Raw genomic sequence first — 56,174 nt, 5'->3', positions numbered from 1 at the left:
TGCATTCTGCGATGCAAAACGTGGTGGTGGGGGTTAAGGGAGCTGGTGGTGATGTGAGCGATATCGCTAGGCTCACCATCTACGTGGTTGGCTGGAAGCCGGAGATGGGGGCTCAGCTGCTGGAGGGAGCCTCCCGCGCCCAGGAATCCGACGGATATAGCACTCCGCTGCCACCCATCACTGTGATCGGCGTCCAGGCGTTATGGACGCCCGACTTGCTCGTCGAAATCGAAGCCACAGCAGTTCTGGCCTAATCACGAAACTGTCGAACCGTGTCAGCTTCCCGCATTCTTAAGGCGTGACGAACAGCGCTTCGGGGACGCCGGAGAGCAAGTACCGGCGTGCAGGCCCCGCCGCTCATGGATCGAGCAGCGGTCGACCGCTAAGCGAGATGCTGTACGTAGGCGACTGGCTACCTGCCGACGAAGAGCACAGTAGGGTTCGACTGAGTCGTCAGCGACTGGCCTGAGCCGCGGCGCCGCCTCCAGGAAGATGCAAACAGACAGCAGGTCATGGGCTCTCTTTGGAGGATGATGACGCGGTCGCTACGCGCCGACCGGATCGCTGTCAAAGAATGGAGCGACCTTATCAGGTGATGGTCCTCGTTCTCGACGGGGCGCTTCCGCTGGACGTGGGGATCCCGGCGGAGGTGTTCCATCCGGAGTCGGGGTTCCCCTACGAGGTGTCGGCCTGCGGTGACCGCCGGAACGGTGCGGTCCCACGGAGGATTCGGCTACGCCGTTCCGCGGTGACTGGACGCGCTGGCCGACGCGGGCACGATCGTCGTCCAGGGGTACGCTCCGGTGGACACGCTAAGCATGAAGGTCTCGCGGGCGATTTGACGCGGTTCCCAGAACACTGTCTTGACTTAGGATGACGCCATAAATCATGGCTCGGGGTGTGGCCTGGGTCGGGCCGAGCGGTGAAAGGTCTACTTTGCCGGCCGAGCGGCGCCGTCGAGTACCGGCGTCAACACCGCACAGAACACTGCTTGGTACATCGCTGTTCATAGGAGTCATAGATGAAGGAACGATTGATGGATCTCACTGGCAAGACGGCGATCGTTACGGGAGGTTCACGGGGCATCGGGCGCGCAACTGCACTCGCTCTGGCTGCTCGCGGAGCCAACGTCGTGCTTGGATGCCGCATTCGTCTCGACGCGGCGCAGGAGGTGGTGCGTCTTATAGAGGACGACGGCGGCCGAGCATTCGCCCGGGCCGGAGACGTTGGCGATGAGACCCACGTTGTCGATCTGTTCGATGAAGCCATTGATCACTTCGGAGGCGTGGACATCGTTGTGGCAAATGCCGGCCGACAGTATGTGGCGCCATTCGCTGGTCTAACGCTGCAGAACTTCGACGAGCACCTTGTAGGTGAGCTTCGTGGCTACTTCCTCACTCTCCGGGAGGCAGCACGTCGAGTACAGGACCACGGGCGCATTATTGCCGTCTCCACCGTCAACACCCGAATGCTGTTGCCGGAGATGGGTATGTACCTAGGTTCTAAGGGAGCGGTTGAGCAGTTCGTACGCGTGCTGTCCCGTGAGCTGGGTCCCCGCCAAATCACCGTCAACGCCGTTTCGCCGGGGGCAACGGACACCGACGCATTCCAGCCCGAAATGTTGGATCTGGCCGTATCACTCTCGGCCCTCGGTCGCTTGGGCCAGCCGGAAGATGTCGCCGAACTGATCGCCTTCCTCGCCGGCCCCGGTGGCCGGTGGGTCACAAACCAGAACATCTTGGCTGGTGGTGGCCTCGCCTAGAAGGTAACCGGCAGCGGTACTGCAGCACTGGGTTTGTCGGGACTGTCCGATAAATGGTGGGTGAAGTCCTGCGGTTTTCATCAGTGAGTGGTTCTTTTGAATCGCCCGGCGAAGGGGAAAAGTGAACGCGCTCAGGGCGGGCTTCCCCAGTCGTGGCGGAGGAGTTGGAGCCCTGGGAAAACTTAGGTCTGCAGACTCGGCTCAATAAGAAGAATCTATTTCTAATCATTTTAGGAGGGTTTATGAACCATTTTCAGTGGACTGACAGGGAGCCGCTTCGATGAGGATCCGACGTTTAGGGTGGGCGGGAATAGAAGTTGAATACGACGACCGCGTCATAGTGGTCGACTTGCTCGAGAATGATGCGCCCTTATCTCCGGATCTTGCCTTCGAGTTTCCGCTGACACCACCGACTCGGCTTGGTCGGACGGACGGCGCTTTGGTCTCGCACCTGCATGCAGACCATACTGATGCTGCAGCATTGCAGCGGGCTCTAAGACCCAATGCTCCGGTTTATCGGCCGGAGTCAGAAAAGGGACCGTTCGGAGACGAGGCGCACCCCGCGGCTGTTGAAGCCGAGCTGAGAAAGCACGGTCTTCATGCTGAGACAGTGGCGGAGTGGGACAGCCGGACGGTGGGACCATTCCAAGTCACCGCTGTCCCGGCTATTGACGGGTTGGGCGACCCGCAGGTCTCATGGGTCATTGACACCGGCGACCTGCGGATCTTCCATGGCGGTGACACCATGTTCCATGGCTTCTGGTGGTCAATTGCTCGTAGGCTCGGGCCGATTGATGTGGCTTTTCTGCCAATCAACGGCCCCACGCTAGAAGAGGTCCCCAACATTGAGCCGCCAAGCCCTTTGCCGGCGGTCCTAACGCCTGAGCAGGCGGCCATTGCAGCACATCTTCTCGGAGCTAAACGCGCAGTGCCCATTCATTACGGGCTAGACAAGCCGCCGCTCTATGCGCAAGCACCAGACGCGGTCAATCGGTTCAGGCGCCAAGCGGCTGAACTCGGACTAGAGGCCATCGTTCTCGAGCCAGGGGAGGACCTGTATTTATAGAGGATGCCGCAATGAGACAACGCCGCGCGGGCTTGATGGTGTGATCCTTGGACGGGCGGGTAAGTTGAAGTCTTGGCCGGCAAGCGCACGCCTGGCAGGGCAGGGTCAGACCAGGCTGACGCAAGGAAACACTACTGGGAAGCGTAGGGTCCGCCATTAGGGCGGTCGCTACGGCTGTCCCGAGTCAGATTTCCGTCGCCTGAACCTCTATCGGTAGCGGCGCTATCGTGCCAGTCGCGGGGGTGAACTGGTACGGAAAGTTCTCCTCACCCGCCTGGACGGAATATTTATCAAAGGCTGTCCACATCGTAGGAGTTTCCCGGCACACGCCAGCTTTGATCGCCGACGCGTTGAGCCGACAGAGTGGTGATAGGGGACAGTCGTCGATCATTCGCTCCTGGCGAGAGCGGCCGGTTCAACCCGTGTGGATGGCGGGTCGTAACTGTCCGGGATGGAATAGGCGCCATGCTACCTTTGTCCCTCCGATCTACATCTCATGGCGTTCCAGTCATCGACTATGACCTCAATACTGCCGGCGACCAAGCCGTCTACAGTGGCTTCTGCCACCAGTCGGGGTGGATCTTCAGCCCGTCATATCCGGCAGTGAAGTCCGTATCTGTCGCGCCCAGCATCACGGCCTGCACGAGGATGTTCTGATCGGTCAATTGGAGCCGCGCAGCGTTGGTTATGTTCCACGCAGCGGCTCTCGCCGCCCAGTAGGCGTCGTTGCTTGCAGCTAGAAACCAGACGGATGCGAAGAGCACAATGCTGATCGCTCCGATTCCATTGGCGGCAAGGACCGGGGCGAATTCGCGGATTACATTTAGAGTGACCCAAATATCGGTGTGAATATCCCGTCGGATTTCGCTTAGCTCCCAGTGACAATTGGCGCGCCTGCGACGATCCCAGCATCTGATGTCACCACGGTGACATCAGATGCGGTCCGCGTAGCGGAGACGATTGACTCCGGGTCCGTCGGATCGGGCCCCAGAAGCTCAACGCCCACCAGGTCAAACACTTCGGCGCGAATGGAGGTGGCATAAATCTTCTTCGCTCCGCGGGCGCAAAAGTCCGTGCCGAAACGGCGCCCAACGACCCGGTTCGATCCGGGATAAGGACACCTGGCATTCAATGTTCATGATGGCTCCCTCTTCCTGCGCGGTCGGCTCCGAGGGCACGACATGACTCAGCTAGACCAAGACCGGACATTAACGTGAAAGGCAAGTCTGTGGCCAAATCAGGTGATTGAGATCGCCTTCGAATCGGAGATGTAACAGCGAGGATGGGAGGGAATACGCGCACTGCGCTACAACAAATTCTCGGGATTTGACCCTGTTGTGGGCACAGCCTTTTCAATGGTCTCAGTAGACAACGCCGGGCCTAGAGAAGCACATCGGGGCCGCGGTGATACGGGCGAAACGGCGGAGCACGCTGCACCCGTTGCAAAGATGACAAAGGAGAACAGACAAAATGGATAATCCTTACGAAGGCATCCAGGAGTGGGTGCAACAGCTACCCGAGATCGTCCAGCCGTTGGGTGTCGCCGTCGCCGGCACGGTCCCCTATTTCGAGGGTGAAGGTGCTGTCGCGATGGGCATCCTCCTTGGAATCAATCCGATCGTCGCGGCGATAGCGGCGATGGTCGGCAATTTTTTGAGCATGCTCGCCGCCGTTCTGATCAGTTCCCGCGTCCGCGAGAAGGTCGTAGCCAGTCGTGGGGGAAAGGATCAGTTTGCTGACGCGGACCCCGTCGCCACATCGTCGAGGCGTGCGAAGGGCCAAAGGCGCCTCCAGGGCTGGCTCTCGCGGTTCGGCCTGCCTGGCGCGAGCATCCTTGCCCCACTTGCTCTTCCCACGCAGCTGACTGGCGCATTCTTTGCGGCGTCCGGGGTTAAAAAGGAGAGGGTTGTGTTTTGGCAGGCCATCGCAATTCTGCTGTGGACTGGTGGTGTTGCAGTACTTTCAACTGGCCTCGTCGGGCTCCTCGGCTGGTAGTGGGCCGACTTTGCCGCACTCGAGCGATAAATCTGTAGAAAGTAGCACCGTGCAGGTGTTCGTCATTGGAGTAAACGGCGCAATCGGCGGTTCGCTGGCAGAGCCTCTGACAGCGCAGGCAGACGCAGTGTCCGTTCTTGGTCGAAGACATGGGCAGTAGCGCCGCATGACAGGGCGTGGTGTTGAAGCAAGTGCGGCGACGTAGCTGGCGGGCCGGCAGACGATTGGTCGATCCCTTCACCCAGGACCGATGTCGTCGTTTTTCCCGCCGATCAAAGGGCGGCGCGCGCCGCGACCGATGCACCCGACAGGTCCGCGCTCAAGGGCTGCATGAGCGCCGCCGGAATTGCCTATTTTCGCCGCGAACACTGTGACCGAAGCAAAAGCATCGGGCAATTCACGCTGCTGGCACGCCGGACGCCTTGGCAGCAGCGTGATAGCGGGTGATACCTAGTTCGTTACGGGTTGCAAAACCAGCAGACGTCCTGCCGCTTCGCCGACGGCCACCACGACGCAGCTACAGGCACAGACTGTCCAATGCTGTTGGTACATCGATCCGGTTCCCAGTTCAACCTGGTCCGCGATGCGGTCGACCGACAGCCTCGTACTCTCCGGGAGTTCGCGCGCGGTGTCGACCCGCGCCCGGAGGATCCACTGCACCGGGGTGGTGCTGGTCTCTTCGGCAAAACGGCACAGGAATGTGCGGGGCGACATCCGCGCGTGTGCGGCGAGTCCGGCGATCGTGAGCTGTTCCGTTAAAGCCGTGCTGGGGTCCAACGCGATCAAATTGCAGGACGGATGCGAAATTTAGAGAGGGCTCACGCCCGGCTCGACCGAATCAGTGGGACGCTATAGCGGCTACTGACCCCGCAAATCACTCAACGGAAAGTCCGCTACTCTCGTTGAAAGTCACAGCCCATGATGACCGCGGGGAGCAGGAAAATGGGAAGTATCGGCTACGCCATGGTCAGTACCTTGAACCGGAGCGCGGACCTGCAGCACGCAGCGTTGAAGGCGGCCGGTTGCGACCGGATCTTCACCGACCATGGGGTGAGTGCAACGATGGGCAGCCGGCCCGAGCTGGACAAACTTCTCGACCACCTCCGGAGCGGCGATGAGGTCGTGGTGTGAAGGCTGGACTGGCTGGGACGCAACACCCGCAACCTGCTGTCCCTGATCGATGACCTAGAGAATAGGGGAGCACTACCGCGGCGTCACCGGAGGCATCAGCGCCACCGGCCCGATGGGCAAAGCCACGCTCACCGAAATGTCGGCGTTCGCCCAGCTCGAGCGGGGCCAGCTCGCCGAGCCGATCAGGGCGGGCATGGCCTCGCCGCCAAGCACGGACGGAAGGCCGGCATGCGGGAAATCTCTACCGACCACGCCCAGGCCAAGCGCGCCCGGAACCTCACAGCTTAAGGACTCGCTCCTGCAAACCTTGGAATGATCATCGGGGCCAGCCGTGCGACGGTTTACCGCTACCCCGGCTTGGGAGTTGCTGGACCGGCGCGATCTGACAAAAGAGACGGGGAGTGGCAGCCAAAGGATTGCTATAGAGCTTTGGAGGGGGCGCTGGAGACCGTTGGTTCCATTCAGACGCTGCGAGGCCGAGTGGAAGATGATCTTGGCTGTTTGTGGCCACTGCTTCCTGGGTTGTGTGGGTATCGTTGTGCGGCTTCCGCCCGGCTGGGTGATCGTTCACTTCCGTTCTCGCTTCCAGCAACGTGAAGTTCAAGATGGTGCGCGAGGTTGGAGTGTTCCTTCGTTTCCTATCAAAGGCTCTTCATCATGCTCAATCCCGCCTTGCGCGTTCCAACAGGAGTTGTGACGCTTGCCTTGGCTGTGCCGCTGGCTTTTGGTGTCGGTTCCGCTGCTGTCGCCCAACCGGCGCCAGCAGAACCTCAGCTCCAGCCCGCCAATACCCGTTCGACCGATGAGGTGCTGTATCGGGAAGGTTTTGACAGCCTCGCTCCGTCCCTGCAGCCCCGCTCCAACGATCCGGGAATCGCTGACGGCCAGGTCGGCTTCACCCATACGGCCCCGAAGGGGTGGGGCGTCGACGTCGATCCCTCCATGGCTGGGCAGGGGGTCGATGAGTGGCGCGGGTGGTCGTTCACGACTCGTGAGTTCTGGGTGGATGCCGAGGACCAGATGCGCGACCGCTTCGCTCGAGCCCAGAACGTCATCGCGGTCGCCGACTCGGACGAGTTCGCCGACGTCAACAGTGCGTCTCACGACTTCAAGACCACTCTCGTGTCGGATCAGATTTCCGTGCACAAGCAGTCCAGCGTTGAGCTGAGCTTCGACTCCCACTACCGCGGATGGGAAGGACAATCTGCGACGGTGACCGTCGAGTTCGACGGCTCCGGGGAGTTCCTTCCGGTCATGCAGTACGACAGCCAATCCGTCACCAATAACTACGACGGAAGAGTCATTAACACCAACGAACGCCTCACCGTCGAGGTACCCGAAGGCGCCAAACGGGCTGTGTTCCGGTGGAACTTCCAGGCGAAGGCCAACAGTTGGTACTGGGCGATCGACTCCGTCACCGTGCAGAAGCCCTTGGCTCCGACCAAGGACCCTGCGACGAGCGCCTGGATTGTCAGCGACATCCAGGGCCACCCGCAGGACCTGGCACATGCTTTGGGTGATCTGTCCGCCGTGCGCCCCGATGCGGCCGGCCTGTTGATGGTTGGCGATATCGTCAACTCTGGCAGCGTGCGCGAATGGGACGAGGTGCGCGACGTCATGACCAATGCGCGCCCGATCCTGCCCGAGACGATCGCCGCGGCGATCGGAAACCACGAAAGCTATACAGGGGAGCCGTGGACGACTCATCGTGACAGGTTCCTCGAGTTCGCTGACCGCGACCGCATTTGGGACGAGTACGTCCTCGAAGGAGCTGGAGGGTCCGTGCCGGTCCTCGTTCTAGGCCAGGAAGATGCGCGGCCGCCGGAGGTACCGATGTCTGAAGAGCAGGTCCTTTGGATGCAGGAGCGCCTGGCCTATTGGACGAAGCAGAACAAGCAGGTCATGATCGTCTCCCATTTCCCGCTGGGAGATACTGTCTCGGCGTCCTGGATTCCGGGCTACGACACGGCGTATGAGCACAATGACCGCCTGATTCAGATTCTCAGCAACTACCCCAACGCCGTACTTTTCACCGGTCACACGCATTACCCGTTCGAGCTCGGCGACTGGGCTGTGCAACGCCGCACCGAGACAGGCCACCCCGACGGATTCTGGGCCGTAAACACCGGTGCAATCCAGACTGAGTGGGACGCCCGCGGGGAAGACACGGCAACAGTGCGTGAGATCACCACCCGCAACATCAATCGGGGCCTGACCGTCGACGTGTTCGATGACCGCCTCGTCATCGACGCCCGAGACTTCGGACCCGTCACCGGGGGAGGCGACAACACCATCAACGAGGTCGTCCGCACCGTCACCATCCCCAACCCGCTCGTCAAGAAGTAAAGCCACGTACGACCAGTAGGAATGGAACGAGAAGGGGTGTCGGCGACGCCGACACCCCTCCTCGTATGTATACAGAGTCAGGTCAAGCCGATCAGCTTGCTCCTGCCGCTCTCCCCCTCCACCAACCTCTAATGTGTCTCGCAACCAACACTTCCATCGTGAAATGCCATCATTGCTTGAAGGCGGGGTAGCAAGCTACAGAAGGAGCAGTAACGATTGAGGGGCAGCGCTGGCTCGCCGTGGTGTGCTTCATCCCATGGGTTTGCAAAACTTCTCAGGTGCTGAGTTCATCAAATTTCAGTTTAGTTGCGCATGCTGTGAGGGCGCCGTCCGCCTCCGATATCGGTCGCCGAGTCGGGAAGAGTGGTCAGATGCTGCGGGAGGGAGAGGTCGACCACGAGGCCGCCGCCCTCGCGTGGCGAGAGCGCGAGTGTTCGGTGATGCGCCTCGACCACGCTCGACACGATGGCGAGCCCGAGTCCGTGTCCGCGCACAGATTCCGTGGCGGATATCGTGCGGCCGGCTCCGCGCCGGAACGGTGCGGTGAACTTGGTGACCTGGTCGGCGTCGAGTTCGGGGCCGGTGTTCTGTATGCGCAGTCGCATTGCGTCCGAATCCTCGGACAGCGCGACGCGGACTTCTCCGCCGTCGACGTTGTGACGGACGGCGTTGCGTACGAGGTTGGAGACGGCCTGGCGCAGCAGGACCTCGTCACCGAGAACGATCAGTGGATGGGGTACAGATACGTGCACATGCAGGTCACGAGCCGCGAGTTCTGGAGCTGCGTCTGCCAGTGCCCGGTCGATGGGCCGTGCGACGTCAACCGGTTCAGCCACAAGCGGCCGCCGATCGATGTCGGCGAGGTCGAGCAGGGCGTCGACGGTTTCGATGTTACGCCGGTTCGTCTCGAGCACGCGGCGTGAGACTGCGCGCAGCTCGTCAGCGGGTAGGCCGGGATCATCGAGCGCCACCTCGAGCAGGACCTGTGTCGTGGGGAGCGGGGCGCGGAGTTCGTGGGAAGCGTTGGCAGCGAAGCGGCGGTGCGACAGGAAAGATCGGTCGAGTCTGCTGAGCATGTCGTTGGATGTGTCCGAAAGATTGCGCACCTTGTTTCTCGGCCCCTCAATGCCAACAGGCTGGTCGAACGACGCGGTTCCCGCCACCTGCGCGGCGGGATTGATTGCCTGCAACGGTCGCAGCATCCGTCCGGCGAGTACCCACGCGAGCAGCGCGCCGGCCACAAGCACCAGGACCAGCACGACGGCCGAGACGATGAACGTGGTGCCGACGATGTCGGACGGGGAGCCCCGCGTGAGCGGCGCAGCCTTCAAAGCGGTGCTGTCAGTTCCGTTGTCCGCGCCGGGGACCAGGGCCGGTGCCCCCTCCGTCGGTGTGGATTGGGTCAGGGGCGCCCTCTGCATACAGGAGCTCCGCAGGCAGAAACCGATTGCCACCTGTCAGCCTTGACAGATGGCAATCGGTTGCGGACGCCGATTCCCTCGGTGCTACTCGAAATAGCGGCGCGGATTCTCGATCAGCATGGACGCGATCTGAGCCTCGGTGACCCCTCGATCTCTAAGGGCCGGCAATACGTCTTCGCTGATGTGTCGGAAGTTCCACTTTGGTAGCAACTCCCGCTTTGCATCCTGATCAAAAAGGTCCATGAAGCACGAGGCATCGTGGGAAAGCACCAGCCTATCGGTGTAGCCTCGTTCAACCATGGCTACGACCGTGTCGATACGGTTCTCGAAAGGGAGAAACGTGTCCAAACCAAAGCGGTCCATTCCAAGGAGCGATCCGGCGTCAGCTAGCTCGCTCAGATAATCCAAATCCTCGGTGTCGCCTGAGTGGCCAATTATTACGCGGCCGAGGTCGGCACCTTCATCTCGAAGAATCTGCTGGGCAACCAATCCCGATCGGCTTGCTGCGTGGGTGTGGACGGTTATCGGGGCGCCGGTCTCGGCGCTTGCTCGCCCGGTCGCACGAAGAACTCGTTCCACGCCGGGTGTCAGGCCGTGATCGTCGATGGCACATTTGAGGAAAGCGGCCCTGACTCCGGTGTCCGCGATGCCCTCCGTGAGGTCTTTGATGAACAGCTTCGTTAGTGGCTCCGGAACATCAAAGAGAAGGCCAGGTCCGGAATAGTGGAACTGCAAAGGCACGTCGCTGAAGGTGTACAGGCCTGTCGCGACGATGATGTTGAGGTTGGTGTGTGCGGCGATTCTCTGAAGCCGGGGGATGTAGCGACCGAGTCCGAGCACCGTGGGGTCCATGATCGTATCGATGCCAAGAGCTTTAAGCTCGTTTAGATCAGCGATGGCGTTGCCGACCATTTCCGTCTCGTTCCAGTCCGTCTGGTAGTTCTGCCGGTATTCCTCCCCGAGAACAAAGACGTGCTCGTGAACGAGTGTGCGGCCTAAGTCGGCAACGGCCTTTTCGCCAGTGAGCGTGGGAATTATCGTCGTCATGCTGCTGCCGCCCCCCGAGCCTCGAGAACCTCGGGCGTGCGAACGGTTAGTGCTTCGAAGAACGAAATGCGTCCGCAGCCGGTGGGGTACGGCAGTTCGGATTTACCCATGTGAACCATAGTCGACTCCCTTGTCAGAGTTCAGGGCGCGAGGCGCCGATCTGGGAAGACTATGGCGAGGAATGTCACCATGTCAATATATGGCGCTTGTTGCACTATATGAAACCACCCGAAGGTTTCGCTGAAGAGGTTCCGTAGCCCCCCGGCGCGCGATGGCCGGCCCCTTCACGACGGGTGGTGCCTTGAGGAAGCTCGACTCCCTGACGTGCTGCAGCCGCGCCCGCTCGTGCCGGAACGTCCGAGGCTGCGCCTGCACTGCAACACCCGGGAGACCGTCGACCGGCTCCCTGAACCGTGTCTTTCAGCAGCGCCAGGTCACCGAAGCACGCGAGTCAGTAGGTAGCGCGTCCGCCACTGATGTCGTACACCGCACCAGTCGAGAAGCTGACCCTGTCTGAGCTCAGCCACGCCACCAGTTCGGCAACTTCCTCGGCGCGGCCGACGCGTTGCATCGGGATAAGGCGCGTGATGTGTTCAAGAACGGACGGGTCGGTGGCCTGGTTCATGGGCGTAGCAATGACAGCCGGCGCCACCACATTGACGAGCACTCCACTCGTCGCAAGTTCCTTCCCCATGGATTTCGTCATGGCGATGACAGCGGCCTTTGATGCCGAATAGGCAGACAGATTCGCATTCCCGTCCTTGCCGGCCATGCTGGCGAGATTCACGATGCGGCCCCACCCTCGCGTTCGCATTCCAGGGATGAAGGCTCGACACATATTGAATGTTCCCGTGACGTTGACTGCAAAGGTCTGCGCCCAGGCGTCGTCCGTGACTTCCCAGAGCGGCTTGTTGGGCCCTGCGATCCCTGCGCAGTTGATCAAGATGTCGATGTCTCCGACCTCGGCAGCTGCAGCGGCGACTTCGGTCGGATCTGCCACATCGACCTTGAAATCCGCCCCGGTCACACGATCAAAGGTGAGGACTGTCAGACGATCCTGCCGCAATCTGTCCACGGTCGCGGCGCCAAGCCCGCTGAGCCCACCAGAAACAACCGCCATCTTGGGCATTTTTCGCACCTTTCAGCCACTCCGCTTCCCGTATGTCATTATGTGGCATCGTATGCATATAATGAAATATCTGCAAGGGCACAACGAGGAGTTCTCCATGCGCAGCACCGTCGCTGACACGATCGCCGCAGCTAAGTCAACACGGCATCACCTCGATTTTCGGACAAAGCAACCCAACGGACCTAGTGATCGCTGCCGACACAATCGGAACTCGGCAGATGCTCTACCGAACGGAGAGCGCCGCCGGAGTAATGGCCGGTGGATTCTTGAGGATCTCGAGGAGAATCTCGGTGGTCGCGGCTCAAAACGGAACTGCGGCCACGCTGCTGGTGCCCCACGATGGCCGAAGCAATGAGGGCGTCGGTTCCCACGCTCGTGCTCGTTCAGGAGGTGACCGCCTCGGTTCGCGACCGAAACGCATTTCAACACCTCGATCATTTGGCGGTCTTTGCGGGCGTTTCCAAATGGACCAGACGACTTGGGATGCTCGGCCGAACCAGATCAACGCTGATTAGGAGGAACACATGAATGCTCTATTAAGTCCCGAATGGTGGGATGAACTCGGCACAGTGCTGAACAACGACGAGGTGTGGCGCAGGCACTCGAAATTCTTCGACGGGCGGGTGGCCTTTGATTTTGAGTCAGGCGTCGCTTCATTAGAGATCCGTGAGGGCCGCGTCGCCGCTGTAGGACGGGGGAATCCGGTTCGGCCAGCACTCTTCACGATCACCGGCCCCCGCGAGGAATGGCTGCGGGTGATCACCGGCGGTACGGACTGGTTCGAAGTAACTGGGGCTGGTCAACTCGCCATCAGCGGTGACGCGGTTGCTGCGATGCGCAACGCCAACACGATGTGGCTGGCGTTCGAGGCGATGAAGCGCGTGGGCGGGCAAACCGCGGTAGCACCCGTGCCGTCTCCCTCACCTCCTGAAGGTGATGTCGCCAGGATAGTAGGACATTACATCCTGGTGAATGGTGTTCGTACTTACTACGAGGAAGCGGGCGTTGGGCCAGCGATCCTCTGTCTTCATGCGGCCGCTCAAGACTCGCTACAGTACCGGTACGTCCTCGACGCGCTTTCTGACCGCTACCGGGTTATCGCCTTCGATGCCCCAGGGCACTGCAAGTCTCTCGAACCAACGGACGGCCTTTATACCGACACCACTCAGCACGCGGAGTTCACGGAAGCGCTAATCGACGCGCTGGGCCTGGAAGCTCCGGTGCTTATTGGATGCTCGTTCGCCGGCAATGAGGTGCTCGAGCTCGCCGTTCGGCGTCCTGGACACTACTCAGGTGTTGTATCTGCCCAAGGGGCGGACTTCACGCCGCGGTTCCCCGAATTCGCGCTCGACATGTTTCAGACGGACGGTCACCAACTCTTGAACGGATGGGCGCGATCACTCTGCGGGTCACGCACTCCCGAGGACAGACTTCGCGAAGTCGTATGGCAGATCAAGAGAAGCCCCACCGAAGTCATGGTTGCGGACCTCACCAGCTATGGCACCTTCGATCAGAGGGAGCGCATGAATCAGATCGACTGCCCGGTTTTATTGATCCGCGGCGATGAGGACTGGCTTGTGACACAAGATCAGGTGGAGGAGACCCAGAAGCGCATTGTGGGTAGCAAGATTGCGCTACTCTCCGGAACCGGGCACTATCCGATGATCGAAAACCCTGTCGAATTCAGCTCAGCAGTGCGCACCTTCTTAGAGGGCCTTGATTACTGACCAGCGAGGTCGCCTAATGGTCTGCACATGAGTAGTGGTAGTCGGGATACTCGACTACCACTACTCAACCTCCAGTATATTTACAACATGAACCGTGCCGGGTTTTAGGCCGTCTTCTTGCTGGTGTCCTCGTCGTGTGATGAGGCGTCTATTTGAGCGTAGTAGTTTTGCTCGAATTCGTTGGGTGGGACTATGGCCAAGGTGCTGTGCAGCCGGGTGGTGTTGTACCAGTCGACCCAGTCCATGGTGGCATGACGCTGACGCGAAGAGTGTCATTCCTTTTCGGGCCCGCCCCTACCGATCGACGAGGGTCCGAACCATGCAAGCAGCACTCTCCCGAAACCACCGATGACCAGGAGCAGACGATGATCAGGATTGTCCGTTGGTCGCTGACAGCGAGTACCCTCTCCATTCATCGGTTTGTCCGCTCGCTCATTACCGCTATGCGGACTATCGATCGCTTCTTCGAACCTATCGTGCTCGTCAGGTCGTATTCAACCTGATGCGGACAGCATGTTCGACCGCGCCTAGGGGCTGGTGCCATCATCATCGGCGATGCTTACTCGCCTCAAGACCGGAGAGCACTCCCACATCTTGGGGACGACAGTGGGGGCCGGCCGGCCTGTTACTCGACGGTGACGGTTCTTGAGCGGATGCCCCAGAGGACAATCTGGAGGCGGTCGCGGGATCCGGTTTTCTCGAGCAGATGGGTGAGATGGTATTTGACGGTGGATTGTTCCACGAAGAGTTGTTTAGCGATTTCGGCGTTTGAGAGGCCCTGTGCAAGGAGTTGCAGGACGTCGATTTCACGGTCGGTGAGCGGCGAAGGAAGCGGCTTGTGAACCCCGGCTGGTGGTGTCGGTGGGCGGTGCTGCACGAACTCCTGCAGGATCCGCCGTGTCAGCCGCTGGTCGAGGGTTCCGTCGCCCTGGGCGACCGAGCGGATGGCGTTGAGCAGCGTGTCCTCGTCGGCGCCTTTGAGGAGGAAGCCCGCGGCCCCTGCTTCGAGAGCGGCGAAGATGTCATCGTCGATGTCGAAGGTGGTCAGGATCAGGATCTCGCTGTCCAGGGTGGCGTCGGCGGAGATGGTGCGTGTTGCGGCGACGCCGTCCATGACGGGCATCCGGATGTCCATACACACGACGTCGGGGCGAAGCTCCTTGGTCAGCCGGATAGCTTCCCGACCGTTTTCGGCTTCCCCGACGACGGTGATGTCGGCGGCTGAGTCGAGCAGGATCGATAGTCCGGCCCGAACGATGACCTGGTCGTCGGCGATCAGGACACGGATCATTGTGGTGCTCCTTGGACGAGGTTCGGGATCCGTAACCGGTTGCTCCAGCCGCCGGTTTCCGTACGCCCGGTGGTGAGTTCGGCTCCGATGAGCTTCGCCCGCTCGTGCATGCCGACGAGCCCGTATCCATGGTTTGCCCGGTCGTGAACCGGTGTCGGCTGGGCGTAGGTGATATCCCGGTAATGGAGGCTCGACGTGTTTTCCACGGTCAGGACAGTGGCCTCGGGTAGGTACTCGATCGTCACCATGCATTTAGCGCCTGGAGCGTGGCGTGCGGCGTTGGCCAGCGATTCCTGCACCACACGGTAGATGGTCGCCTGGGCGACCGGCCCGAGATGGGATGCTTCCCCTGTCGATTCGAAAGTGACGCTTTGACCGCGGCGCACGGCGGCATCGATCAGCTCCGGCAGATCATCCAGGCCCGGGGTGCCGATGGACACCCGGATATCTCCGGTGGCGCCTTCGGTTTCCGGGTCCGGGCGGAGTAGGCCGACAGTCCGGCGCAGATCGATCATCATCGCCCGGGCTTCTCCTTCGAGTTCACGGAGCATGGCCCGTGTGCGCAGCGGATCCTTCTCGATCAGTGTTCCTGCCGCCTGCGCGGTCACGATAATGCCGGAGAGGTGGTGTCCGGAGATGTCGTGCAGCTCCCTGGCGAGGGCGGTCTGCTCGGCCTGCCGGCGCTGAGCCTGATCCCGTACCTGTTCACGGCGGATCATCTCGTCCCGCTCACGCGCTGCAGTGGCGAGGTAAGCGCGGTTACGGACGAGCTCAGCGACCAGGGCCGGTGCCGCAAACTCGAAGACCAGACGCCCGGCGACCACGGCGAAGACGAGCAGCGGGGGTTGGGTTCCGCCCAGTTCCGCCCCAAGGACGACGACGCTGCTCGTGAGCGCGAGTGCCGCCAGGAGGTACCACGCCCGGGGCCGTGGTGCCCACCGAATGAGGTAGAAGGCGGAAACCACGACCGCCAGGGTCCCGAGCCCCAGGTCCGCCCCGCCGGTTACGAGGAGAACCGTCTGCAGCACCACGACGATCGCGAACACCGGCGCCGGCGCACGGTAGCGAAAAAGGAGCGCAGCGGCCTGCCCGGTTACGAAAGCCGCCTGCAGCGCCGTCAGAAGCAGTGGCTGAGGCGGCACCGAGGGATCGAAGCTTTCGATGATGATGGAGGCGACCGCGACCGCGAGGACGACGGCGGGGAGGACAACCACGCGTTGGAGTGAGCGTGGATGGCCGGGCCCCGGCGTTGTGTCGGCCGCGCCGGGTTGGGCCGTTCGCCGGGTTCGCATGGACTTCACGGGATAAGTCAACCACGAACGCACCGGCATACCCGGACGCCCCGTCAGGGCCGGGGAAGGACCCGACAACCGGATGGCGGCAGCCTGTCCTTTTGGCTAGTGAGGGACTGGTCTTTTGGCTAGTGAGGGACTGGTCTTTTGGCTAGTGAGGGACTGGTCTTTTGGCTAGTGAGGGACTGGTCCTGGGGCTGGGGTGCGGAGGGTGCGCAGCTGGCACCTTGGAGGTATGACCAAGCAAGAGAGTGAACACCTCCTCGTAGAGCACCTGTCGAAGTCCTTCCGCGGTGCCCGCCGGGTCGAGGATGTCAGCTCCACCGTCGGCGCCGGCCGCGTCACGGGCCTGCTGGGGCCCAGCGGCGCCGGGAAGACCACCACGATCCGTATGCTGCTAGGCCTGATCGCCCCCGATGCGGGGAACGCGCTGGTGTTCGGGAAACTAAGTCACCAACGAACCCTCTAACCCGAAATGGTTTGCACATGACCCACCACCCCCATGTCCAAGGACAGAAACCCGGCCGCATCATCGTGCTCTGGGCTGTCCTCATCGCAGCACTGGCCGCCAACGTTCTGACCACCACGGTGGTCTCCATCCCGGGGCTCTCGATCCCCTCCGGAGCCATCGCCATTGTCTGCGCGGTATTCCTTGTCCGGGCGCACCGGCACCGGAGGCGCGCATCCTCACGAACAACTCCCTACACCACATCGGAGCACTGACATGAAACACACCCCCAAATTCGCGGTCATCACCACCGCACTGGCCGCCTCGCTCGCGTTCACCGCCTGCACGAGCCAGGCCGCAACCAAGGACGCCCCCAAGGAAGCACCGAAGGTCCTGACCGGCATCGCCGAACGACTCGTCGAGGAAGGCTACCCGGGCGCGATCATCACCCGCACCCTGCCGGACGGCACCGCTGAAACCGCCACCGCCGGCACCGCCGACCTCGCCACCGCCGCACCAATCCCCGCAGATGCCGAAGTGCGCATTGGAAGCGCCAGCAAAACATTCACCGCGGTGGTGGCCCTTCAACTGGTCGAAGAAGGACTCCTCGAACTGGACCGAAGCGTCGACACCTACCTCCCCGGCCTCATCAAGGGGAAGGGCATCGACCCTCAGGCCATCACCGTCCGGCAGCTGCTCCAACACACCAGCGGCCTGCCCGAGTACACCACCGAAGTCATCGTCAAAGACACGTTCGGCCAGCGCGACGCCTACCGTTCACCCCGGGACGTGCTCGACCTGGCTCTCGAACGGCCCGCGGACTTCCCCGCAGGGGAACGCCATCAATACACCAACACCAACTACATCGCCCTGGGCCTGATCATCGAACGCGTCACCCAACGGCCCCTGGCCGAGCTGATCCACGATCGGATCGTCACACCCCTGGACCTGAAACACACCTACCTGCCCGAACCAGGCGAGACCGGGCTGCGCGGTGAGCATCCCCTGGGCTACCACATCGACGCTGAGGGAGAACTGCGCGACATCACTGACGCCGATCCTTCCTGGACCTGGGCAGCCGGGGCGATGGTATCCACGCCGGCTGAGCTCAACACGTTCATGAAAGCCGTCCTCGACGGCGAACTCCTGGAACCGGCCGAACTCGACCAGATGCTCACCGGCATCCTCACCGGCGACGAACTCTTCCCCGGATCCACCTACGGGCTGGGGATCGAAAGCAGCGAACTAAGCGCCGGCACCGCCTGGGGCCACAACGGCGACATCCCCGGCTACCAGACCCGCAACGCAGTCGCAGAGGACGGCACCGCCGTCACCATCACCCTCACAGCATTGCCATTCGCCATCTACGACGGCCCCCAGGACGAAATCTTTGAAGGCCCCCAGGAGGAACTCCTCGATCTCTACCGCGTGTCCATCGAAGCCCTCGACGAAGCCCTCAGCACACCATAACCCGACACCCACCACAGCACCCGTAGCACCCGTAGCACCCGTAGCCCGTATCCTGCCAGGGGACTGTAAGAAGAACGGTGTGTGAGGGCCCGGCCTGATCCGAAAGGAGATGGCCGTGAACAACTTCACGACTGAAGCAACAGAGGAGATGATCGATCCTGTGACGGGAGAGATCATCGATCAAAAGGAAATCGCCGAACGGCTTCTCGCTCAAGCCAGGCCAGGAGAGTATGAGCCCTGTCGGGCCCGGGGGGCTATTGAACGAAATTCACGAAGAACCTGCTTAACAGTGCTGGAGACTGGGCCGACCTGGCACCTCGGTCACGACCACAGGCAGACGCCGTCCGCGGCGAACATGCGCAACGGTATGGGGTCGCGAAGGGCGGATCTGAGTGCGAGTCCAGCCGCTCCTCACCGCAGTAACAAGCGTTTGAGAAGCCGTGATCACACCGCGTAGGCTCACTGACGCTTACCGATCCACGAGTTTCGCTCTGAGCCCTGGAAAGGTTGAAAAACTGCACCATGTCCAGCCGGCGGGAGGCTGCGCAGCGGCAAGTACCCGCCCCGCCAGCTACGTTCTGGCCGCAAGCCGATTCTCTACGCTCATCAACCGTCTCAGGCAATCGAGTGGGACTGTCCGAAAAACGGTGTGTGGAGTCCGGCGGTGTTCATCAGTAAGTAGTTCTTTCGAACCGTCCGGCGAAGTTGATCGCGAACGCGTTGAGGGCGGGTTTCCACCTGATCACCCAGCGTGCTCTGCCACCGCCGGTGGGTCAAGAGACCGGGTGACGAGGTAGAGGCACTTTAGGGCCGCGGGCTCGTTGGGGAAGTGCCTCCTGGCTCTAACGTCCCGGCGGTAGCGGGCGTTGATCGACTCGATCGCGTTCGTCGTGCAAATCACCCGCCGGATCTCCACGTCGTATTCGAGGAAGGGTGAGGGCACCACAGCGGTATCGTCAAAGTCTTCACACCGGTCCACACGGCTCTATGTGACCGGTTCACCGAATTCGATGCCCAGTGGGGCCCACGGTATCGGCGATCAACGGACTGTGTTGAGAGGGGCGCTGGAGATTAGTCGGACGAGGTTCCGGCAGGCGGAGTGGACGAGAAAGGTCAGCCCTTGACGAACGCGGCGAGTACCGCGTTTACCTCGTCAGAGTGCGTCCATAGGAGACCATAAGGGGCGCCTTCAATCTCCGCGTACTGGGCCTCCGGGAAGGCTTGGTGAAAGCGACGCCCCAGCAGACAGCGACGGGCCCAGAGGTTGGGTGACCGGACTGAAAGAAAATAGGTGTGTGAGGCTCCAACCTGATCCGGAAGCAGGCCCGTGACCCAGGTGCCCCAGGACCGCGGCGGGTCGTTTGAGCCGGTCATCGTGCTCACACTGAAACGGCGCCTGGACGGGATCGACTAGTTCGTGCTCTCGCTGTCCGCCCGCGGACCGGACACCGGGGAAATCGCCGCGCACGTCGAGGAGGTCTGCGGGGCCAAGGTCTTCAAAGACAGTCTCGGCCAGCTCACCGGGAAGGTTACCGGTGAGCTGGCCGAGGGGTCATCCCGGTCGTTGGACCCGAACGACCCGGTGCGCAACACCGCGTTCTACGTCATCATGAAAGTCACCGTGAACAGGGAACGCGACATCCTCGGGTACTGGGTCGGAGACGGGTTCTCGGGCGGGTAATCATAGGGAGCAACGCGTCTGCACGCCCAACACCACGGACCCTCACCCTCGGGGAGCCGGGAGAGGAGCCCAGGGTGCCCACGGGCCAAACGTTGACACAGCGCGGGCAAGGAAGGTGCCTGGGAGATGACAGCGGGGGTTGCTTTCGTGTCACAATCGGGTATTCGTTACCGACGCGGCGACAGCGGGGTGTGCCCCTCATCGGGAGCAGAACTCGCAGCTCCAGCATGGCGCGGAAACGGGCGTTTCCATCGGCAAGGTCGGCTGTGCTCAAGTCGACGGCTCCCCTGAGCCGATAGCGGAATGTCTTCGGGTGCACCGACAATGAAACCGCTGCGGTTGCCAATAATCAGTGGCTGGCAGCCCGGCGCACTGCGCGGCCGAGGTGCAGGTACTGCGCGCGGCCGGTGCCGTCATCGCCCAGGAAGGCGTGGGGCAGGTGCATTCCCTGCTGGCCCTTGAGCGGGATGAGGGTGTCCTCCCTCAGCCAGACCAGCTCGGTGGTCTCGTTGTCCACCCCTATCTCCTCTCCGGCGTCCGTCGCGGTCATGGTCATCCACACCCGGCCCTCTTCATCCTGGGTGACATCGAGGTCAAGCATCCGGGAGCTGTACGTGCCGAGGAAACGCTCTGGGTCGATGGTCTTCGGCTCGGACGGGGGAACCGGCATGGGTGGGAGTTCCACATCGGCGAGCTCCGAGAGAACGTGGGAAATCATCTCGTGGTAGAGACCGAACGGTTCGCCTCCGTTCGTCAGGAGGGCGACGGCGACACCCTTTTCCGGGGCGATCCGGAGGAAAGCGTTCTGCCCGAGCGTGCTGCCGTCGTGACCGATGATCTCACCGGCCGGCGTGTCGTAGATCTCCCAGCCCAGGCCCCATGCGTCGCCGAGAAGGCCAAAGTAGGGCAGCTCCACCTGACGTTCCTGCATGGCGGAGACCGCTCCGGGTGAGAGCACAACGGTCCCGTCATCGGCGGCACCACCGTTCATTTGCATCCTGGCGAAAGTGATCAGGTCCCTTGCCCGCATCGTCAGCGTTGTACCGGCAGGAGCGTTGGAGTAAGCCAGCGCCCAAAATGGTGCCGGAACGTACGCCGCGCCGGCCTCGGGCTGGACGTGGCCCACCGCGGCCCGGAACATGATCGCCTCATCGGCGCCGGTCACCGCGTGCGCCAGCCCCAGCGGCGTGATCAGGTGATCGCGCAGTGCGGTGCTGAACGGCTTCTCCCTGAGGACCTCCACCAGCCGGCCCAGGACGCAGTAGCCGACGTTGTTGTAGGAAAACTGTTCACCCGGCGGGAAAAGCTGCGGCACGTCGCCGAGGCCGGCGATGAGCAACTTGACCGCGTCATCATTGCGGCCGGTGTCGGTAAAGATATCGCCTTCGAACCCGGCGGTGTGGCTCAGCAACTGACGAATGGTGATGACAGCGGCGGCTGCATCGTCCCCGAGCTGGAACTCCGGCAGGTACTCGCGGACGGGCCGGTCAATATCGACCAGGCCCTCATCGGCAAGCTGCATGACCAGAGTCGCCGTCCACAGTTTGGTGATCGATCCAATCTGGAACACGCTGTCGGTGGTGGCCTCGACCCCCGTGGCGAGATTAAGGATGCCCGCAGAACGGTCGATCACCTCTCCGTCGGCGTAGACAGCCACCGAAACGGCGGGGACGTTGTACTGCTCCGCGAGGGTGCCCAGGCGTTCGTCGATCCAATGGCTGATATCGGCAAGTGTTGTCATGCGGTTCAGTGTAGATTCGCCAAGCAATGGAACTTTCGGTCCATCCGACGGATTTCCACCTATATTTTGTTTGTTCGTACAAGGGGCGAACTGCCGAAATGGAACCGCTCGTTGGGGGACTGCGATAAACAATGCTGGAAACCGCGTCGCGTCTGTCGTCTTTGGCGGAGTGGGACTGCCTAACTCCGATGAGTTTCCCTTGCTCTGCGAAGAAGGGCAGCTCCCTGACAATCCGGAGCGCGGTTGTCAGAGAAGGCCTCCAGTGGGGGAGAAGTCGCGGAGTGGACAGTGTCCACACTCCGGGCCTCGGACTGCGCCGTACCGGTGCCGGATTGTAGATGTCCTTGGGGGAGCGGCGGATTTTCGGGCCGGGAGTCCGGTTCGAGTCCCACTTCGGGCACATGTTTCCCCTAGTCAGAGGCCCTTTTGCTCTCTGACTGTGGACAGCCGGCCCAATTCTGTGGTCCGGGTGCCGGTTCTGGCGGCGGTTTTGGAGTTTTCCTGGGGGCCGGGTGCCGCCTTTCTGTCGCGAAGCCCGGTTTGGGCGTTCCTAATCATTCATGGGGGAGTGGCGGTGTAGGTGCATGACTCTGGTGGATTCTTTTGACCTGTCGTGCGCCTTGCCGAGGGGCTCAGGTGAGGCAGCCACCGAGAGCGAACGAGTCATGAGCACGATCGCTACGAGCAGACTGAGGTCGCGGCGACCTCCGGTTTGTTCGCTGGCGGCTGGGTACCCGTGAAGGCTGTACACGGCCTCCGCTCGCTCAAGGTGAGCTGCCAGTGTCGGTGACTTAGGTGGGTGTGTGCAGGCGGGCCCCTGGGATCCTGCTGTCCATCTGGGTGTGGGACAAGCAGCGAAGCGTGGGGGAGCTTGTGCCGTGCCCTTGTGGGCAGGAGGCCCACCACCCCTTACTCCGGCTTCACCCCTGCAGTCCTGCATGTATGCCCGCTAGGGCAGAATGTCGGGTATGTGTGGACACTAGTGCTCGTCCCAATGGGATCGGCTTTTGTCCCGCAAGGACGGCCGCTATCAGGAAGGTTCCGTTGACGGGCCCGGTTTCCGCGCTGGGTTGGTGCGGTGACATGTCGAGACCGCGTCCTGCGGGGTGCCTCACCCCGCGTGTACTGCGTTGTGTCGTGTCGGTTTGCCTGACACGGGCTCTGGAATGATCGGACCAACCCGCAGCAGGGCGGGCAGGAGCTAAGGGGACAGCATGCGGATTGTGGTGTTGGACGACTACCAGGGTGTCGCTGCAGGCTATGCGGCCTGGGACAGGCTGAACGCGGAGGTCGTATTCGTATCCCGCCCCGTCGCCGACGAAAATGATTTCGTCATGTTGCTAAGCGGCGCAGAGGTTGTGGTGGCTATGCGGGAGCGTACACCGTTCACGGCAGCCCGCCTAAGCCGGTTGCCGGATCTGCGCCTGCTCGTCACCACAGGACAGGCAAATGCCTCAATCGACCTCGACGCGGCCCGGGAACACGGTGTCGTGGTGTGCGGGACGGAGTCACCCTCCACAGCCACACCGGAGTTGACGTGGGCGCTCATTCTCGCTGCGGTGCGCAGCATCCCGCTCGAGGACGCGGCAATGCGCGCGGGGGGATGGCAGACGACGGTGGGCGCAGACCTGGCCGGGCGCAGGCTTGGTGTGGTCGGCCTCGGACGGCTCGGAACGCAGGTCGCACGGATTGGTGCCGCGTTCGGCATGGACGTCGTGGCCTGGAGTCAAAACCTCGAGCCCGCGCGGGCGGCCGGGGTGGGTGCGCGTGCCGTGAGCAAGGAAGAACTGTTCACAACATCGGATGTGGTGACGCTGCATTACAAGCTGAGCGACCGCAGCCGCGGCCTGGTCGGCGCAGCCGAGCTGGCACTGATGCTGCCGTCGGCGATCCTGGTGAATACCTCCCGCGGGCAGCTCATTCAGACCCCCGCCCTGATCGAAGCACTGCAGGAAAACCGGATCAGGGGGGCAGCCCTGGACGTCTTCGACGTCGAACCACTGCCGGAGGATGACCCGCTGCGCACCACACCGCGCACAGTGCTCACTCCACACCTCGGCTACGTCACCGAAGGGACCTACCGTGTCTTCTACCCGCAGACCGTGGAAGCAATCAGCGCCTGGATCGCGGGGAATCCCATCCGGAGACTGGCCTAGACCCCGGGCCGCTTGCCGTCTATCACCAAGCGGGCCGCTCGGCGTGAGCCATTGCGTCGTTCATCAGAATGGGTTCTGCGTCCCTGCGCATCCAGTCAACGACGGTTTCATCGGGAGGGTTCGTCGCGAAGAGTGCGTCGGCGTCGTTCCAGCGCACCAGGGTCCGCTCTCCCGCCGCCGGGGTGGTCGTCCAGTTTGGGGCAGGGGGGTCCCATCGGTGGGACGGGGAGAGGACCATAACGCCGTAGGCGTCCGGAACATATTGGTGGGAAATTCCCTGCGTGAAGCGGATCAGCCCACTATCAAGGCGAGGATTTTCCGGCCACCGTGAGGTCAGGAAGACATCCCAGGAAGACGCGTGGAAGGCCTGCCGTCTCACGGCACCGTAGTTCAGTGACGGGGCGAGGTCCTGCAGGACCCGGCTCATTCCTTCAAGTCCGCTGCGCCAGGCGCCCGGCTCGTCCATGCCGGGATACCGCTCTGTATAGAGGACCGCTGCATGTTCGAGGAACGTGACGCTGCGGATTTGGTCACGGGAGGCAAAGCAGGTGATGCTGACGTCCTTCCCCTGGAGGGCCGTCTGGAGATTTTCCCGCCGAGCCTCCGGCGGGACCAGGTACTGCCCTTCCCCGAACCGGACATAGAACTGGCCGCCGGGAACCTGGCACCACTGCAAGGCATGGTCCACCACAGGCTGCAGCGGCCGTTTCTGCTCTGCCGTCAATGAGGTGCACAGGCCGGCGGATATTGAGTCAAGCGTGAACCACGGATCATCCGGCAGCATCGGTGTGATCTGCGCAGCGGTGAACTCGCCCTCCAATCCGACGTCCTCCAGATGACCTCCCAGCTCTTCGAGGAAACGCTCGACCGCAATGAATTCGCCTTCAAATTCAATGAAAAGGGTGGGCCCGTACGGGGAGTCCTCCGGGCCCCGGACCATCAACTCCTCGTCCCAGACCTCCTCGCCGCGCATCTCCTCCAGGATTCTCGCGAGAGTGTTGAGGTCGTCCCGGTGTCGCGGCGCGCTGAGAAATACCACATTGACCGTTTCGGGGCGGTATTCATCACTGGCCCTGCGAAAGATCTCGTCTCGGTCAATATGCATATCTACCTCGCTTCGAAGGAGTGGGCCCCGCGGGCCCATGTGGAGAGGGCTCGCGGTTCCCGGGGCAGCGGTGCTGGATCATCTGCTGCCCACCAGTCGACGGCCCACTGCTCGACCCGCCGGCCTTGCGGCCTCCACTGCGCAGAGGGCACGGAGGTCACGTGCCGGGCGATCGGGGCAAGGGCCGGCATCACCTCGTGAAACGCTGCAAAGACATCCTCTCCGTCCGGTTCCTGCCAGGGCCGAGACGTATCGACCGCATGGGCCAAACAAAGGTCGATGACATCAGCTCCCGCCCGCGTCACATCGCTCAAGGCCAGCGCGGTGATGACGCCCCTCGGTGACGGCCTCGGCGGCGGATCGCTGACGTCCCCGGAGGTGGCTGCCAGCAGCACCCGAGAGACGCCCTCACCCGGGTCAAGGTCATAGGCGAGCCAGACCACGGCGGATCCAGTCTCCGGACTCACCTCCATCGCCACCTCCAAGCACAAGCATCATCCACGAGGCCCTACCAACAGCACATCAGCGTCCGCGACCATCTGCCCACCCTACGTGCGAAGAATAAGCAAAGCAGCAAGCACGCAAGAACCACCACGCCATCGGAAAAAGCTCCGAATCACTGACTTAGGGGCAGGTCGATGACCACTTACGCGGGGCCGCGGTCAATCAATGAGTGGCCTCGGCCTCGGATCTCAGGATGCAGAACTCGTTGCCTTCGGGGTCGGCAAGCACAACCCACCCGGTACCGGGCCCGTACTTGCCGCGGAGGTCCTCCACCGTCGTGGCTCCGTGAGCCAGCAGCGCCTCGAGCTCCTGGTCGCGGGTGCGGTCACGCGGCCGCAGGTCCAGATGAAGGCGGTTCTTACCGCACCGCCGCTTGGCCGCCGCGGCGTCGGGCACTTCGATGAACAACAGCCGATGACCAGTTTCTGGGTCGTGGATAACGCACTCCTCATCGCCGGCCTCGTTGGGATCACCCTCGATGTCGGTGTAGCCCAGCACCGGCTTCCACCAGTTCGACAAAGAGAAGGCATCGGCGCAATCAATGGTGGTATGCGAGATGAAGGAGACCATGCGCCGAGTCTCCACCGCGTCCCTCAAAGAAACAACCAGACCCGCCTGCCGAGACCCGCAGGCGAGTCAACCGACCCGTTGGCCGATCCTTCAACGGGATGCCTGCCCGTTCGAGACGTACCCTCGGTAGATGAGAAAAGGGTCTGGAAAGGTTAGACGAGTTACGGATTTCGTGGGTATTACCGATCCACCTGAAGATTCGCGACGCCGCCCAATCGGCTCGAAGAAGTGGTGGCTGTACATCGGAGCCATCGCCCTGCTTGTTCTGGTCCTCACGGTTGCAGGTCGCGTTCTTCTATAGGTGGCGTGCGGTGACCGGTCCGCTTCCGTGCGTCTGGCCGATTTCTGTGTATTGACGCTGGTTCTTCACTGAGGTGACATGCGGCACAGGAGGCCGTCATGAAGGGCATGCCAGGCGCGGAGATTCCAATAGCAGTGGTCATAGCGCGCGGCGATGGCGCTCATTCGGCGGACTCTGTTCCCCCGGAAACCTCCTCGGACTACTCCGACGGTGCCGGGGGCAGTCGTCCTGGGTTCTTGCTGCGGACGAGCCCGATGGTGCTGAGTTGGAGGAGGACCTGGCGAGGCTTTAGCAGGGGACGCCGTCCAGAGTTCCACGGCAGTGACTGAACCCTTCCAGGGCATGTCCCCGTCGACGGGGAGTAGACCGCGCGGGTCGTGCGTATGAGCTGTCAGGAAAGTCGGGGTGTGGACTATGTCCACACTCTGGGTCGCGGACTGGGCCGTACCGGTGCCGGACTGGGCCGGACTCGGAAGTTTTCGGGGGAGCGGCGGATTTTCGGGGCGTGGAGTCCGGTTCGAGTCCCACTTCGGGCACATGTTGCCCCTAGTCAGAGGCCCTTTTGCTCTCTGACTGTGGACAGCCGGCCCAATTCTGCGGTCCGGGTGCCGGTTCTGGTGGCTGGGTTGGGGTTGCTCTACGTCGCGGGTGCCTCCTCTCTCTCGCGAAGCCCGGTCGGGCTTTCTTACAACTTCATGGGGGAGCGGGGGTGTAGCTACATGACTGTGGTGAGGGTTCCTGACCTCGCGCGCCGCCGCCGGGCCCGGCCGGGCCACACAACAATCTTCTGGCATGGATGCCGCGTTGGCCCCAAGCACTGTTGGCCCCAAGCACTGATGTCATTGGGGCGTGCCGGGCCAGCCGCCTGCAACGTGTCGCCGACGCACCACGCAGGACCGCCCCGAGGTCATTCCGCCCGGAGCACAGGTAGTTCCAGCTGCACCGGGGCTCGTTCTATGCCTGAAAAACCCTCGTGGACAGCGCGCGGGAGAGGAAGTCCAGGATAAGTCCGCCGGCTTCCTGGAGGTGGCTCTCGAGAAGGAAATGGCCGCCGTCGAGGAGATGGATTTCGGCGTTCGGCAGGTCCCGGGCAAACGCCGTCGCCCCTGGATGGATGAAAATCAGGTCGTTTTTTCCCCACACCGCAAGCAGCGGAACCTGGCTGTCCCGGAAGTACTCGTGGAGCCTGGGGTAAAGGTCCCGGTTGGTTGTGTACTTGCCCAGCAGGGCCACGTGCGCATCCAGGACCCCTGGGCGGCTGATCAGCGCGAAGTCCTGCGTCCACCCGTCCGGGCTGACCACGGAGGGATCCGGCACCCCGTGGGTGTACTGCCACTTCATCGCCTCCAGTCCGAGGACCTCGCCGATGGCCGCGGCCTTTTCCGGAGTTGGGTTCGCGTTGAAGTCCCAGACCGGACCCCAGAATGCGTCGTCGAAGCCGTCCTCGTAGCCGTTGCCGTTCTGCGTGATGATCGCCGAGATCCGCTCCGGGTGGTTCAGGGCCAGCCGCCAGCCCACGGGGGCACCGTAATCCTGAACGTAGATCGCATACCGCTGAACCCCGAGCTGCTCCAGGAGCCCGTCGACGTAGCGGGTGAGCGAGTCGAAGTCGTACTGGAATTCCTCGACCGAGGGGGCGGCGGAGTGCCCGTAGCCGATCAGGTCCGGGGCGATCACATGAAAGCGGCCCTCAAGCATCGGGATCAGGTTCCGGAACATGAAGCTGCTGGTCGGGGCGCCGTGAAGCAGCACCACCGTAGGCTCGGAGGGGTCTCCTGCCTCCCGGTAGAACACGTTGAGACCTTCGACGTCGGTATTTCGGTAATGAACAGGCATGTGTGCCTCCTGAGCGGTCGGTGCGGGAAACGGCGCGGGCGGTCCCGGCGTGGATTGAGCCCTAGTAGCGATTGTCGTACGTTCGTTTGTTCGTGTCACGTGATCGAGGTTCTGTGACGAGCGTAGGGGTGCTGAGCTTTGCCTTCGCGGCGGTTCCAGCCTCCACGGGGCTCCCGGCCATGGCGTGCACCTTTCCGGGACGGTCTATGCTGCGAGGAATGAGAGCGTTTCTGCGGCCGCCTCGGCCGCGTACTGGTAGATCGCCCCGTGGGAAGCGTTGGGGAAGATCCTGATTCGGGCATCGGGGATAAGGCCGGCCATGAGGTGGCTTGCAGGGGTGGGGATCATCAGGTCGTTGTCGCCCTGCAGGATCAGCGTGGGCTGCTGGATGCGGGTCAGTGACTGCACCGCCTGCCAATCCGGCCGGCCCCAAGCCAGGACCGCCCCGTGGTACTGGCTGTTCTTTGTCTCGATACTGACGTCGCTGTCGCGGCCCTCAGTGCGGCTGAAGATCCGGCCCAGGGACGCCGTTCCGGCTGTCTGGCTCTCGCCGGTTGGCGCATAAAAGACGGCGAGAATACCCTCGGCGCTTGGGACGTCGGGGGTGACGAGGTGGGCCACGACATCCTCTGACCAGCTGGCCATGCCGGGGGCGCCCTTCGGGCCGGTGCCGGCCAGAACGATCCGGCGCACGAGCCCGGGATTGGTGAGGGCAAGATGCTGGGCGATGAAACCGCCGAGCGAGAACCCGAAGAGGTCCACCTTCGCAAGGCCCAGGGCGCTGAGAAACGCGGTGGTGTCCTCTGCCATTTTCTCGACGGAGTCCGGTGTGGTGCCGGTGCTGGAGGCCACGCCGGTGTTGTCGAACACAACGACCTCGCGCTCGCGGGCGAGGGCGTCGACAAGGGCCGGGTCCCAGTAATCCATGTTCCCCCGGAAGTGCTGGAGGAGAATAAGAGGGACCTCTCCCCGGGGGGACCCGAGAATGCGGTAGGCGTAGGTGACATCGTTCTCCGCGTGGACGGTCAGCGTCGTGGCGGTGGTGATGCTTGAATTCGAGGACATGGGGGTTTCTTTCGGTTGTGGTTGAGACGGCGGAGGGCCGGCTAGAAGACGCCGCGGGGGTCGTACGCTGACCGGACGTGCGCCAGCCGTGCACGGATATCTCCGGGCCAGGAGTTCCTGGCGGCCTCGCTGGCGGGCAGGGCCTGGAAGTTGATGAGCCGGCTTTCGGACAGCCATGGCTTCAGCTGGGTGGTGACGCCCGCCATTACCTGGGGCAGGACGGTCTCGAACAGACTCGGGTCGGGGACCCCGGCCAGCAGGATCGAATAATCCGAGCCGCGTCCGCCGGCGGCGCTGCCTTCGGGAACGTCGCGCCGGGTGGCCGCGCCAATGTGGCGAACCTCTGCGGCGACGATGGGAACGTTGACCTCAGGGCCGACGGCGCCGAGGAGGGCGGCGGCGAATCCGGCGTCGGCGTGGGTCAGCAGCTGCTGGACGCTGCCTTCCCAGAGGGGGATGGGGTCGGTGGGGTCGCCGTGGATGGTCCCGATGTCGGCTGCGGCCATTTCGCCGACGGCATCGATGAGGGCCGGCGCGGTGCCGCGCAGGGGAGCGAGGAGACGCTCGCCGTCGGCAGAATCCCCGACATAGGCCACCCGGAGTTGCAGCACGGTCTTGCCGCGCAGGGGTGCCGGGATAAAGTCCAGCGGCGGGAATCTGACGATGGCGGCCGAGGAGGTCAGGGTCTCGGGTACCGCGGCGGTCCAGTCGAGCCAGGCGGTGAAGACCGGTCCGACGTGTTCGGGGTCGAAGAACATGGACCCGCCGTAGAGGCTCTCGAGCGGCACCAGTTCGAGCTCCATGGAAGTGACGACGCCGAACCCGCCCTTGCCTCCGCGGAGCGCCCAAAAGAGGTCCGGATCGTTCGTGGCGTCGGTTGGAATGATGTCGCCCTGGGCTGTGACAACGCGGAAGGACCGGACCCAGTCCGAGGACATTCCGTAGGTGCGCGCCAGCGGGCCGACGCCGCCGCCAAGGATGTATCCGATCGCGGACACGGTGGTGGAGGAACCGACCACCGGGGCCAGGCCGTGTTTGGCCGCGGCAGAGACGACGTCGCCAACTCGGTGTCCGGCGAGAACCGTCGCGGTGCGCGCCTCAGTGTCGATCGCGACCTCACCGGTGAGCCGGGAGGTGGTGATGATCAGACCCTCGGTCACATTCACATAGGAGCCGTGGCCCGTGGACAGGATGGCCAGGGGAAGGGAGTGGGACGTGGCGAAGTGGATGGCCGCAGCGACGTCCGCTTCCGATGCGGCACCAACCACGAGGTCTGGTCGGTGCTCGATCAGCACGTTGTAGGCGGCCACTTCGGCCGCGAGGCCATCGTCACCGCGGGCAAACACCGGGCCGGAGATAAGGGCGCGCAGCTCGTTGAGTTGATGGGCTGATACTTCTGCCATGGGGGTGGCCTTTCAGGGGTATGACGGATAGAACAGGTGTGCTCCGGTGGCATAACGGCCGGGTCGGTACGAGCGACAGGCTGCTGGGGCGGTGGTTGCCAGTTGCCCGCGGGCGGCCCTGCTGATCAAGCGGTGGACGGATCAGAAGGGCAGGGAGTGATTGTCCCAGCAGTCAATACACGGGCGATTTGCCGGATCGGTTCAAGCGGGTGTTGTGCCAACCGTCAGCCCGCCTATTCCGGCGAGGCGGGGTGAGCCGGTGCACCCGAACACCGCGCCTAGGCACGGCGGTCCGCGGGGCAGTGCCAGCGTCAGCGGTCCCTGCCCCGCGGAAGTCGACGGGGCCTATTTGCCGGTGATGAATTTCATGAAGGGCTGGTTGAATTCCTCGGCGTGGGTCCAAAGCATGCCGTGCGGGGCGCCGTCGATCTCGACGTATTCGGCATCGGGATTGGCCTTATGGAACGGCCGTCCGGTCGAGTCGATGGGAAGGGTGCGGTCCTCGGTGCCCTGGATGATCAGGGCCGGCACGTTGATCTTGGTGATGTCCTCTCGGAAGTCCGTCGTCCAGGACTTGATTGACTCCAGGGTTCCATAGGCCGACGAGGCGAACGCGTCGTCCAGGCTGTGCTTGAAGGCGTGCTCGCTGAGCCGGTCGGTGCCCAGGAAAACATCGGAGTTGTAGAAGTTGTGGGTGAAATCCACGTAGTGCGCGAAGCGGTCTCTGGTGGCGGCCTCGACGATCCCATCGAACACGGCCTGGTCAAGGCCGGTGGGGTTCTCCGGGGTTTTCAGCAGGAACGGCTCCAAGGGCGCGGCGAAGATGGCCTTGGCGACCCGCGCGGTCCCGTACTTGCCGATGTACCGGCCGACCTCCCCGGAGCCCATGGAAAACCCTGCAAGAATGACGTCGTTAAGATCTAGGGATTCCAGCAGGGTTCTCAGGTCCGTGGCAAAGGTGTCGTAGTCGTAGCCGACGGTGGGCTGGCTCGACTGGCCGTAGCCGCGCCGGTCATAGGTGATGACCCGGTAGCCGGCCTCCAGCAGCACGGGAAGCTGGCGCTCCCAGGACCTGCCGTTGAGCGGATAGCCGTGGATCAGCACCACCGGCTGGCCCTGGCCGTGGTCTTCGTAGTAGATGTTGATGTCGGTGCTGTTTTCCTGTCCAACAGTGACAAATGCCATTTCTGGGTCCTTCGAGTTAGGTGCTTACCGGGCGGGGAACGCTAGGCCGGGGGTGCAGCGAGCGCTGCTCCGGTCTGGGTGGGAATACTTCCTGCTGAAGAACAGTGCGCGGTCAGGTGATGGGCGCCCTCCTTTCCAGTGCCGCGTCGTTGGCGGATACCAGCCCGTGCGCGGTCGGACGGCGCCGCGGCCGGTTCCGGATGTCCCGCCAGCTGAAGGCTCCGAGCACCGTCGCCACGGCGATGGCGCCGGCCTGGATGAGCAGCTGGGAGGACGTCGGTGCGCCCAGGGTGAGGACGACCTGGACCAGATGGGAAAGGAACAGGGCCGCGATTGCGGATCCGATCACCGTCCCCCTGCCGCCGCTCAGGGGCGTCCCGCCCACGATGACTGCGGCGATCACGGCCACCAGATACGAGTTTCCGACGTTGACTGTCGTGTTCCGCAGGAACCCGGCGAGCAGGATTCCCGCTACGCCGTAACAGAGCGCCCCGCAGACGTAGCCGAGGGCGACATAGCGTGAAACCCGGATCGAGGAGACTGTCGCTGCCGCCGGATTGGCCCCTGCAAGCACGAACCGGCGGCCCGCAACGGTTCCCGAGGACACGGCGGCCAGGATGAGGATGACCACTGCGGCGAACCAGACCAGCAGGGGAACGCCGAGGATGTCGGCCGTGACGACGGCAGTCAGCCCCTCCGGAGCAGTGGCCGGTGATCCCCGGGTGAACGCCGTGACAGCCCCGATGAGCAGCGCGTTGACGGCCAGGGTCGCCACCAGGGAGGTGATGGACAGCCGCAGCACAAGCAGGCTGTTGACCAGCCCGATAACCGCACAGATCACGAGGGTGATGATGATGACCAGCGGCACGGGCAGTCCGTACCGGGCGGGCAGCACCGAGACCGATACGGCCGCCACGGAGATGGTTCCACCGACGGAGAGGTCGATGCCGCGCTGCTGGACCACGAAGGTGCTGCCGACGGCGGCCACGGCGAGCACAGCGGCGAACGGAAGCATTGACAGCAGGGAGATCGCGCTCACGGTCTGGGGGGCGAGCACCGCGCTGAGGACCAGCAGCAGGATCGTCGCAGCGAGGATGGGAAGAAAAGCGGGACGCGGCGGTTTCCCTGCGGCAGGGGCGTCCGCTTCGGGGTTCTTCGCTGCAGACACCGAGCCTTCGAAAGTCATGAGTGCGCCTCCACTGACACTTTGCGCCTGCTGGCCGAATAGCCGGCGACGGCGACGATGGTGAGTCCTCCAAGGAGGAAGGACTGGTAGGCCGCATCAAGCCCGATGAACGTAGTGACGGACAACGCCACCTGAATGAGCAGTGCGCCCAGCAGTGCCCCGACAAAAGAACCCCGGCCACCGAGGAGACTGACGCCTCCGATGACCGCCGCGGTGATGCTCGAGAGCGTGTAGCTGGTTCCGGCCGCGGGATCACCCGAGCCGATCTGCGCCATCAAGGTGACGGCGCCGAGCATGGCGATGAGGCTCGCACCGACGAAGGCGGCCAGCCGGACCCGGGCCGGTTTCAGCCCGTTCATCGCCGCGGTATCCGGCCTCGAGCCGACGGCGCGCAGCGCCACTCCCGCACGGGACCTGCTCAGGAGCAACCCCAGCGCCACGCTGAGGATGACGGCCGCGAGGAACACCACCGGGACCGGGCCAAGCTTAAGCGTCAGGGGAGCGGTGATCCCGCGGCTGATGAATCCGCCGGGCACCGGTCGCAGGATGAGGGACAGCGCCTGAAGGGCCATGAACGTCACCAGTGTCGCGATCATCGGGTGCATGCGTGCGAGGTCGCACAGGGCCCAGTTCACGCCGCCGACGATGACCGGTATGACGAGCAACAGGATCCAGCCCACTCCCTGGAAGACCGCCGAGGTGCCATCGACGAGGAAAAAGGACATGACGACGACGAGGAAGCCCATCAGGGGGCCGACGGATAGATCGATTCCGCCGGCCAGCAGCGCCAGGCTTTGGGCGAGGCTTGCAAAGATCAACGTGGTGGCCATCGTCAGCATGCCGGCAATGCTCAGAGGGCCGAGGAACATTGGATTGACCGACTGGGCCAGAACCGCCAGCAGCGCCACGGCCGTCCCGACAAGGGCCGCCGGCGCCCAGTCGCCGGCCAGCCAAGAGCTGACCGGGCTGCGGGTGTCTTTGCGTTTTTCCCTGACGGCGGTGGCCTGCAGCGCCGTCTGGGTAATGTGCTCCTCGGTGACCTCGCCGCCCACGAGTTCGGCGACGATCTGGCCGCGGGAGAAGATGAGGACGCGGTCGCAGAAGCCTGCGAGTTCCTTGGCGTCGGAGGAGAGCAGTACGACGCCCATTCCAGTCCCGGCCGCCCGTTCCCGGATCAGCCCGTAAATCTCGCTCCGGGCTCCGACGTCGACTCCCTGGGTGGGTTCGTCAAGCAGCAGGACCGCGGGCCCGGTGGCAAAAGCTCCGGCGAGCACGGACTTCTGCTGGTTCCCGCCGGAGAGTGACTCGATATCCGTGTCCAACGTCGGGGTCTTGATCCGGAACTGGCGCACCAGCCTGCCCGCGAGCTGGTCCTCGCCTCCGCCCGAGACGACGCCACCCCGGGACACGCCCGAAAGACTCCTAGCGACGATGTTTTCCTTGACGCTCAGCCCGGGAAAAATGCCTTCCCGGTGCCGGTCGGCCGCGATGTATGCCATGCCGGCGGCCCCGGCCTGAGTGGTGTTGCGGAGGTCGACCTCCAATCCGTCGATCTGCATGGTTCCGCGCCGGGAACAAAGCCCCGGGAGTGAGCGCAGGAATTCCCGCTGGCCGTTCCCTTCGATCCCTGCGAGCCCGACGATCTCCCCGGACCGGACCTGCATACTGACCCGGTTGAAGCGGGGTCCGCTGAGGTCCTGCACGCGCAGCCTGATCCCGGTGCCGGTGGAGCCGGGGTGCTTCGGGGGGAAGGCCGCCTCGAGCACCCTGCCAACGATCAGGTTGACGATGTCACCCTCGGTGAGATCCGTTGCCTCGTGCGTGCCCTGGGACCTCCCGTTCCTCAGGACGGTGATCCGGTCTGCGATCCGCTTGACCTCCCCGATCCGGTGGGAGATGTAGACGACGGCTGCGCCGCCTGCCACCGCGCGCCGGATATGGCCGAACAGCCGGTCGACATCCTCGGCGGCCAGGTGTTCGGTCGGTTCATCAAGGATGAGGACCTTCGGCCGGGCGGCGACAGCGCGGCAGATTTCCACAATGAATCGCTGCTCGGGGAGCAGTTCCTCCACCCGTGCCTGCGGGTCGAGGAGAAGGTCCTCACTCCACATCCGGAGGATGGATGAGGCCCAGTCCGAGAGTCCGTTCAGCCCGGGGCGGAGGGCGGCGGGGGTGCCCAGGTAGAGATTCTCGGCGACCGTGAGATCGGGCAGCAGGGCCGGCTCCTGGCGCACGATGGCAAGGCCCCTGGACCTGCTGGCCGCGGGCTCGCCCGTTGGGAGGTCCTCCCCGCCGATGGCGACGGATCCCTCGTCCGGGCGGACGGTGCCGGAGATCACGCCCATGAGCGTCGACTTGCCGGCACCGTTCTCGCCGACCACCCCATGCACCTCGCCCGCCCGGACCTCCAGGTCAACACGGTCGAGCGCGCGCACCCCGGGGTATGCCTTGCCAATCCCCCTGGCCGAGAGCAGGAGCTCCGCGGCCAGTACGCCGCTCCGTGAGGTGCCGCTTGTCTGCGTCATCGCTGGCCCAGGGCTGACTTCAATTGTTCGGGTGACAGCTTCGAGGTGAGGTCGGCGTCGGGGGGGAGATCGGGCAGGCACTTCGGGTTGGTGCCCGCCTCGGTGTCGATTGCCTTGGGCATCTTCACCATCGAGGGCTCGTCATTCTCCATGCCCTGCGCTGCGGCGAGGGCTTTCCGCAGGGCGATGCGGCCGAAGGTCGTGGTCTCGTCGAGGGTCATATAGGGGAAGTTTTCCTTCTCCCACTGGCAGCCGTTGGCGTTTCCGCTGGCCAGACCGGTCAGTGCCGGAGGCTCAAGGCCTGCGGCGTTGTAGGCATCGATAACACCGGTGTCGGTGAGGGAGTAATCGCTGACAAGCGCGTCGATCCGCCCGTGCTGGGCGAGCAGGCCCGAAACCACCCGTTTCTTCTGCCCGGCGTCCCAGTTGGTGTCGATGACGGAGTCCGAGACCAGCTCGAGGTCGGGATATTTCTTCAGGGCCTTTTTAAAGCCTTCGAAGAACAGCGAGCTGGACGCCGCCCCTGGCGTCCCGCCCAGGAAGGCGACGGTGCCTTTTCCGACTGTCGCGTCGAGCCACTTGGCCCACTCCGCGCCTGCGGCGTTCGGGTCCTCCAGCACGGCGTCGGGGTAGTCGGTGCCGACGATGCCGCCGGGATCCGAGATGAGGGGGACGATGCCCACCCCGGCCTGGGTGGCGGCCGCGATCGAGGGAATCTGGGCCCGGCCGAACTCGGGTTGAATCACGATCGCCTTCACACCCTGTGCCACCAGCCCGTTCAGGTCCGACACGGCCTGCTGCTGGTTGCCCTGGGCGTCAGTGAAGATGACGTCGGTGATCGTTTCACACTTGGATGCCTCGTCCTTGATCTCGGCGAGGGTGATCTGCGCCCAGGTGTTGTTGCTGCCCTTGGCGTATGCGACCTTGGTGGGCTCGTCCGGGCAGTAGTCGGTGATGTCACCGGCGCCGTAGTCGCTGGACCCGGTCTGCAATGCCGCGGAGCCATCGGTCGAGGCTGTCGTGCTGGCGCATCCGGAGGCGAGCAGTGCCAGCGCTGTGAGACACACCGCCGCCGGTGCGGCCTTTCGTTCCTTGTTCAATGCTCTCGAACTCCCTTGGAATGAACTTCAGGTGGATTGGCTTCCGCCGCCACTGTGTCCGGGAGCTTCCGGCCGGCGTCGGGATACGGCTACTTCGAGCCGAGGCGAACAAGCGTTTGTTCCTATTAGTGTGACGCCGGCCCACTCCAGTGTCAACAGGGCCCTTCTTGGCTGACCCCCTGGCGAGGCGGACCGTCCCGGGGGCCTTGACATCGTGCTCCGGCGGGTTAACACTCATCTAACAAACGACCGTTCAGCGGTAGTGGGCGGAGCTCAGGCGCCACCAGTCGGGTGAGCGGCAGTCCTCCGGCTGGGCCCGGTACGGCGATGACTGACTTGGAGCAGGGCAAATGACCAGTGCAGACACAGGTACCGCACCGGAGGATCCGGCCGGCAGCTACACGGCCGAGGACTACCCGGGAAAGGTGACGAAGTTCCTCGACGACAACGCCACCCTGGTGCTGAGCATCATTGGTTTTCAGTCCCTGGACGCCGACACCGCGGTGCGCCGGCGGGGGGAGCTGGTCCGCCTGCTGGACGGAGACTTCCGTCCCGACGCCGTCGAGCACGCCCGCCATTTCGACGCGGCAGGCTTCGAAGGTCGGCTGAGCTTCCTGTACTGGAGGACCGACGAGCAGTACGAAGGGTGGTGGAACCGGCCGGAGGTGCGCAGCTGGTGGGAAAACCTCCCGCTGGACGGGCCGGACGGCGGGACCTGGCGCGAGACCATGGCCACCACCGCGGGACGGCACCAATATGCCACCGGACAGAAGTCGCCGGCCGGGCCCTCCGCTTTCCTGCCGCTAACCCCTTCACCGCACTTCGGATTCCAGGGCGCCTACCGGGCGCGGATGGCCGACTCCAGCTTCGACCGGCTCGGCAACGACATCCGGGAACTGCCCGAGCCCCGGCCTGCCGATTCCCTCGGGCGGAGGCTCACCGTCAGCCTTCCCGAGAACGTGTGTTTCATCCGTGAGGGCCAGACGTGGGATGACTGCTCAGAGGCCGAGCTGCAGGTGTGGCAGCGGCAGATGAATCCGGTGATCGGCAGCTGGGTCTCGGAACTGGAGCGAAACCCGGTGGGAACAGGCTGCATCAGCATCAGGGACTGCATCGAGCAGGACGGCGGGGGAAAGGATCTGGAACGCCGCTCCGAAATCGCTTTCCTGCTCTCGTTGGGCCACATTGAGAAGGCCGCGCGGAAAAACCCGTCGCACCTGGCGCTCATGAACGCCTTCACGTCGATGTACGCGGAGGCCACCTTCGATCCGACCATGAACATCTGGGTCGAGGTGCAGATTCCCCATACCGGAAAACTCGAGGCCGAGTACATCAACTGCCATGGGTTGACCGGTTTCCTCCCCTTCTTCGAGTCCCGTCCGGCGCTACCCGCACCGCGCAGGCGCCATGCCGTCCCGCAATAAAGCCAGGGGAGCGGCCCTGCATTCCTCGCCGGCCCGTTGACAAACGAGCGTTTGTTTGGTGAGATGAATGGGTGGGTGTGACGCAGGTCATTCCTTGAGTAGATTGGAACCGGGAACGCGGTGGCCGGCTGAAGACCGGGGCCATCCCGGGTTCCGCCACGGCCCCGCGGTGAAGATTCCGCCGGAGGTCCCGACCTGAAGGGGTGCGGCCATGATCGGCGTTCACGATCTCGGGGGAATGCATCATCTGGGACCCGTCGCGACCGGCGATGACGAGGCGTTCCACGAGGACTGGGAGCGGTTGACCTTCGGGTTGCAGATGCTGGGGGCCGCCGTCGGTGACTGGACGGCCGACGAATACCGCCACCTGATCGAACTTATGCCGCCGGCGGAGTACCTTCAGACTCCCTACTTCACGCACTGGCTGACGGCACTCGAAGCCCTGTACTCCAGCAGGGGCTTCGTCACCCGCGAGGAGATCCGCACGCGGCAGGAGGCGCTGCGGAACGGAGCCCCGCTTCCCCCGCCGCCGGCCGCCGATTCCCAGGTGGCGGAACACCTGATCTCCACGATGCGCCGGATCGCCTTCGAGGGAGGCGGGGTCCGCAGACCCGAAGTGCCCTCGTCCTTCTCCGTGGGGGACCGTGTCCGCGCGAAGACCCTTGCGGTCCCGGGACACACCCGGGCTCCCCGGTACATCTGGGGCAGAACGGGGACCGTCGTGTCCTACAGCGGCGTCTACTCGTTGCCCGACACCGTGGCCCACCACCGGGGGGAGAACCCCGAACCCGTGTTCGGGGTGCGGTTCGACGGCCAGGAACTGTGGGGCCCGGACGCCGAACCGGGCACCAGCGTCACCGTCGATCTATGGGAAAGCTACATGGAACCACTCGGCCTCCTCCAAACTGAACCGACCTCCTAGGAGCTCTTATGGGCAGCAATCATCACCACCCCAGTGAACTTTCCGACGGCGAGGTCCGCGCCCGGGCCCTCGAATCGCTCCTGCGGGAGAAGGGCATCCTCCAGGGCGACGTCGTGGATCAGATCGTCTCCGTTTATACGAGTGATATCGGGCCGCTGAACGGTGCCCGCGCCGTGGCGAGGGCGTGGGTCGACCCGGGCTTCCGCCGCCGGCTGCTCGACAATGCCACGGCCGCGCTGGGTGAACTCGGAATCGGTGGGATGGAAGGCGAGAACATGGTGGCCCTCGAGAACACCGGCAGTGTCCACAATGTCGTGGTCTGCACCCTGTGTTCCTGCTACCCGTGGCCGGTGCTGGGACTTCCGCCCACCTGGTACAAGGATGCGCCCTACCGATCCCGTGTCGTTCGGGAGCCCCGCACCGTCCTCGCCGAGTTTGGCACGACGATCCCGGCGGACACCGAGATCCGGGTGTGGGACAGCAACTCCGAGATCCGCTATCTGGTCGTGCCGCAGCGCCCGCCCGGTACCGACGGCTTCACCGAAGAGCAGCTGACCGGGCTGGTTACCCGGGACTCGATGATCGGGGTCACCGTCCTCGGGCCAGAGTTCTCGAACGTGGGTGTGCAGTGAGCGCCGCGGCCGCTTCGGGCGGCACGCCCGGCGCCGCCGGCGTGGACCGGGCCGTCGACTCGATGGAAGGGACCATCGCGGTGCCCCGCAGCAACGGGGAGCTTGTTTTCGATGCCCCCTGGCAGAGCCGCGCGTTCGGGATGGCGGTCGGCCTGTCCCAGGCGGGGCTGTTCTCCTGGGATGACTTCCGGGCCGAACTCGCCCGGGCCATCGCCCAGCAGGGCCAGTCCGGTCCGGAGGAATACTACCTTCGGTGGCTCGATGCCCTCGAAGCGGTGCTGGCGGGCGGCGACGTGCTCGACCACGGACTGCTGCACCAGCGCGAGGACGAGTTCCGGGACCACAGCCGGTCGGAGGTGTTCTGATGACCCAGCATGGGCCCGTCATCGCTACCCTGTTTGCCGAGGCGATCGAGCTTCCGGTGGAGGCCACCGACCGTGCTGTCCTCGAGGAGATGACCCGCTCGCTGCGGGCGGGCGCGCTGCGCCTTCGGGAGGCGGCTGCCGGCCGGGTCGGTGTCGCCCCGATCACGTCGATTCCCGACCCGTTCAGCGGGACCGCGGAGTGAGCGCCGAGCGCGCCTTCCCGGACGGCATCGACGAGGCCTCCGGGCTGATCCATCGCCGGGAGGCCAGCAGCAGGGAGCTCACCGAACTGTATCTGGAGCGGATCGCGGCAGCAGAGCCGCAGCTCAATGCGTTCATCACCGTCGCCGCGGATAAGGCCCGCGCGGCGGCGGACGCCGCCGATGCCATGCTCGCCGCCGGATACGACCTGGGGATCCTGCATGGCCTGCCGTTCGCCGTCAAGGACAACATCGACACCGAGGGGATCCGCACGACGTCCGGATCAGGGTTCCTCCGAGCAAACGTTCCGGCGACGGATGCGACGGTCATCCGGAGACTCAAGCGGGCGGGCGCCGTCGTCGTGGGCAAGACCAACCTCCACGAGTTCGCCTGGGGTGGGACTACCGAAAACGAGCACTACGGGCCCACCCGAAACCCGTGGGACCTCTCCCGGAACGCCGCGGGCTCAAGCGGTGGATCCGCCGCCGCCGTCGCCGCCGACGAGGCGCTTTTCGCCCTGGGCACCGACACGGGAGGATCAGTCCGCTTGCCCGCGGCGGCTACCGGCATCACCGGGCTGCGGCCCACTCTGGGCAGGGTGAGCAATGCCGGAGTGTTTCCGCTGGCCTGGAGCATGGACACCGTGGGCGCGATGGCCCGCACCGCGCGCGATGTCGCCGTCGTGCACACCGCCATCGCAGGCTGCGACCCGGCCGATCCGTCGACATCGTCCCGGCCCGTGCCGGAAACACCCCGGCCCCTAGTGAACCTGCGGGGACTGCGGCTGGGCGTCGTCACGGACTTCGCCTACCCCAGCGTCGACCCCGCGGTGGTGGCCGCGACCCACAAGGCGCTCGAGGATCTCGAAGCCGCCGGGACCCAGGTCATCCCCCTGGCGATGCCGCGGCTCGGCGAGTACTATGACGCGTGGCTGACAGTGCATATCGCCGAACCCAGCGCGGTTCACCAGCAGCTGCTGCGGGACCATGCCGCCGAGTACGGGCAGGACGTGCGGGCGCTCCTGCAGGCGGGTGAGTTGATCCTGGCCACAGATTACCTCCAGGCCCAGCGCTACCGGCAGCAGCTCCGCGAGGAGTTCCTCACGGTATTCGACGGAATAGATGCCTTCATCACCCCGACAGCTGCCAGCCCGTGTTCGCCGCTGGGCTCCTCACCGCTCGAGATTGCGCGCACCATGGTGACCCCGGACGGGACTCCCCGGTTCTTCACCGGCCTCGCCAGCGTCCTGGGCATGCCCGCCCTGTCGGTTCCCTGCGGAATGGCCGACGGCGTGCCGATCGGACTGCAGATCATGGGTCGGCCGTACGACGAGACGGGGATCCTGCAGATCGCAATGGCCTACCAGGAGTTGACCAGCTGGCACCGCCAGCGGCCGCCCGCACTGGATTCCGGCACCGACACCCTCCGCATGCTGGCCGTACCGCCGGCCGGCGGCCGGTGACCGCAGTGCGGCGCCGATGAGCGCGCCGGCACTCGACGCGGCGCCCGACGGGCAGGACCGGTTCAGCGAACGCTTCCGGCTGGGCTCCATCCTCACCGCGATCGTGCTCCTGCATGGAGGTGGAATCGTGTTCCACCTGCTGGGCCGCGGCGACCTGGTGGCGGCCGGCGGCCTGTCCGGGGCCGGCATCCTGGCGTATGTGCTCGGGGTCCGGCACGCGTTCGATGCGGACCACCTTGCGGCCATCGATGACACGACCCGGCTGATGCTCGTGCGCGGCCGGCGCCCGGTCGGCGTCGGCTTCTTCTTCGCCATGGGCCACTCGTCGGTGGTGGTGGTGCTGGCACTGCTGGTGTGGTGGGGGGCCGGTTCAATCAGCTCCGACCGCGTGATGGAAGCCGGCGGCACCGTGGCGGCCATCGTCGCCGCCGTTTTCCTGCTCCTGGTGGCCGGACTGAACACCTCCGTGCTGCGGGGCCTTCTCCGGCTGTGGAGGCGCGCCCGGACCGCCGGCGTGGACCGGGCCGGCCTCGAGGACCAGCTGGCGAACCGGGGACTGGTGATGCGGCTGTTCGGCGGGCGGGCACGTGCGCTGATCCGCTCCTCGTGGCACATGTATCCGATCGGGCTGCTGATGGGGTTGGGGCTGGAGACCGCCAGCGAGGTGGCCCTGCTGGCACTTGCCGCATCGGCCTACGAGGTTTCCCTGCTGGGCGTGATCAGCCTTCCCCTGCTCTTCGCCGCCGGCATGAGTACCTTCGACACCGCCGACAGTTTGATCATGGCGAAGGTCTATTCCTGGTCCTACCGGGACCCGGTGCGCACCCTGTTCTTCAACCTGGTGACCACGTCCATGACGGTGCTCGTGGCGTTCTTCGTTGCCGCCGTCTATATCAGCGGGCTCGGCGTGGAGTTTGCTGGCGCCAGTGTGCTTGCCCCCGTGGCCGCCGTCGCCAACCACTTCGAATTCCTCGGCCTGGCCATTGCGGGGATCTTCCTGGCGACCTGGCTGGGGGCGCTGCTGTTGTGGCGGGGATCCGTCCGTCACCGCGCGGTGGAGTGAACCGTCCGGCACCGGGCGGGGGCGGTGACGACTTCCTCGGAGGTGGGCACAGGCGACCGCCGGTACGGGGACTGGCCACCCGTACCGGCGGGTTCTGGTGCCCGCGGGTGCGTTACCCGCTGCGGCCGCGTTGTGGAACCTAGGGTCCGGCCCCCGGCTGACGCTTCATCAGTGCCGTCCTGCGGACGACGCACACGAGCTCATCGCGCTGGTTGTAGCCGCGGTGCTCGATCCCGACGATTCCGGTGTCCGGGCGGGAGTTCGATACGCGCTTGTCCAGGGCCTCGGTCTCCACGCGCAGCGTGTCGCCTATGAAGACGGGCTTGGGGAATTCGATCTCTCGGAACCCGAGGTTTCCCAGGGTGGTGCCGAGGGTCGTCTCCTGGACCGGGATGCCGGTCACGAGCCCCAGGGTGAAGATGCTGTTGACGATCCGCTGCCCGTACATGCTTTGGCCCGCGAACTCGGCGTCAAGGTGCAGCGGCTGCACGTTCATTGTCAACGCCGTGATCAGCAGATTGTCTGCCTCGGTGACGGTCCGGGTGGCCTCGTGGGCAAGGACCTTGCCGATGACGAAATCCTCGTAGTACATCCCTGCCATGGTGTTCGTCCTTTACTCGATGGGTTCGGTGCGCCCGGCGATGGCGAGTGCCTCGCGGGCGTGGTTGGCATGGGCCAGGTCGATGTGGTCCCCGCGGTAGGACACCGCGCCGTCACCTCTGCGCCCGGCCGCTTCGAAGGCCTCGATCAGGCCCCGGTAGTAGTCTTCGTCGGTGGCGGACAGGCCGTACTCCTCGTTCACGACGGCCGCGTGGGTGGGGTGGATGACGACCTGGCCGGTGTATCCCAGCCCGTGGTTCGCGGCGGCGAAGCGGCGCAGCCCCTCGAGGTTGGCGACCTCCTGCCACAGGCCCAGCAGGATGCAGCGCACTCCCGCGGCGCGGGCGGCAAGCACGACCTTGCTGCGCAGGTACAGGGTTTCGAATCCCTCGGCGGTCCACACGAAGCCGACCTCGCGGGAGACATCGGCGTCCTTGGCGGCGGCGGCCATGACCCCGCCGACGCGCGGGGCGCCCAGGATCCCGTCCACCTTGCTGATGGATGCCGCGGTCTCCAGGGACGGAACGAGTTCGACCTGTCCGCGGGGTACTCCATTGGCGATTTCGGCGGCGGTGAGAAGGGCGTCGAAGCGGACGACGTCGTCCCTGTCAAAGAGCTTGGGCAGCAGCAGGGCGGTGAGGCCCGGGCGGGTGACCGCTTCGACGTCGAGGCCGAAATGCTCGGTGTCCAGGGCGTTGGGGCGTACCAGGATGCCGGCCCCGGGAAGGACCCCGTGCAGGACCGCCCGGACGTTGTCACGGGCCACCTGCTTGGCGGTCGGGGGAACAGAGTCCTCGAGATCGATGATGACGGCGTCGGCGCCGGAGGCCAGGGCTTTGGCAATCCAGTCCTTCTTGTGGCCCGGAACGAAGAGGACGGAGCGGAAAGGCTTCATGGTTCAGCCCTGCGCCGCGGTGAGAGAGGTCAGCAGGGCGCCGGCGGCGGGGGTTTCCCCGACCACGATACTCACGGGCCCCACTGTTCCGGCGAAGGGGGCCTTGATGGGATTTTCCATCTTCATGGCTTCGAGCACGAAGAGCACCTTTCCCGCCTCGATGATGTCTCCTTCGGCGACGTTGACCTTCACGATGGTTCCCTGCATGGGAGCGCGGATGGTTCCGTCCGACTCCTTCTTTGACCGTCCGCGGTTGGCCGTCCGGGTCCGGCCGGGGCCCTCGTCGGCGGGGGCTGCCGTGTCCGGGACCGCCGACCGGGTGCGGCCCGGAGCCGGAGAGTCGTCGAAGTAGGGGATGGTGTAGAAACGCCCGGCGACCTCCACTTCGTTGCGGGCCAGGAGGCCGCCACCCTCTGCTTCGTCGGCGGTGCCGCCGCCGCCGGAGTCCTCCGCCTCGGGGAAGGTGACGGAGGACTCCAGCCACAGCGTGGTGAAACGCTGCGCCTGAAAGTCGGGGTGGCGCAGCACGGCCAGCGCTGCGGGGACGGTCGTGCTGACACCGTCGATAACGAGTTCCTCGAGGCCGGCCGTGAGCCGCCGGATGGCCGCATCCCGGTCAGGTCCCCATGCGATCATCTTGCCGATGAGGCTGTCGTAGAGGGGCAGGACTTCGTCACCGCCCTGGTATCCGGCATCGAACCGGAGCCCCGGGTGGGACGGTACGGAGATCGAACGGATCACCCCGGGGGAGGGGATGAAGAGCCCCCCGGCCACGTCCTCGGCGTTGATGCGGGCCTCGATGGCGACCCCCCGCGGCGGCGGTCCGGAGGCGGGAATGGAGAGGGGCTCTCCGGCGGCCACCCTGATCTGCTCGGCGATCAGGTCGAGCCCCTGGACCATTTCGGTGACCGGATGCTCCACCTGGATGCGGGTGTTCATCTCCAGGAAGTAGAAGCCGTCGCCCTCCACGAGGAACTCGACCGTTCCCGCCCCGACGTAGTCGACCCGCCGGGCCAGGCGGACCGCGGCCTCGCCCATGGCGCGGCGCAGCTTATCGGACAGCCCCGGTGCCGGGGATTCCTCCACGAGCTTCTGGTGCCGGCGCTGCACCGAGCAGTCCCGGTCACCAATCCAGACGACTTTGCCGTGGCGGTCGGCGAAGACCTGCACCTCCACATGCCGGGCCCGGGTCAGGTACCTCTCGAGGTACACCTCCCCGTTGCCGAACGCAGCGGTTGCCTCGCGGACCGCAGCGGCGACGGCTTCCTCGACGGCAGCGGCGTCTTCGATCAGGCGCATGCCCCGGCCCCCGCCCCCGGCGGAGGCCTTCACCAGGAGCGGATAGCCGTGCTCGTCGCCGAAGGACCGGACTTCTCCGGGGCTGGTGATGGCACCGGCTGAACCGGGGACGAGCGGGACCCCGGCTGCGACGGCGACCTCCCGTGCGGCGACCTTGCCGCCCATCGTGGAAATGGCCGCTGCCGGGGGGCCGATGAAAATCAGACCGGCCGCTTCCACGGCGGCCGAGAATCCGGCGTTCTCGGAAAGGAATCCGTAGCCGGGGTGGATCGCCTCAGCACCGGTGGCGCGGGCCACCTCCAGGATCGCTGACGGTTTCAGGTAGTTCTCACTGGCGGGGCCGGACCCGAGGTTTACGCTCTCGTCGGCGGAGCGCACATGGTAGGACGCGGCGTCCGCCTCCGAATGCACAGCGACCGTGGCGATGCCAAGGTCTCGGCAGGTCGACATGATGCGGACGGCGATCTCTCCCCGGTTGGCGATCAGAATTTTCGTGATCATGGGTGTTCCTCAATCCTTCTGCGGGAAGTCCCCGCCGGGCACCCCCGGGGCGGCAACGCACCGGTTGGCCGTGGAACCCAGGGAGTCGATGGTTGTTTCAACGAGCGTGCCCGGATGCAGGTACTCCTGCGGGGTCCGGCCGTCACCGACACCGCCGGGTGTGCCCGTGAGGATGACATCCCCGGGGTTGAGCGTGGTGATGGCAGAGATGTAGCGGATCAGCTGCACCGGGCCGAAGACCAGGTCCCGGGTATTGGCTTCCTGCTTGAGCTGCCCGTCGATCCTGCAGGTGAGCTGCAGCGCAGGCTCCGGGCCGACCTCATCGAGGGTGGCGAGCCAGGGGCCCAGCGGGGTCGTCGACTCAAAGGTCTTGCCCTGCAGCCACTGGGACGTGCGCCGCTGGAAGTCGCGGGCCGAGATGTCGTTGGCGACCGTGAACCCGGCAATGGCGGCTCGGGCGGCCGTCTCGTCCGCACGCCGGACGCGGGCACCGATGATGACAGCCAGTTCGCCCTCCCAGTCCACGCTCGTGGACTCCGGAGGCAGGACGATGTCGTCGGTGGGGCCGAGGAGGGCCTCGGTAAATTTGGCGAACAGGGTGGGGTATTCGGGAAGCTCCCGGCCCATCTCCTTGGTGTGTTCGCTGTAGTTGAGCCCGACGCACACGATTTTCGAGGGGCGGGGGGAGACCGGGGCGAAATCCGCCTCCGCCAGGGCGACCGGAGGCCCCGAGGCGGCGGTGCCCGGCTCGGGGGAGCCGGCCGCCAGCCAGGTTCCGGCGTCCGGGAACGCCAGCGGCTGCGCGGTGTCCGCGCCGATCAGCGCGGCACTGGTGCCCGCACCGGTCCGCAGCGTGCCGATCCTCACAGCGACCACCCGAGGTCGCGCCTGAGCTGGGCCTTGACCAGTTTTCCCGCGGCGGACCGCGGCAGGCCGTCGGCGCCCACGAACGCAATCTTCTTGGGCACCTTGTATCCGGCGAGCTTGGTGCGCAGGAACGAGGCGAGCTCGACCTCGGTGGTGCCCATTCCGTCGCGCAGGACCACGACGGCGCGGACCTCCTCGTCCCACGTGGGGTCCGGCACGCCGAGGACGGCGGCCTCGAGCACGGCCGGGTGGAGGTAGAGGATCTGCTCGATCTCGGAGCAGTAGACGTTTTCGCCGCCGGTCTTGATCATTTCCTTGAGCCGGTCGCGGAAGTAGAGGAAGCCCCGTTCATCGCGCACCGCAAGGTCGCCGGTGTGAAGCCATCCACCGCGCATCGTCTCCGCCGTGACGCCGGGCTTCCGGTAGTAGCCGGTCATCAGCCCGGGGCCACGCACGCAAATCTCCCCGAGCTCGCCCGGTTTCAGGATGCCGCCTGCCTCGTCCATCAGTTCCACTTCGGCCAGGAGGTATTCGGTTCCGATCGACCCGTCCACGGCCGGGTCGAGCATGTGGTCGGGAAGGAGCCGGCTGACCATGGGTCCCGCCTCGGTCAGGCCGTAGCGGAAGTACAGTTCGGTGGCCGGAAGGACGTCAGCGAACAAGAGCTTGTCGGGCATCTGCAGCAGTCCGGCGCCGGTGTGCAGGGCGCGGAATCCCTTGGAGAAGGCTGGATCGCCGAACACTCCGTTCTGCAGCAGGCGCCGCATCATGTTCGGGATCATGAAGGTGTTGGTTATCTCTTCCCGGCCCACCCAGTCGACCATCGATTCCTCGTCGAACCGCGGGGCGATCACGCTCGTCGCGCCGGCGATAAAGTGGGGGACCAGCCAGCACAGCAGCGCGGCTGAGTGGAACAGGGGAGTAACGATCAGGCCACGCTCGCGCGGTCTGCTGCCGACCTTGCAGTCGTACATCTCATTGATGGCGTTGGCCGCGGCGGACCGGTGCGAGAGCACCACGCCCTTGGAGGCGCCGGTGGTCCCGCCCGTGTAGACGATGCACAGCGGCGAGGAGAGCCCGACGACGTCGTCGATCGGCCCGGAGCCCCGCCGCAGCGCCTCGTGTTCGACGCCCTGGCAAATGACGCGGGGCAGTCGCGCCGAGTCCCGGCCGAGAATCTCGAGGGCGAGCCCAAGGAGAGGCTCGAACCGCTCCTCGACGAGGATCAGTCCGGCCCCGGTCTCCCGGATTCCGGCTGCCAACTCCTCCGGGGCCCAGCGCCAGTTGTAGGGGACATACACCCCGCCGCTGGCAGCCACCGAAAAGAACGTTTCGGCGTTGAATACCGAGTTGCCCGCCAAGACGCCGACCGGATCTCCGGGCCGGATGCCGGCGTCGCGCAGCCCGCGGGCCGCGCCCCAGGAACGTTCGGCAAGTTCACCGAACGTCAGCCGCCCGTCGGTGCCGACGAGGGCTTCCTGCTGCGGGTACCGCCTGGCGTTCAGGCGGATCCATTCGGGGATCGTGCGCATTCGTGCCTCTCTTCGATCCGGCTGCCGGTGCTTTTTCGCGGCTTCAGCTGCGCTGTGCGACGCGGTCGTCCTCGTCCTGCCGCGCCGGCGGCCAGCCCGGCAGGAGTTCGTCGGCGACGTCCTCGAGGTTGACGACAATGTTGTCCGGAGTGCGCGTTGTCAGCCAGGTGAGTTCCTCCGTGCCGCTCAGGTTGACCTCGATGTGGGGCATGAAGGGCGGGACGAACACGAAGTCCCCTTCCTCAAGATCCTCAAACTGCTGGTAATTGTGCCCGTAGTAGATCCTTCCGTGGCCCTTGAGGACGTAGCCGCCGGTCTCGGCCTCACCGTGGTGGTGCGGAAGGGACCTGTACCCGGGACGGTTGCTGACCTTGCCAAACCAGATCCGCGTGGCCGGGGTGTGCTGCGGCCCGACGCCGGAGACGCGGACGGCCCCGCCGGATTGCGCCGTGGAGGTATCTTCCTGGCCATGGCGGGTGATGACGGGAACTGCAGGCTGGGACATGGGATCGCCTTCTTTACGAACAAGCGTTTGCTAGTTGAAGTGTAGGCTCCGATTCTCCCGAAGACAAGGGCTCGGGAGCGGGATGCAGAAAGGGAGGGCGCCCAGTGGAGCCCTCCCTTTGTACATCCGGCGTCGTTTCTAGTCCGCGCCGGGCCGGTCCACCCGTTCGTCCGCGTCAGGGACCCGCAGCTCGCGCAGGGCGATCGTCGTGTAGATCCTCACGATCTCATCGAGGGAAAGACGGCCGTCAGGCCGGTACCAGCCGGCGATGTGGGTCGCGTGGGCCACGATGCTGTAAACATGGATCCGTGCGTCGAGCACCGACGCAAGCCCCTGCTGGCCGGCTTCCTCGATCAGCCCCTGGATAATGTCCTCGTATTCGCGCCGCTTGCCGACAATCACCTCGCGGGCGTCCTGGGGCAGCGATCGGAGCTCGGTGTTGCCGATGAACACCTCCTGAGCCCGCTCCGCGTGGAATCGGAGGTGGCAGGCGAGGACCGCCTGCAGCTTGTCGATCGCGTCCCCCTCGGTGGCGAGGGCCTGCTGCTGAAGAGAAAGCAGGTCATCCATGATCTCGCCCATGACCTGCAGCAGCAGATGTTCCTTGCTGTCGATGTGGTTGTACAGGCTTCCCACCTTCAGCCCGACTGCCGCGGCTACCTGGCGCAGCGTGGTGGCGTCATAGCCGCGCTGAAAGAAGAGCTTGGCCGCCTCCTCGCGGATGGCGTGGGCGGTTCCGCCCTCAATCGTTGATGTCATGATTCCCCTTGCGTGCGTTCGTTTTCCTGATCTCAAGGCTATTGCATCGCCCCGGCCGGCGGGGCCCGATCATTGACACGCTGTACCTCTCCCGCAAATAATCCTAGCTAACGCTTGTACGGGGCATTCTATGTCCGACCGGTCGTGGGGAGAAGAAAAAGATGAACCAACCGACGGTCCCGCGGACGGTCCTCGTGACCGGTGCCGGGGGAGGTATGTGCACAGGCATCAACAGCAGGCTCGCGGCCGACGGCCATGTCGTCGTGTGCGTCGACCTCAGCCTTGATGCCGCGGCGGCCGCGAAGGAAAAAATCACGGGCGGCGGCGGCCGGGCCTTTGCCTTCGCCGCCGACGTCACGGACGAAGACTCGGTCGCACGGCTCCTGGCTGATGTGAACCGCGAGGTCGGCGCCGTCGAGGTGCTGATCAACGCGGCGGGGGTCCTTGACCGCAAGTACCTTAGCGAGCTCGAGGTGAAGGCTTTCCGGCGGGCGCTTGAGGTAAACCTCGTGGGTCCCTTCGCGATGATCCGCGCCCTGGCGCCGGGGCTCGTGGAGCGGGGGTGGGGGCGCATCATCAACATTTCGTCGATCGCCGGGATCACCGGCTATCCCTATCCAAGTTATGCGGCCTCGAAGGCAGGGCTGTCCAATCTGACCCGTTCGCTCCTGGCGGACTTCTGGGGCACCGGCGTGACCATCAATTCGATCTGCCCGGGCGTCGTCGATACCCCGATGGTGATCCAGGCCGTGCGCGACCAGGTCACAAGGAAGGTGCCAACGGCGAAGATTATCCAGCCCGAGGAGATCGGCGCCCTTGTGTGCTTTCTAATGGGCGAGGACGCGAAAAACATCAATGGTGCCGACCTCGTCATCGACGGCGGGGCCACCCAGCTGTTCCAGCTGTTTGACCGGCACCTGCAGGATCGGCCCCCGGCCGGCACCTCGGGGTGAGCCGTCCGTGCGGCACCGCACGGCCGGACGGCGGCGACGGCGGGCTGGCAGGCAGTGACCGGTGGACTGCCGAGCGCCCCGCGAGTGCCCGTCCATTTCCCGGTGTAGGGGTCAGGCGGGAGTGACCGCCTGGCGCCGTTCAATAGGAACGGCGGGTCGCTTGCCGTACAGGCGCAGGCGGCGGATCAGCTCGCCCCGCAGCTGGTTCGAGGGCACGACGGCCTCGACGGCATTGGCATTCGCGATCTTGAAGACGTCGATGCCTTCGGAGTATTCGAGCTGCTTCTGCGCGATGAACGCGCGGCGCTCGGTGGGATCCTCGATCTCCTGGATTCGGTTGTAGTGGATGCCGTTGACCGCGGCGTCCGGGCCCATGAGCGCGGGGCGGGCCGTGGGCAGCGCGATGACGGCATCGGGGTGCATGGGTGCGCCCGACATGGCGAGGTACCCGCCGCCGTAGGCCTTGCGTACCAGCACTGTGATCCGGGGAACCTTGCATTCGGAGACGGCGAAGATCATTTTCGCGCCGTGCCGGATGATGCCCTGGCGCTCGACGGCCGAGCCGATCATGTACCCGGCAATATCGACAAGGAACACGATGGGGATGTTGTAGGCGTTGCAGATCCAGATGAAGCGGGCCGCCTTGTCGGAGGAATCGGGGAAGATGGAGCCGCCCATGTGGTTGGGCTGGTTGCCGACGAGGCCGACCGGACGCCCGCCGATCCGGGCGAAGCCGGTCAGCATCTCCGGGGCGAAGAGTTCCTTGTATGGGAAGAAGGTTCCCTCATCGACAAGGGACTCGACAAACTCCTCCATGTCGAAGACCTCGGCCTCCCGAAGGGGAACGATCTCCTCAAGGGTCCTCCCTTCCCGCGGCTCGGCCGGCGGAGCCAGTGGTGCCGGTGTTTCCCAGTTCGGCGGCAGGAACGAAAGCCATACGCGCACGGCGGCGAGGGCTTCCTGATCGTCCTCGACAAGCACATCTCCAAGGCCGGAGACGGTGCAGTGCATCTCGGCGCCCCCCATCTCCTCGAGGGTCACCTTCTCTCCGGTGACCATCTCGGCAAGCCGGGGCGACCCGAGGTACGCGGTGGCATTGCCGCGGACCATGATGGTCATGTCGCACAGGGCGGGCACGTAGGCGGAGCCGGCGGGAGAGGGGCCGAACAAGGCGCATACCTGCGGCACCCGGCCGGAGATCTGCACCTGGTTGTAGAAGATGTTGCCCCAGGCATGGCGGCCGGCGAAGCTCTCGAACTGCTCGTCAATGCGCGCGCCGGCCGAGTCGAAGAGATACACAATAGGGATTCCCGCGGCGACGGATTTTTCCTGGGCATGGGTGATCTTCTCGAAGGTCCGGTTTCCCCAGGTTCCCGCCTTCACGCTGAAGTCATTGGCGATGACGCAGACCTCGCGGCCGTCGATCCGGCCGAAAGCCGTCACCACCGCATCCCCCGGAAGGCCGTCCTCGAAGCGGGCGAGCAGGCCGTCCTCAACGTAGTCCTCGTCATCGAAGAGCAGGCTCAGCCGCTGGCGGACGAGCATCTTCCCTGCGGCGATGATCTTGTCCCGGTTTTTCTGGGAGCCTCCCAGACGGGCAGAGGCGAGGTTGTCGTCCAGAACATGGTGGACGCTCCTGCGGGGGGACGCTTCCTCAGCCGGCGGCTCCGTGGTTTGGATGTTGCTCATAACGCCCTCCGGGTTGGTGATCCTCTTGCCACAAGTATACGAACAAGCGTAAGTTAGTCCATAGGGCGATGAAAGATCTTCCCGAACTACAGAGCCGTGTCGAACACCGGCACCAGAGAAAGCGAGTTCATCGATGTCAACCCCAGCTCTGGCTGCCGCGCACGCACCCATCCCTCACCCAGTGAGGACTCGCCCGGACCACCACTGGGAGTCCCTGGTCACAGGGGACCTGCTCGAAAGCCCTGGCCTGACCATCACTGAGGCGCACCTGGTGACCTGGGCCGGACTGACCGGGGACTGGGTGTCCCTGCATCTCGATAAGGAGTACGCCGCCACGACCCAGTTCGGGCAGCGGATCGGGCACGGTCCGCTAACGCTCTCGGTGGGTCTGGGGCTGATGACCCAAACCGGGTACTTCTCCAACGTCGTCGCCTGGCTCGGAGCCGACGCCATCCGGGCCGGGCACCCTGTATTCATTGGCGACACGGTGCATGTCGAGGCGGTGGTGGCGCAGGCACGGACCACCAAAAACCCCAAGGCAGGGCTGTGGACGCTCGACTATACGGTGCTCAACCAGGACGGCACACCAGTGATGACGTTCTCCAGCAGCTTCCTCATCTCCCGTCGCTGACACCGTCCCGCGCCGTCCGTCCGCAGGGCGCCGCCCTGTAACCCCACCCAGGAGGAAAGTTCAATGACCGATCCGAGCAGTTCCAGTTCCAGTTTGCGTTCCCGTTCCATTGAACTTCCGCACCTGCCGGATTCTCCGGCCGCCCGGCGGGCGATCGAGACGGTCCTCGAAAACGAAAGCGAAGCACTGGCCAACCACAGCATGCGCAGCTACCTGTTCTCCATGATCGCCCTCGGGCAACACCCCGGGCCGGTCAGCGAGGAGGACCGGGAGCTGATCTTCTTCGCCGGGGTCCTGCACGATATAGGGACCACTGACCTGCTCAAGGGCGAGCCCCGGTTCGAACTGCAGGGTGCGGATTTCGCTGCGGACTTTCTCCGCAAGGAGGGGATGACCGAGGGTCGGATCGATAAGGTATGGGAGGCCATCGCGCTGCACACCACCCCGGAAATCCCCTTCCGCCGCGGCACTGTGAGCTCGACCATGGCGCTGGGGGTCTTCATGGACTTTGGCTTTGGCACCGAGGCGGTGTCGGACGAGCTGGCGTCGGCCATGTTCGAGAGGTATCCGCGCCTCGACCTGGCGAAGTCGTTTGTCGGTCGGCTCGTTGAACAGGTCGAGGAGATCCCCGCTAAGGGGGCGAGGTTCACCATGGCCGGTGAACTCCACCGGGAGCAGCTCGCGAACGGCATGACCGAGCTGGAGCAGGGCGTCCGGCAGGCGAGATGGCGCGGCTGACCGCCGTTCCGGGGGCAGAACAACCGAAGAGCGGGGGCTGGCATCCGGCCGAATGGGGGTCCGAGTTCGTTGGCACCTTCGTGTTGCTTTATACGGTGTATCTGGCGGTCGCCGCGCTGGCGAGTCCCTTGTCGCCGTTGAGCGGGGCCATTTCCTCCTGGCTGCGGCTGGTCCTGATTGGTCTGTCCGTCGGTCTGATAGCCGCAGCGGTGGCCGTGTCCCCGCTGGGCCGGCGCAGCGGGGCACACCTGAACCCGGCAATCACCATCGGCTTCTGGGCGCACGGGCAGACCCACTGGCACGACCTGCTCGGATACGTTGCGGCGCAGTTCCTCGGCGCGGCACTGGCGTCAGTAGTCTTCGCCGCGAGCACGGGTCCGCTGGCAGTCAGCATCGGCTACGCGCGGACCGAGCCCGCCGTGGGCGGCTGGGCGGCAACCATGGTGGAACTACTGCTGACCTGCGCCCTCGTTCTGACAGTTTTCTTCATGCTCTCCTCCCGGCGGACCTGCCGTTGGACCCCCGCGGCAGTGACGCTGGTACTGGTTGTCCTTATTCCGCTCGGTGCACCACTGACCGGTCCGAGTCTGAACCCGGCCCGCAGCGTCGGTCCCGGCATTGTTACCGGGACTTTTACCTCCATCTGGCCCTATCTCGCCGGGCCAGTCCTTGGAGCGCTGCTGGCAGCAGCGCTCTTCCATGTGGTGGCGGCGGGCAAAAAAGCGGTCACGGCAAAGCTCTTCCACGACCCGAGGTATCACTCGGTCCACACCAGTCGATGGGACGGGATCAAGTCATCTTGATTAAAGCGATGAACACAACGCGCCGGACCTCCGGCCGGAGCGGGTCTGGTTGTACCCGGACATGAGGTTGGCGACTCTGAGGGCCGCTGTTCCGTTTCAGCACATCCCGTGCAGGGGCGGAGGGAGCACAGGTGAATCCGGTCCCGAGCCGGGACTGCAAGGCAATCTGGCTGGTGGCCGGACGGGCAGGGGGGAAGGCTTGTTGCTGCCTGGACGGATGTCACCGAGATTTTTGGAAAGGAATGGAATGTGTCCCCTTGGCGGCATCCGGAGCAGTCCGGGTTTGATGGGAAGCGGAGAATGCTATGACAGTGCCTGATCCGCCTCAAATGCGCGCTGATGCGCTGCGGAACAGGGACCTCCTGCTCGCTTCGGCGTCATCACTTTTCGTCACGGAAGGTCTGGAGGTGTCGCTCAAGGCGATCGCCCGGCATGCCGGGGTCGGCATCGGTACCCTTTTCCGGCATTTCCCTAGCCGTGAGGCCCTTATCGACGAGGTATACCGCACCGAGCTCGCCGCTGTCGCCGCCTTGGTGCCGGGGCTGCTGGGTGTTTTTCCCCCACGGGAGGCCCTGCGGGCATGGATGGATCATTACATGGAGTACATGACCACGGATACCGGAATGGCAGTTGCCCTGCGTGAGGTGGTTACTTCGCGCGGGCTGCCCTACGCGCGGAGTCGGGCGATACTGACCTCTGCGATCGCAGCGCTCCTAAACGAAGCGACCGCCGAGGGGAACATCCGAAATGATGTCCCCGCCGACGACGTCCTGGCCGCCCTCGGAGGTATCGCCCTGGCAGCGGGAAGACCTACTCAACGAGATCAGGCCGCCCGGCTCATGAATCTGCTGATGGCAGGCCTCGCCGTTGCCGCGGCATCTGACGCCGGTCATCGCCGGGGAGGGAGTGTGCGTCCGAAGTGAAGCGTGGACGGGGTCGGCCTTGTGGGACCTTATGCACATGTCTAGACCGCTTCCTGCGGGGTCCCTCACCTTGGGTGCTCTGCGTTATGTCGTGTCGGTTTGCCTGGCGCTGGGTCTGGAATGATCGGACCGACCCGCAACATGGCGGGCAGGAGATAAGGGGGCAGCATGCGGATTGTGGGTGTTGGACGACTACCAAGGTGTCGCCCCAGGCTATGCGGCCTGGGACAGGCCGGGTAACGATGTAACGCGGCGCATCTCTGGAGCGTATTCGCTTGTTCCTACCCGCCGGACGCCGGTCCACGAACCAATCGGGTGAACACAGGGTGCCGGACCCTAGAGTGAGGGGATGCCCCGGGAATCAAGAAAGTCGCCTGCTACGTCGTCCACGATGGGCACCTTCTGGTGTTCACCCATGACGAGTTGCCGATGACCGTGACCGGGGTGCAGATCCCGGCCGGTTCAATCGAGCCCGGAGAATCGCCTGAAGAGGCTGCGGTCCGTGAGCTCTTCGAGGAAACCGGACGGCACGGCCAGGTGGTGCGCGGTGTCGGCATTCAGCGCTATGACCTTAGGCCAGCCCGGGACGAGGTCGCGGTCCGGCACTACTTCCGGATGAGAATGACGGCCGCCGACGTGGCAGAGCGGTGGACAGCCGGAGAATCCGATCCCTCCCATGGCGAATCGGGCACCAGCTGGACGTGTTGGTGGATCCCTCTCACCGACGCACACGTTCTCGCAGCAGGATTCGGCGCACTGCTCGGTCCCATGCTCGCGGGAACGACCGCCCAGTAAGGATCGGTGTATTCAAGCGGTCGTTGCAACGGTCGGGTTTTCTGGTTTGAACAGTAGTTGTTGCATGGCGTGTGCGGGGGTGATTCCGCCGAGGGTTTTACGCGGCCGGTCATTGAGTTCGGTGGCGACCTC

The 56,174-nt window shown here is 64.5% G+C and carries 54 protein-coding genes and 2 pseudogenes (1 of these 56 running past the window's edge); 26 read left to right on the top strand and 30 right to left on the bottom strand.

What is annotated here, in order from left to right; all coding sequences use genetic code 11:
- The 3 genes from GVV77_RS12135 to GVV77_RS12125 all read left to right on the top strand — a co-directional run.
- Window positions 1–254, top strand: partial view of a RidA family protein gene (locus GVV77_RS12135; RefSeq protein ID WP_159618697.1) — the 3' portion only. It extends 154 nt beyond the left edge of the window; only the last 254 of its 408 coding nucleotides appear in the window; its start codon lies off the left edge, out of view; it ends in the stop codon at window positions 252–254.
- 767 nt (window positions 255–1,021) lie between these two features.
- Entirely contained in the window at window positions 1,022–1,762 is a 741-nt protein-coding gene (locus GVV77_RS12130; RefSeq protein WP_159618696.1) for an SDR family oxidoreductase, read from the top strand.
- Window positions 1,763–2,042: 280 nt separating this feature from the next.
- Window positions 2,043–2,828, top strand: coding sequence for an MBL fold metallo-hydrolase (locus tag GVV77_RS12125; protein ID WP_159618694.1), 786 nt, complete (start codon window positions 2,043–2,045; stop codon window positions 2,826–2,828).
- A 548-nt stretch (window positions 2,829–3,376) separates the two neighbouring features.
- Here GVV77_RS12125 and GVV77_RS12120 read toward each other — a convergent pair.
- Window positions 3,377–3,691, bottom strand: coding sequence for a Rossmann-fold NAD(P)-binding domain-containing protein (locus GVV77_RS12120; protein ID WP_425483362.1), 315 nt, complete (start codon window positions 3,689–3,691; stop codon window positions 3,377–3,379).
- A gap of 607 nt (window positions 3,692–4,298) precedes the next feature.
- On the opposite strand from GVV77_RS12120, the gene GVV77_RS12115 reads away from it, so the two are divergent.
- Window positions 4,299–4,823, top strand: coding sequence for a small multi-drug export protein (locus tag GVV77_RS12115; protein ID WP_159618692.1), 525 nt, complete (start codon window positions 4,299–4,301; stop codon window positions 4,821–4,823).
- Window positions 4,824–5,273: 450 nt separating this feature from the next.
- Here GVV77_RS12115 and GVV77_RS12110 read toward each other — a convergent pair whose 3' ends face one another.
- Entirely contained in the window at window positions 5,274–5,600 is a 327-nt protein-coding gene (locus tag GVV77_RS12110; protein ID WP_201293223.1) for a helix-turn-helix domain-containing protein, read from the bottom strand.
- 165 nt (window positions 5,601–5,765) lie between these two features.
- Between GVV77_RS12110 and GVV77_RS18355 the strand changes: the two genes are divergently transcribed.
- A complete protein-coding gene (locus GVV77_RS18355; RefSeq protein ID WP_246199787.1) occupies window positions 5,766–5,954 on the top strand; it encodes a recombinase family protein in 189 nt (62 codons plus the stop codon).
- A 72-nt stretch (window positions 5,955–6,026) separates the two neighbouring features.
- On the opposite strand, the gene GVV77_RS18350 is transcribed toward GVV77_RS18355, so the two are convergent.
- Entirely contained in the window at window positions 6,027–6,206 is a 180-nt protein-coding gene (locus tag GVV77_RS18350) for a hypothetical protein (RefSeq protein ID WP_246199786.1), read from the bottom strand.
- A 441-nt stretch (window positions 6,207–6,647) separates the two neighbouring features.
- Between GVV77_RS18350 and GVV77_RS12100 the strand changes: the two genes are divergently transcribed.
- A complete protein-coding gene (locus GVV77_RS12100) occupies window positions 6,648–8,300 on the top strand; it encodes a metallophosphoesterase family protein (protein WP_246199785.1) in 1,653 nt (550 codons plus the stop codon).
- A 302-nt stretch (window positions 8,301–8,602) separates the two neighbouring features.
- Here the strand turns inward: GVV77_RS12100 and GVV77_RS12095 are convergent, their stop codons facing one another.
- The 3 genes from GVV77_RS12095 to GVV77_RS12085 form a co-directional block, all read right to left on the bottom strand.
- Complete coding sequence (locus tag GVV77_RS12095) at window positions 8,603–9,721, bottom strand: sensor histidine kinase (RefSeq protein ID WP_159618690.1); 1,119 nt, start codon at window positions 9,719–9,721, stop codon at window positions 8,603–8,605.
- 84 nt (window positions 9,722–9,805) lie between these two features.
- Window positions 9,806–10,768, bottom strand: coding sequence for a phosphotriesterase family protein (locus tag GVV77_RS12090; RefSeq protein ID WP_159618688.1), 963 nt, complete (start codon window positions 10,766–10,768; stop codon window positions 9,806–9,808).
- Between the two features lie 451 nt (window positions 10,769–11,219).
- On the bottom strand, window positions 11,220–11,897 hold the full coding sequence (locus GVV77_RS12085; protein ID WP_159618686.1) for an SDR family NAD(P)-dependent oxidoreductase: 678 nt from the start codon (window positions 11,895–11,897) through the stop codon (window positions 11,220–11,222).
- 68 nt (window positions 11,898–11,965) lie between these two features.
- Here GVV77_RS12085 and GVV77_RS18580 point away from each other — a divergent pair, with 68 nt between their 5' ends.
- On the top strand, window positions 11,966–12,412 hold the full coding sequence (locus tag GVV77_RS18580) for a thiamine pyrophosphate-binding protein (RefSeq protein ID WP_425483361.1): 447 nt from the start codon (window positions 11,966–11,968) through the stop codon (window positions 12,410–12,412).
- A gap of 9 nt (window positions 12,413–12,421) precedes the next feature.
- Window positions 12,422–13,624, top strand: coding sequence for an alpha/beta fold hydrolase (locus GVV77_RS12075; RefSeq protein ID WP_159618684.1), 1,203 nt, complete (start codon window positions 12,422–12,424; stop codon window positions 13,622–13,624).
- 625 nt (window positions 13,625–14,249) lie between these two features.
- Here the strand turns inward: GVV77_RS12075 and GVV77_RS12065 are convergent.
- Both GVV77_RS12065 and GVV77_RS12060 read right to left on the bottom strand, forming a co-directional pair.
- Window positions 14,250–14,915, bottom strand: a complete 666-nt coding sequence (locus GVV77_RS12065) for a response regulator (RefSeq protein ID WP_159618680.1) — start codon at window positions 14,913–14,915, stop codon at window positions 14,250–14,252.
- Complete coding sequence (locus GVV77_RS12060; protein ID WP_246199796.1) at window positions 14,912–16,207, bottom strand: sensor histidine kinase; 1,296 nt, start codon at window positions 16,205–16,207, stop codon at window positions 14,912–14,914. The genes GVV77_RS12065 and GVV77_RS12060 overlap by 4 nt, the downstream gene beginning before the upstream one ends.
- A 235-nt stretch (window positions 16,208–16,442) precedes the next feature.
- Here GVV77_RS12060 and GVV77_RS12055 point away from each other — a divergent pair, with 235 nt between their 5' ends.
- The 3 genes from GVV77_RS12055 to GVV77_RS12045 are packed head-to-tail and all read left to right on the top strand — an operon-like array spanning window position 16,443 to window position 18,125.
- Window positions 16,443–16,676, top strand: a complete 234-nt coding sequence (locus GVV77_RS12055) for an ATP-binding cassette domain-containing protein (protein ID WP_159618677.1) — start codon at window positions 16,443–16,445, stop codon at window positions 16,674–16,676.
- 17 nt (window positions 16,677–16,693) lie between these two features.
- A complete protein-coding gene (locus tag GVV77_RS12050) occupies window positions 16,694–16,930 on the top strand; it encodes a hypothetical protein (protein ID WP_159618674.1) in 237 nt (78 codons plus the stop codon).
- 1 nt (window position 16,931) lies between these two features.
- Complete coding sequence (locus tag GVV77_RS12045; protein WP_159618672.1) at window positions 16,932–18,125, top strand: serine hydrolase domain-containing protein; 1,194 nt, start codon at window positions 16,932–16,934, stop codon at window positions 18,123–18,125.
- 671 nt (window positions 18,126–18,796) lie between these two features.
- Here the strand turns inward: GVV77_RS12045 and GVV77_RS12040 are convergent.
- Window positions 18,797–19,059: pseudogene (locus tag GVV77_RS12040) on the bottom strand (transposase); the annotation flags it as partial.
- Between the two features lie 179 nt (window positions 19,060–19,238).
- A pseudogene (locus tag GVV77_RS18345) lies at window positions 19,239–19,364 on the bottom strand (alpha/beta hydrolase); the annotation flags it as partial.
- Window positions 19,365–19,542: 178 nt separating this feature from the next.
- On the opposite strand from GVV77_RS18345, the gene GVV77_RS12030 reads away from it, so the two are divergent.
- Window positions 19,543–19,806: a transposase gene (locus GVV77_RS12030; protein ID WP_246199784.1), complete on the top strand. Its 264-nt coding sequence runs from the start codon at window positions 19,543–19,545 to the stop codon at window positions 19,804–19,806.
- On the opposite strand, the gene GVV77_RS18575 is transcribed toward GVV77_RS12030, so the two are convergent.
- Together GVV77_RS18575 and GVV77_RS12020 are read right to left on the bottom strand one after the other, a co-directional pair.
- Window positions 19,742–20,152 carry a helix-turn-helix domain-containing protein gene (locus tag GVV77_RS18575; protein ID WP_159618670.1) on the bottom strand — a complete coding sequence of 137 codons (411 nt, stop codon included), beginning with the start codon at window positions 20,150–20,152 and terminating at the stop codon, window positions 19,742–19,744. The two genes, GVV77_RS12030 and GVV77_RS18575, sit on opposite strands and share 65 nt — an antisense overlap.
- Before the next feature lie 3 nt (window positions 20,153–20,155).
- Window positions 20,156–21,547: a serine hydrolase domain-containing protein gene (locus GVV77_RS12020; protein WP_159618668.1), complete on the bottom strand. Its 1,392-nt coding sequence runs from the start codon at window positions 21,545–21,547 to the stop codon at window positions 20,156–20,158.
- A gap of 1,214 nt (window positions 21,548–22,761) precedes the next feature.
- Between GVV77_RS12020 and GVV77_RS12015 the strand changes: the two genes are divergently transcribed.
- Window positions 22,762–23,703, top strand: a complete 942-nt coding sequence (locus GVV77_RS12015; protein WP_159618666.1) for a D-2-hydroxyacid dehydrogenase family protein — start codon at window positions 22,762–22,764, stop codon at window positions 23,701–23,703.
- 22 nt (window positions 23,704–23,725) lie between these two features.
- Here the strand turns inward: GVV77_RS12015 and GVV77_RS12010 are convergent, their stop codons facing one another.
- The 10 genes from GVV77_RS12010 to GVV77_RS11965 all read right to left on the bottom strand — a co-directional run bounded on the left by GVV77_RS12010 (window position 23,726) and on the right by GVV77_RS11965 (window position 36,483).
- Window positions 23,726–24,808, bottom strand: a complete 1,083-nt coding sequence (locus tag GVV77_RS12010) for a hypothetical protein (RefSeq protein ID WP_159618664.1) — start codon at window positions 24,806–24,808, stop codon at window positions 23,726–23,728.
- A 2-nt stretch (window positions 24,809–24,810) separates the two neighbouring features.
- Window positions 24,811–25,275, bottom strand: coding sequence for a hypothetical protein (locus GVV77_RS12005; protein ID WP_159618662.1), 465 nt, complete (start codon window positions 25,273–25,275; stop codon window positions 24,811–24,813).
- A 199-nt stretch (window positions 25,276–25,474) separates the two neighbouring features.
- Window positions 25,475–25,882: a VOC family protein gene (locus GVV77_RS12000; protein ID WP_159618660.1), complete on the bottom strand. Its 408-nt coding sequence runs from the start codon at window positions 25,880–25,882 to the stop codon at window positions 25,475–25,477.
- Window positions 25,883–27,137: 1,255 nt separating this feature from the next.
- Window positions 27,138–28,019, bottom strand: coding sequence for an alpha/beta fold hydrolase (locus GVV77_RS11995; RefSeq protein WP_159618658.1), 882 nt, complete (start codon window positions 28,017–28,019; stop codon window positions 27,138–27,140).
- A 204-nt stretch (window positions 28,020–28,223) separates the two neighbouring features.
- Window positions 28,224–29,084 (bottom strand): alpha/beta fold hydrolase, encoded by an 861-nt coding sequence (locus tag GVV77_RS11990; protein WP_159618656.1) that lies wholly within the window; start codon window positions 29,082–29,084, stop codon window positions 28,224–28,226.
- A gap of 41 nt (window positions 29,085–29,125) precedes the next feature.
- Window positions 29,126–30,487: an FAD-binding oxidoreductase gene (locus tag GVV77_RS11985; protein ID WP_159618654.1), complete on the bottom strand. Its 1,362-nt coding sequence runs from the start codon at window positions 30,485–30,487 to the stop codon at window positions 29,126–29,128.
- Between the two features lie 345 nt (window positions 30,488–30,832).
- Complete coding sequence (locus tag GVV77_RS11980; RefSeq protein ID WP_159618652.1) at window positions 30,833–31,672, bottom strand: alpha/beta fold hydrolase; 840 nt, start codon at window positions 31,670–31,672, stop codon at window positions 30,833–30,835.
- A 112-nt stretch (window positions 31,673–31,784) separates the two neighbouring features.
- Window positions 31,785–32,858 (bottom strand): ABC transporter permease, encoded by a 1,074-nt coding sequence (locus tag GVV77_RS11975; protein WP_159618650.1) that lies wholly within the window; start codon window positions 32,856–32,858, stop codon window positions 31,785–31,787.
- On the bottom strand, window positions 32,855–35,383 hold the full coding sequence (locus GVV77_RS11970; protein WP_159618648.1) for an ATP-binding cassette domain-containing protein: 2,529 nt from the start codon (window positions 35,381–35,383) through the stop codon (window positions 32,855–32,857). The genes GVV77_RS11975 and GVV77_RS11970 overlap by 4 nt, the downstream gene beginning before the upstream one ends.
- A complete protein-coding gene (locus tag GVV77_RS11965) occupies window positions 35,380–36,483 on the bottom strand; it encodes a substrate-binding domain-containing protein (RefSeq protein WP_159618646.1) in 1,104 nt (367 codons plus the stop codon). Before GVV77_RS11965 ends, GVV77_RS11970 begins: the two co-directional genes overlap by 4 nt.
- Before the next feature lie 350 nt (window positions 36,484–36,833).
- Between GVV77_RS11965 and GVV77_RS11960 the strand changes: the two genes are divergently transcribed.
- The 7 genes from GVV77_RS11960 (at window position 36,834) to GVV77_RS11930 (ending at window position 42,552) form a co-directional block, all read left to right on the top strand.
- Complete coding sequence (locus GVV77_RS11960; protein ID WP_159618644.1) at window positions 36,834–37,907, top strand: phenylacetaldoxime dehydratase family protein; 1,074 nt, start codon at window positions 36,834–36,836, stop codon at window positions 37,905–37,907.
- A gap of 211 nt (window positions 37,908–38,118) precedes the next feature.
- Entirely contained in the window at window positions 38,119–38,829 is a 711-nt protein-coding gene (gene nthB, locus GVV77_RS11955; protein WP_159618642.1) for a nitrile hydratase subunit beta, read from the top strand.
- Window positions 38,830–38,837: 8 nt separating this feature from the next.
- The gene (gene nthA / locus GVV77_RS11950) at window positions 38,838–39,461 is read left to right on the top strand and encodes a nitrile hydratase subunit alpha (RefSeq protein WP_159618640.1); all 624 of its coding nucleotides are present in this window, start codon (window positions 38,838–38,840) and stop codon (window positions 39,459–39,461) included.
- Window positions 39,458–39,826 carry a nitrile hydratase accessory protein gene (locus GVV77_RS11945; RefSeq protein WP_246199783.1) on the top strand — a complete coding sequence of 123 codons (369 nt, stop codon included), beginning with the start codon at window positions 39,458–39,460 and terminating at the stop codon, window positions 39,824–39,826. The genes nthA and GVV77_RS11945 overlap by 4 nt, the downstream gene beginning before the upstream one ends.
- Window positions 39,826–40,029, top strand: a complete 204-nt coding sequence (locus GVV77_RS11940; RefSeq protein ID WP_159618638.1) for a hypothetical protein — start codon at window positions 39,826–39,828, stop codon at window positions 40,027–40,029. Before GVV77_RS11945 ends, GVV77_RS11940 begins: the two co-directional genes overlap by 1 nt.
- A complete protein-coding gene (locus GVV77_RS11935) occupies window positions 40,026–41,489 on the top strand; it encodes an amidase (RefSeq protein WP_159618636.1) in 1,464 nt (487 codons plus the stop codon). The genes GVV77_RS11940 and GVV77_RS11935 overlap by 4 nt, the downstream gene beginning before the upstream one ends.
- A gap of 16 nt (window positions 41,490–41,505) precedes the next feature.
- Window positions 41,506–42,552 (top strand): HoxN/HupN/NixA family nickel/cobalt transporter, encoded by a 1,047-nt coding sequence (locus tag GVV77_RS11930; RefSeq protein ID WP_159618634.1) that lies wholly within the window; start codon window positions 41,506–41,508, stop codon window positions 42,550–42,552.
- Between the two features lie 139 nt (window positions 42,553–42,691).
- Here the strand turns inward: GVV77_RS11930 and GVV77_RS11925 are convergent, their stop codons facing one another.
- The 7 genes from GVV77_RS11925 to GVV77_RS11895 form a co-directional block, all read right to left on the bottom strand.
- The gene (locus tag GVV77_RS11925; protein ID WP_159618632.1) at window positions 42,692–43,153 is read right to left on the bottom strand and encodes a MaoC family dehydratase; all 462 of its coding nucleotides are present in this window, start codon (window positions 43,151–43,153) and stop codon (window positions 42,692–42,694) included.
- A gap of 12 nt (window positions 43,154–43,165) precedes the next feature.
- Window positions 43,166–44,047 carry an HpcH/HpaI aldolase/citrate lyase family protein gene (locus GVV77_RS11920; protein ID WP_159618630.1) on the bottom strand — a complete coding sequence of 294 codons (882 nt, stop codon included), beginning with the start codon at window positions 44,045–44,047 and terminating at the stop codon, window positions 43,166–43,168.
- A 3-nt stretch (window positions 44,048–44,050) separates the two neighbouring features.
- Window positions 44,051–45,847, bottom strand: coding sequence for an ATP-binding protein (locus tag GVV77_RS11915; RefSeq protein WP_159618628.1), 1,797 nt, complete (start codon window positions 45,845–45,847; stop codon window positions 44,051–44,053).
- Between the two features lie 9 nt (window positions 45,848–45,856).
- The gene (locus GVV77_RS11910; protein WP_159618626.1) at window positions 45,857–46,714 is read right to left on the bottom strand and encodes a fumarylacetoacetate hydrolase family protein; all 858 of its coding nucleotides are present in this window, start codon (window positions 46,712–46,714) and stop codon (window positions 45,857–45,859) included.
- Window positions 46,711–48,246 (bottom strand): class I adenylate-forming enzyme family protein, encoded by a 1,536-nt coding sequence (locus tag GVV77_RS11905; RefSeq protein ID WP_159618624.1) that lies wholly within the window; start codon window positions 48,244–48,246, stop codon window positions 46,711–46,713. The genes GVV77_RS11910 and GVV77_RS11905 overlap by 4 nt, the downstream gene beginning before the upstream one ends.
- A gap of 43 nt (window positions 48,247–48,289) precedes the next feature.
- The gene (locus GVV77_RS11900) at window positions 48,290–48,751 is read right to left on the bottom strand and encodes a cupin domain-containing protein (protein WP_159618622.1); all 462 of its coding nucleotides are present in this window, start codon (window positions 48,749–48,751) and stop codon (window positions 48,290–48,292) included.
- A 138-nt stretch (window positions 48,752–48,889) separates the two neighbouring features.
- The gene (locus GVV77_RS11895) at window positions 48,890–49,510 is read right to left on the bottom strand and encodes a TetR/AcrR family transcriptional regulator (protein ID WP_159618620.1); all 621 of its coding nucleotides are present in this window, start codon (window positions 49,508–49,510) and stop codon (window positions 48,890–48,892) included.
- A 161-nt stretch (window positions 49,511–49,671) separates the two neighbouring features.
- Here GVV77_RS11895 and GVV77_RS11890 point away from each other — a divergent pair, with 161 nt between their 5' ends.
- A complete protein-coding gene (locus GVV77_RS11890; RefSeq protein WP_159618618.1) occupies window positions 49,672–50,463 on the top strand; it encodes an SDR family NAD(P)-dependent oxidoreductase in 792 nt (263 codons plus the stop codon).
- A 111-nt stretch (window positions 50,464–50,574) separates the two neighbouring features.
- Here GVV77_RS11890 and GVV77_RS11885 read toward each other — a convergent pair whose 3' ends face one another.
- Complete coding sequence (locus tag GVV77_RS11885) at window positions 50,575–52,152, bottom strand: acyl-CoA carboxylase subunit beta (protein ID WP_159618616.1); 1,578 nt, start codon at window positions 52,150–52,152, stop codon at window positions 50,575–50,577.
- 181 nt (window positions 52,153–52,333) lie between these two features.
- Between GVV77_RS11885 and GVV77_RS11880 the strand changes: the two genes are divergently transcribed.
- From GVV77_RS11880 to GVV77_RS11860, 5 genes are all read left to right on the top strand, one after another.
- Window positions 52,334–52,783 (top strand): MaoC/PaaZ C-terminal domain-containing protein, encoded by a 450-nt coding sequence (locus tag GVV77_RS11880; RefSeq protein ID WP_246199782.1) that lies wholly within the window; start codon window positions 52,334–52,336, stop codon window positions 52,781–52,783.
- A 63-nt stretch (window positions 52,784–52,846) separates the two neighbouring features.
- Window positions 52,847–53,521, top strand: a complete 675-nt coding sequence (locus GVV77_RS11875; protein WP_159618612.1) for an HD domain-containing protein — start codon at window positions 52,847–52,849, stop codon at window positions 53,519–53,521.
- Entirely contained in the window at window positions 53,509–54,324 is an 816-nt protein-coding gene (locus GVV77_RS11870) for an MIP/aquaporin family protein (protein ID WP_159618610.1), read from the top strand. Before GVV77_RS11875 ends, GVV77_RS11870 begins: the two co-directional genes overlap by 13 nt.
- Before the next feature lie 311 nt (window positions 54,325–54,635).
- The gene (locus GVV77_RS11865; protein ID WP_210252846.1) at window positions 54,636–55,247 is read left to right on the top strand and encodes a TetR/AcrR family transcriptional regulator; all 612 of its coding nucleotides are present in this window, start codon (window positions 54,636–54,638) and stop codon (window positions 55,245–55,247) included.
- Between the two features lie 360 nt (window positions 55,248–55,607).
- Window positions 55,608–56,042 (top strand): NUDIX domain-containing protein, encoded by a 435-nt coding sequence (locus GVV77_RS11860; RefSeq protein ID WP_159618873.1) that lies wholly within the window; start codon window positions 55,608–55,610, stop codon window positions 56,040–56,042.
- The last annotated feature ends 132 nt before the right edge of the window (window positions 56,043–56,174 follow it).

Source organism: Arthrobacter zhaoguopingii (assembly GCF_009828605.1).
Lineage (GTDB): Bacteria > Actinomycetota > Actinomycetes > Actinomycetales > Micrococcaceae > Arthrobacter_D > Arthrobacter_D zhaoguopingii.
This window is presented reverse-complemented; position numbering and strand designations above follow the sequence as displayed.

Bases quoted from the DNA above. Each gene is read 5' to 3' on its own strand.
- GVV77_RS12060 (WP_246199796.1), bottom strand. From the start codon at position 16,207: ATGCGAACCCGGCGAACGGCCCAACCCGGCGCGGCCGACACAACGCCG.
- GVV77_RS11995 (WP_159618658.1), bottom strand. From the start codon at position 28,019: ATGCCTGTTCATTACCGAAATACCGACGTCGAAGGTCTCAACGTGTTC.
- GVV77_RS12115 (WP_159618692.1), top strand. From the start codon at position 4,299: ATGGATAATCCTTACGAAGGCATCCAGGAGTGGGTGCAACAGCTACCC.
- GVV77_RS11875 (WP_159618612.1), top strand. From the start codon at position 52,847: ATGACCGATCCGAGCAGTTCCAGTTCCAGTTTGCGTTCCCGTTCCATT.
- GVV77_RS12065 (WP_159618680.1), bottom strand. From the start codon at position 14,915: ATGATCCGTGTCCTGATCGCCGACGACCAGGTCATCGTTCGGGCCGGA.
- GVV77_RS11975 (WP_159618650.1), bottom strand. From the start codon at position 32,858: ATGACTTTCGAAGGCTCGGTGTCTGCAGCGAAGAACCCCGAAGCGGAC.
- GVV77_RS11925 (WP_159618632.1), bottom strand. From the start codon at position 43,153: ATGGCAGGGATGTACTACGAGGATTTCGTCATCGGCAAGGTCCTTGCC.
- GVV77_RS18355 (WP_246199787.1), top strand. From the start codon at position 5,766: ATGGGAAGTATCGGCTACGCCATGGTCAGTACCTTGAACCGGAGCGCG.
- GVV77_RS12015 (WP_159618666.1), top strand. From the start codon at position 22,762: ATGCGGATTGTGGTGTTGGACGACTACCAGGGTGTCGCTGCAGGCTAT.
- GVV77_RS11980 (WP_159618652.1), bottom strand. From the start codon at position 31,672: ATGGCATTTGTCACTGTTGGACAGGAAAACAGCACCGACATCAACATC.
- GVV77_RS11900 (WP_159618622.1), bottom strand. From the start codon at position 48,751: ATGTCCCAGCCTGCAGTTCCCGTCATCACCCGCCATGGCCAGGAAGAT.
- GVV77_RS11895 (WP_159618620.1), bottom strand. From the start codon at position 49,510: ATGACATCAACGATTGAGGGCGGAACCGCCCACGCCATCCGCGAGGAG.
- GVV77_RS12095 (WP_159618690.1), bottom strand. From the start codon at position 9,721: ATGCAGAGGGCGCCCCTGACCCAATCCACACCGACGGAGGGGGCACCG.
- GVV77_RS11930 (WP_159618634.1), top strand. From the start codon at position 41,506: ATGAGCGCGCCGGCACTCGACGCGGCGCCCGACGGGCAGGACCGGTTC.
- GVV77_RS12010 (WP_159618664.1), bottom strand. From the start codon at position 24,808: ATGCATATTGACCGAGACGAGATCTTTCGCAGGGCCAGTGATGAATAC.
- GVV77_RS11920 (WP_159618630.1), bottom strand. From the start codon at position 44,047: ATGAAGCCTTTCCGCTCCGTCCTCTTCGTTCCGGGCCACAAGAAGGAC.
- GVV77_RS12075 (WP_159618684.1), top strand. From the start codon at position 12,422: ATGAATGCTCTATTAAGTCCCGAATGGTGGGATGAACTCGGCACAGTG.
- GVV77_RS12085 (WP_159618686.1), bottom strand. From the start codon at position 11,897: ATGCCCAAGATGGCGGTTGTTTCTGGTGGGCTCAGCGGGCTTGGCGCC.
- GVV77_RS12090 (WP_159618688.1), bottom strand. From the start codon at position 10,768: ATGACGACGATAATTCCCACGCTCACTGGCGAAAAGGCCGTTGCCGAC.
- GVV77_RS11915 (WP_159618628.1), bottom strand. From the start codon at position 45,847: ATGATCACGAAAATTCTGATCGCCAACCGGGGAGAGATCGCCGTCCGC.
- GVV77_RS11870 (WP_159618610.1), top strand. From the start codon at position 53,509: ATGGCGCGGCTGACCGCCGTTCCGGGGGCAGAACAACCGAAGAGCGGG.
- GVV77_RS11960 (WP_159618644.1), top strand. From the start codon at position 36,834: ATGACCAGTGCAGACACAGGTACCGCACCGGAGGATCCGGCCGGCAGC.
- GVV77_RS11970 (WP_159618648.1), bottom strand. From the start codon at position 35,383: ATGACGCAGACAAGCGGCACCTCACGGAGCGGCGTACTGGCCGCGGAG.
- GVV77_RS11940 (WP_159618638.1), top strand. From the start codon at position 39,826: ATGACCCAGCATGGGCCCGTCATCGCTACCCTGTTTGCCGAGGCGATC.
- GVV77_RS12000 (WP_159618660.1), bottom strand. From the start codon at position 25,882: ATGGTCTCCTTCATCTCGCATACCACCATTGATTGCGCCGATGCCTTC.
- GVV77_RS12125 (WP_159618694.1), top strand. From the start codon at position 2,043: ATGAGGATCCGACGTTTAGGGTGGGCGGGAATAGAAGTTGAATACGAC.
- nthB (WP_159618642.1), top strand. From the start codon at position 38,119: ATGATCGGCGTTCACGATCTCGGGGGAATGCATCATCTGGGACCCGTC.
- nthA (WP_159618640.1), top strand. From the start codon at position 38,838: ATGGGCAGCAATCATCACCACCCCAGTGAACTTTCCGACGGCGAGGTC.
- GVV77_RS12045 (WP_159618672.1), top strand. From the start codon at position 16,932: ATGAAACACACCCCCAAATTCGCGGTCATCACCACCGCACTGGCCGCC.
- GVV77_RS11985 (WP_159618654.1), bottom strand. From the start codon at position 30,487: ATGGCAGAAGTATCAGCCCATCAACTCAACGAGCTGCGCGCCCTTATC.
- GVV77_RS11885 (WP_159618616.1), bottom strand. From the start codon at position 52,152: ATGAGCAACATCCAAACCACGGAGCCGCCGGCTGAGGAAGCGTCCCCC.
- GVV77_RS12050 (WP_159618674.1), top strand. From the start codon at position 16,694: ATGACCCACCACCCCCATGTCCAAGGACAGAAACCCGGCCGCATCATC.
- GVV77_RS12055 (WP_159618677.1), top strand. From the start codon at position 16,443: ATGACCAAGCAAGAGAGTGAACACCTCCTCGTAGAGCACCTGTCGAAG.
- GVV77_RS12020 (WP_159618668.1), bottom strand. From the start codon at position 21,547: ATGACAACACTTGCCGATATCAGCCATTGGATCGACGAACGCCTGGGC.
- GVV77_RS11905 (WP_159618624.1), bottom strand. From the start codon at position 48,246: ATGCGCACGATCCCCGAATGGATCCGCCTGAACGCCAGGCGGTACCCG.
- GVV77_RS11990 (WP_159618656.1), bottom strand. From the start codon at position 29,084: ATGTCCTCGAATTCAAGCATCACCACCGCCACGACGCTGACCGTCCAC.
- GVV77_RS12130 (WP_159618696.1), top strand. From the start codon at position 1,022: ATGAAGGAACGATTGATGGATCTCACTGGCAAGACGGCGATCGTTACG.
- GVV77_RS11890 (WP_159618618.1), top strand. From the start codon at position 49,672: ATGAACCAACCGACGGTCCCGCGGACGGTCCTCGTGACCGGTGCCGGG.